Genomic DNA, 57671 nt, shown 5'->3' with positions numbered 1-57671 from the left:
ATCGGAGGCATGATGTTGTAACGTTCAATCCAGCCACAGGCCAGCAGTGGGCGCAGTACATAAAAATACTTTTTAATCTTCACCTGTTCTCCTTGCAAATAATCCCGATAGTTCCCCCGCGCCATATTCAGGTAATGGTACACACAGGACTTCGGAGAGAAGGTTAACGGCGATATTGCACGAATCTGGTCAGCCACTGAATACTGCTCCAGATAGGGAATCGGAGATTGCAGCCATTCCAGCAAAGGCGGATTGGACTTGCGAAACAAATGGAGTGCCTTTTTCAAATCCCAGCCGTTCATATCCAGCAAATTGCTGATGGGTCGCTCAATCACATCCCGCTTATCAAAGATAGATAAATACCATTCTACGGGTCTTACATAGATAAATCGTACATCATAGTCACTGTCCTGTGAAGGAAACCCCCATGCCCGACTGCCTGATTCACAGGCGTACACAATGCGCACCTGCTCCGCCTGCTCCAATGCGCGCAGCTCACGCAAAATCGTCTCGCACATTTCCGGTTGAATGAAACCCTGCCCATGCTTCACATCTGTCATGTTGTTCCCTCCCTTATCATTAAAGTATTTCCCGAATCTGTTCTCTAATCGACTCCTCCGTTTCAGCTACCGATAAGTGGCGAAGGCGCTCTGTCGTTTTCTCTCCCCACATCTCAGAAGACCATACCTTGAGTACATGAAGCGCTGCACAGCGATTGGAGGTCACCGGACTCCAAAGCCCGGCAGCAACTAGCTCTTGTCCCATTCCTTCGTGAGAAGACAATAGTTGCAACAGCATACCCAGACATTGATGCGCTTCATACTCCAGTCCATACCCAGGTAAATTAGCAGGGCCGGAAGCAATCTCTCCCAAGGGCAAGTGCTGTTCTGCAAAAGCCACCAACTTGCGCACCCGCTGTTCATCCACTGTCTTGATGAGTTCAAAGTACAGATTAGGCTTGACTGGGTATCTGCTTAATTGATCAAATAGCACGGGCCATACATCTAGTGTTAGCATTTGAGCTGCGCGAATGGCACAGTGGAGATGCGGTGAATCTGCATGCTGCAGCTCCTGCTCCACCAGCTGCACCCACTGCGGATCGTCCATCATCTGCTGGCACAGCGACGCGTAACGTCTACGCAATTCCGGTGTCCATTCATGCTCATAACGTGTCTCCCATGAATCGTCCTCTTCATCCAGAAAGTCTGCAATATCCATGATGATCGTAAAATGCTGCACCGTCGTGCACATGGCCTTGGCATGACGAAGGTAGTTACCTATAACCATAGCGGCATGCTCATAATCGTCTATACTTTCCGCAGGTCCGCCTGCTGCCAGCAAAGCCGACAGAATCTCGCCTGCTCCGTCAAACAACTCCTGATCAATCTGCGGAACGGCGATGGCTGTATGCAGCTCGCCTTTATGAGCGCACTCATAAGCAAGATATTCATACATGACATTATTGCGGAATCCTTCCCGCAGTAGCCAATCACGTATTTCCTGACGCGTAGGTTCCAGCCGTTCCACTACGTGAATACGTCCCCAGCCATGTACCTGGCGGGCTAACGTATACAACTGTTCGTTGGCTTGCTCCGAAATATTACAGATAGCTACAGCCGCATATAGCGTGAATTCATCATGCTTTGCCAGCGTTAAAATAAGCTCGTGATGCTGCTCTGTCTCCAGTAATCCAAGCAACGCAATGCCGATCTTCACCACATTACGGTGTGCTCCATGTTCAACCAGCCAACGCGCTTCCTCATACAATCGGTCTGGCTGAATTGCTGGATGCTGGCGCACCGCATCCAGCAACGGATCAATCAGACTGAGCGCATTTTCCTCCATCAGGCGTACATACGTCTCACGTCTCGTCTTCATTCCTGGCTTACGACATTGTCTGGACAACAGCTGCACCAGATCCTTGATTTTATCGGCTACATGCTCGCCAGCACCATGATGCCCAAATGCTCCATCTAATCCTCCTGCCACCCAACGCATCGTGTGACCTGCCCAATATTCTTCATCATCCGGTAATTGATCATCAGTAAGCCTGCCCTGAGTATCCATTCCCTGCATAATCGTTTCATAAATCGAAAGCTTGCCTACCCATGGATATAACACTTCATTTTTGCGTCGTCCAAACATGTTGCATCACCCTTCTGTTATGTATTGCTTCTTAGTTTCATCGTGCTATCTTATATTTCTATGATGCTTTATATTGGAAGTCGTGAACATGGTGAAAGTATTACAAAGAAGAATAATTTCCCTTTTTCCAGCATCCCTTCCCTGTTAGAATAAAGGGATACTTGCTTTCGGAGAACGGCAACAGAAACGGGGAATGCATCATGGCGAGAGAGAGTTTTGATAAAGAAATTCAATTCCTGCGCATGCTCACACTGACCAGCGGCGCTTATAATCGGCAGCAATTTGCAGACAGACTGGGCATTTCAGTGCATACCTTTGATAAAACAATCCGGCGTCTCAAGGAAATCGTCCAATCCGTACAACAGCAGTTGCCTGAGGACCAGGGACATGATTTTAATGAGATGCTGCGCTTTAATTATTATGAATCCGCTGATCCATTACTACTATTCTTGTTTCGGGCCAAATCGCTCAAGGAATCAGAAAGCGTCCGCTTATCTCTTCTGCTGACAGCGCTACAGTCACAGCCTCTGACCACTATGGAATTGCTGGATGCTTGCTGCAACGGGCTACCTTCCGACAGTTCGCTGCCGGATGAGAAAACGATTCGTTCCGATCTGAAATATCTGGTCGAAGTCGGCGTGGTTTGCAAGGAACCCGGCGGCAGACCTTATCGCTATGCTGTCCGCAACGATCTGGTGACAGGACTGACGGACGAGGAATTACTGGACTTATATGATTTTGTAGACATTATGGCCAACACACAGCTTCCCTCTGTTCAGGGATATCTGTTGCGAGATCATCTAAAAAAAGCCATGCGCCGTCAGGCCGGAGATCGGGAGTTGGCCGAACCTTTTTTATATAAATACCACTATTATTCACGCATTCTGGACGAAGCCCATATTCATCCGCTTCTACACGCGATTCGGCAACGTCGCTGTGTAACTTTTTTATATTTTTCGACGTCCAAACGAAGCATGTACGGGTCACAGAACACAAACCCGCTGTTTGAAAAAGAGACGGAGGGCCGTGAACATACCATTCTGCCCCTGCAAGTCATCTATGATCATCAATATGGACGTTGGTATGTTCTTGGTCATGTAGGCGGTAAAGGAATCATGAAGTTTCGTATGGAGGGCATGACTCAATTGGTGGAGGGCAAGCCTGTACCAGAGCAGTTTCATGCCGACCTGCTAGCGGTGTTGGAAGAAAAAATGCGGTACAGCTGGCTTGTTGATACCGGTCGTCCTGTGAAGGTACGGGTACGTTTTTTTAATCCTGAGGGCGCGAAGCGCAACTTTATTCGGGAACGTGTACTGTCACAGGGACAATGGGGTACGATCGCGGAGGAAGAAAGTGAATCCTTTATCTATGAAATCACAGTGAATGGAATCACCGAGATTAAACCGTGGATTCGCAGCTTCGGATCAAGCTGTGAAGTATTGGAGCCTCAGCGGCTGCGTAAGGAATTCAGACAGGAATGGAAGGAGCTGCAAGCCTATTATGAGCCTGTTCGAGAAAATATTTAACTATCAGATCGTCTCTCGGCTGGATGAATCGGGCGCTTTTGCCACCACATCGCAGGAAAGAGTCTGGCTCCAATCTATGCTGACAGACTCGGCAGCAATAGAGGCTTTCACCCCGTCTACGCTTGATAAGCTTCGGCAGATGCTCGCAGACGACGAGCCTCTGGAGGCCGATGGAAGTTTGCGGGAAAAAGCAGGTATCCCTGCTGCCTCGGTATATCATCCACTCTTGCGTGAATTGCGTCCCATTCTGCGATCCCGTTCTGGCATCTGTATGACCTACAAACTGCGCAACGGACGCATGCATGAGCGAATGTCCGGTTTTCCATATAAGCTGGAGTTCTCCATGGTCAAAAAAGAATGGAGCCTGCTGTGGTATAACCGCAGACACCGCGCGCTCATGTCTACCAAGCTGTCTAATATCGTGAACGTTACGGAAGATGAGCTTCTACCCGAAGAGGCCGAAAAATTCATCCAACGTATTCTCGGTATACTGGAGTCGCGCAAAGAACAGGGCATCATCGAAATTATTCCTGTATACAACGGAGAAATGTCCCGTATTTTATATGCTTTTTCCTGCTTTGAAAAAGAAGTCGAATATGTTCAGGAAGCAGATACCTATCGTATTACGCTCACTTTCCAGGCAGACGAATGTGAATATGTACTATCCAAAATCCGTTTCCTTGGCAAACGTGTCAAGGTCGTCCAAGGCTCCCGGCTGATTTCACGAATGAAGGAAACAACGGCCAAGGCCCTTGCACGCTACGAAGAGGAATAGCTGCTGAGACAATATGAGATGCAGCCATGTAAATAGCCCTCCCTCCGTCTGTTAATGAGACGAAGGGAGGGCTATTAAACTACGGTTCGTATAAACGAAGTCATACACTTACATCCACATACGCCTGCTGTAACAAACGGGTCCGCAGTACGAGTTTATGGCAAGGCTTGTCCGCGCGCACTGACGTACAATTCGTACCATTCCTCACGGGTCATCAGCTCACTCTGGCGTTCCGCATCCTGACATGCCTTGATTCGTTCAGGATTGGCGCTGCCAATGACAGGCTGAATCCGTGCCGGATGTTTCATAAGCCAGCCAAGGACGATCGCTTCACGTGTCGTTTCCTTTTCAGAAGCCAGCTTCTGCACCAGCTCTGCCGTCTTAACGACATGCTCAGGCTCCCCTTTCAAAGAACCTCCGCTAAAACGTCCCTGCGCCAGCGGTCCCCAGGCTTGGAGCTGAATATCCTCGGTTTGGCAATATTCCAGCAAACCTTCGCCAAAATGTACATTCGTCCCCGCCTGCTGGTTCACATGTACTGTCTGATCTACAAAATGCAGATGCGCCAGGCTCATTTCCAGCTGATTAGCGATCAGCGGCTCCGTTAGGCTCCGCTCCAGAAACCGAATTTGGCTTACATTCATATTGGAAACGCCAAAATGCCGTACTTTGCCAGACGTCTTAAGCTCGCTGAACGCCTTCGCTACTTCTTCCGGCTCTACCAGCGGATCGGGGCGATGCAGCAGCAGGATGTCCAAATATTCCGTACCCAGACGCTTCAGAATGCCATCCACGGACTCCATAATATGTGCATATGAGAAATCAAAACGGCCCGGGAGCGTACCATCCGGCAGAAAAATGCCGCATTTGGACTGAATTACGATTTGTTCACGCAAGCCCGGCTGTCCCTTTAAAACCCGACCGAAAATTTCTTCCGCTTTCCCCATACGATAGATATCCGCATGATCGAACATCGTAATCCCAATGGATTGTGCAGCTTCTACAGCTCTTTCCGCTTCAACGACATGCGCCTGCGTAAACGGTGCATGGCTCCATTCTCCACCAAAAGGCATACAACCGAGCGCCAGCCGACTATCGGAGATTCCACGTTTCTGTAAAGGCATAATCTTCATGTTTCTCCTCCTTCAACCCTCAAAATATTCCCTGCTTCATCCACATATGAATAGTTCGTGGAACCGCTATCACACACCTATTTTACCACTTACTTACGGTCGTGTATTACTTTGGCCCCAATCCACATCTTTTTATCCGAATATCCCCATGCTCAGATAACGCTCTCCGGTATCCGGGGCAATGCAAAGTACCCGTTTGCCTGCTCCCAAACGCCGAGCTTCCTGAATCGCCGTCCATATCGTAGCTCCGCTAGAGGGGCCAACCAGAATCCCTTCCTGGGCAGCAATCGCCCGTGTCATTGCAATCGCATCCTCATCGGAAACCTGCACGATTTCGTCATACACTTCCGTATTCAGCACGGTGGGAACAAAGCCTGGACTGGTGCCAACCAGCTTATGTGGACCGGGTTTTCCTCCAGATAGCACTGGCGAGCCCTTAGGCTCAACTACAACAATCCGCAGATCCGGCAAATGCTGACGCAGCACTTCACCTGTTCCCGTAATGGTACCGCCCGTTCCCGAAGAAGCGACGAACACATCCAGCTTCCCTTCTGTCTGTTCCAAAATCTCAAGTGCCGTCGTCGTACGGTGGATATCCGGATTTGCCTCATTTTCAAATTGATGCGGGATAAAACTCCCTTCAATTTCAGCCCCCAGTTCGAGTGCCTTGCGAATCGCTCCTGGCATCCGTTCTTCCGCTGGTGTCAGTACGACCTCAGCCCCGTAGGCTTTCAAAATATTGATCCGTTCCTTCGTCATATTCGAAGGCATCACCAAAATTGCACGGTAACCTCGGGCTGCCGCATTCATCGCAAGACCAATTCCCGTGTTGCCACTCGTCGGCTCAATAATGGTGCCTCCCGGCTTTAGATGTCCTGCCTTTTCCGCCTCGGCAATCAGATTGCCCGCCGCCCGATCTTTAACACTGCCGCTTGGATTAAAATACTCCAGCTTCACATACACTTCCGCATCCTGCGGCCGTGTGAGCCGTTGGAGTCTTACACAAGGTGTATCTCCTATTAAATCTGTAATACTATGTACCACTTTAGGTGCCATCGTTATATCCTCCTTGGATCGTTCCTTACAGCGTCATTTTACGATCTTAATATCATACTACCAAAATAACATACTTGCCTCCTTCCTACCTGTCGCTTTTGTAAATTACATAAAACTTATCAACTTAGTATGTAAAATTCTTGCAAAATGGGTCGCCAGATATCGCCTGTAATGATATACTCGCATTACTATTTTTTCAGGAGGATACAAGACACTTATGAGTAATCAAGAAAATATGACAGCAAATCGCTTCCCCCCCTCCTTGCTATGGTTAACCCTTGGTGCCTTCGCCATCGGCATGACCGAATTCGTCATTATGGGACTTCTGCCCAATGTAGCCCATGATCTTCATGTTACGATTCCGCAAGCCGGGCAGTTAATCACCAGTTACGCGCTTGGTGTGGCCATTGGCGCACCTGTACTTACTGTATTAACCCATAAGGTTCCGCAGAAAAAGCTGCTATGCCTACTAATGACTATATTCATTTTAGGCAATCTTTTTTCCGTCATTGCTCCCAATTACGAACTTCTGATTGCCGCTCGTATGGCTACTGCATTATCGCACGGAACCTTTTTGGGAGCCGGTTCCCTGATCGCTGCCAGACTGGTTCGTCCTGACAAGCGCGCGGGTGCCATTTCTATGGTGCTGACCGGTTTGACCGTGGCGAACATTATTGGCGTGCCCTTTGGTACCTTTATCGGACAACAGCTCGGCTGGCGTGCTTCCTTTGGAGCCATTGTGGTCATCGGCTTGATTTCTCTCTTTGGTATCATTCGCTACATTCCGGTGATTCATCAGGACAAGCCTTCCAGTCTCAAACAAGAAGTCAAAAGCCTGTTTAATCCAAAAGTGCTACTGATGCTGCTCACAGGTGCAGTCGGTTGTGGTAGCCTGTTCACTGTCTTTACGTACATTACGCCTTTGCTTACGGATATTAGTGGCTTTGCCGAGCATAGCATTACCTGGATTCTCGTCCTGTTTGGCCTAGGGGTAACGATCGGCAACATCGTTGGCGGCAAGCTCGCAGATTGGAAACTACTTCCATCCCTGATCGCAAACTATGCTGTGCTGGCTATTATTTTGGCCATTCTGACATTTACGCTTCAAAGCAAGGTATTGGCCGTCATCACGGTCTTTATCTGGGGCATTGCTGCGTTCGGCATCATGCCGGGTATTCAGGTTCGCATCATGAATCTGGCCTATGAGGCTCCTTTACTTGCCTCTACCTCCAGCCATTCCGCATTAAATCTGGGCAACGCAGGCGGTGCTTTTATCGGGGGAGTTGTTATTAATCAAATGGGGCTAGCCGCTATTCCATGGGTTGCATCGCTAATCACTGTCGGCGGTCTGCTACTCATGATAGTTAGCTACATTGAGGATCGCAAGACGGCTCATACTGAAGCGATAGCTGAGATACAGTCATAGAATCGTTCAGTTTGTTGGACAGTGTCAGCTATTAACCGGAGAGCAATGAATGGCGGCAAATCTCTAAAAACAGCAGGTTGGAAGTAAACGAATGGTTCATTTTTCATAGATTGAGAGATATTGTCCACTCTCTTCTTCTAAATTCCTCATAGTATGACATTGTAATACAAATTTATGAGGAAAGAAGTGTGTATGATGAGCCTTTTTTTTACAAACAACACGAGTAATACCATCTATGCCGCCTATGCTTATCCTAGTTCCGACTGTCATCCCACCAATTATTCTAAAATGGGCTGGTATCGGATAGAACCTGGTGATACGAGAGAAGTATGGAGCGGTTCTGTCGGGGGAACCACATTCTATTATTATGCTGAAGATCACTCCAATTCGTGGCGTGGTACGTACCGCACACGGCTTCCGAGAAGCACTAGCAGTGATTTTCATTGGTGTTGGAACTATAGTAGCGGATCATCCAGACGAGTGGGGATGCGTAGACTTTCCATTGACTCATCTGTAGACAGTTACACTGTCGAGTTCGGCAGAACCAGCCAACTGTCAACAAAGACAACTCATAAAGCATTACCTTCTAAATCGGAGGACTCCGGCATTCGCAGAATTCCGAGAAGACCGGCTCGCTTTAAAAAAGGAACCCCGGTTCCAGTAAAGTCCAAACGATAAGTCAAAGAACCGTAACCCGCATGATGGATATTTGAAAAAAAGTGACCACCTTGCGGGTTATTTTTATTTCACTCTGGACATTCAGACGCTTGTTGCAGCCACAGTATTTTGCCTCGCCGTTCAGCTTAACCAATGATCAAAAAAGTCCCGATAGCCCTGCTTCATCACCTGACTTGAAAACTTTTCCATAGCGTATGCCTGATTTTCTGTAGAAACCCGGCGCGGTGAGGCGGCAGCCATATTGACCAGCTCGAACCAGTTTTTCTCATTCCCTGAAAAAGAATGCGTAGAGCTGATATGTCCATAGCAAGGATGCTCTGGTTTTACGACGATTTTACCCATAGCCAGCGCTTCGGTCAGTGGCATCGCGAACGTATCGAATTTGGAGCAGCTCCAATACACCTTTGCCGTGTTCATCAGTGCAAACACCTCATCTTGCGTCAACGCAAATTGAAGTTTAACATTGTCCGGGATATCGTACTTCTTCATACTTTCCTTGTAGCGTTCACCGCCAAATACCATATAGACATCCTTGTCAGGATTATGCCTCGCATACTCCAGCACCAAATCCGGACGTCGGTTCTCCTCATCTCTACCAATCCACATCACCCGGTTCTCTACCACTTGCGAGGGATCAAAATGCTTTTCCACCAGCCGCTCATTAAATCCGATCGGGATGACTGTCACGTCGGTTACGCCAAACTTCGAAGCCATCTCCTGCTTGAGAAAGGCAGTCTGTACGATAGCCTTGTCCACGATCTGATAAAAAGGCTTCATCATCTCGTAGCCTGTAAGTGCCGGATCAGGAAAACTATGCGGAAAAAGCACGCTGTTTTTAAAAAACATGTTCAAATAGGTAAAGCCAGATACCGTATAAATAACGTGCTCAATCTGCTGCTCATGGAGTTGGTCCAGAACGACGTCATAGTTGACCAAGTCGCCCTTTTCGTGCTCATAGCCAGGAAGCCAGTCATGGCTGCTCACATGGCGCTCTGGTGATACAAATACGATGTCCACCCCCAATTCCAACCCGATCTGCTTCAGACGTTCTGCAAAAATACGAGGACCCTGTGCTTCTGCAAATTGTATTTTTCTCATGACCAAACCGACTTTTTTCATGGATTTATTTCCCACCTTCTTTTACTAACTAAATACAGTCTATGTCTTAAGCTACTATCTACATTGTTGGGCTTGTCCCCAATCCATCATCGCTGCACATTGGTTCAAACAGGCTAACGTTTCATCCAACTGGGACTCTAATTGCTCTTTTGACCATTTATCGCCGTTTCTATGCAGGTTCGTTCCAATCCTTTGCAAATCACTTGTGATTAACAACAGCATCCAGAGCGAAAATACCACCGCAAACATGCCATATTCCAGCATAAATGCCGTTCGATCCACTCTTATCCCCAACAGCTCCAGCTGCTCCACGTATGTGTCCAGTATACGAATACGCAATTCGGACGTCATCCGTCGGGGAAACAACGGATGGGACATGTCGATCAGGTGATATACATCCCACAGCGGTGTGTTCAGATGAGCATGCTCCCAATCCAGTACCATAAGCCGTTCCCCGCTCAGCGCATAGTTCCCCGGATGAAGATCACCATGAGACAGTACTAGCTGCTGTGAAAAAGATAAATGCTCCAGCTGTACATACATACGCTGCATCTGTTGCTTAGATAATCCCAGTGAGCTGCAAAGCTTTAACACATCCGGCTTGCGCGTGTATAGCTCGGAAACCATCTCCTGAATGAGTGGCTTCGGTCCCCGCAGCGGCATCCCAGCAAAACGATCCGTCGGCAAAGCATGCCACCATGCAACAAGTCCAACAGCTCGCAATAGAGTTTCGTCTGCGTGTAGATGATGTAACGGACCAAGGTCCTCAAAAACCATCCATTCTCCTCCGCCATCCGCACCTGTATCAGACCAGGCTAGCAATCGGGGATAGATCGGTGATAACGCAGGAAGCACATGCTCATACACCCATCTCTCCCGCCCCTCCTGATCATCGTTGGTTAGCGGTTTGAATATATAACTTTCAGAGGAAGACACGTAAAAACGTTCCACATGCCGACCATTCGTACCTGTATATAAAATTTCGTTTTTTTGCACCAGCGTATCATTCAAGGTGCCGTCAACATTCACATATTGATGAAAAGGATTCATAGCTACCCAACTTTTTTGTATAAAATGTAATAGCACGATCATATCACAGTCCTCGTTCCGAACGAAGTCCAGATCATCTTGGGGAAACTCGCCGTACCAAAAAAGGGGCTTGTCCAATCAGATCACAAGACCTGTTGGACAGCCCCTTATCATATCTCTACTCCTATCTTACTCCGATTAATATTGAGTATTGCCGGACTCGCTCGTATTACTGGATTTAAAGCCTTTGAACAATTGTTTCACATTGTGATAACGAGTGTTCGTAATTTTAGCTTTGCTGTTAGGACCGTCCGATCTCAGAATTGAATCCTTAACGTTGGAAATATCCGAGTTATCCAAAGTCATATTCACTCTGAATGTAGAGCCCCCAAGTTGGCGAACCAACTTTCCGATATCATCGGCTCTAAAGTTTTTTATGTTAATCGTGCCTTCGGCATTAATTTGGAATACTTTATCGTACGCATGGAACGCTCCACCGCCCGTAATGTTTACCGTGCCTGGCTCTTTAAGCGTCAAGGCATCTTCACCTACATCCTCCCACGTTACGTTGGAAATAGTTCCGTTGCCATACACATGTACACCATCCGCAGCAGGGGCAGCGATGATCACATTTTTCAAAGTTGCATTATTTTCAAGCTTGAAAATAGGCTTTTGAGCCTCTTTCTGGCTTCCGTCTCCCAAGGTATCGGGATCAGCCACTACAGTCTTGCCTTTACCATCGTATACTTCTCCAGCTTTAACAAGTATGGTCTTATGAACGACTTCTGGAGCTGCATGTGCAGAATAATTGCCGACAAATAAAGCGACCAACATTCCTGATAAAGCGATACTGATTCCCTTTTTCAATACTTTAGCTGTGTTTGTTTTCATTTCAATTCATCCCTCTCGTAGATATTTTTTTATTCTTGTCAATTCTTCGTTGACTAGAGCGCGTAGACCGTATCACCACCTTCGTACAATGAACCCATTGACCGATACACGTCTAAAAGTCGTTATTTAACTATTTGCATATGTATACTTGGTTTTTGGTTCAAAGCAATTTTGTCTCCTAATTAATATAAAGCACAAATTGTAAATAGAGCGATTACATTTACAATTTGCATAACTCTATTATAATCATACTTCCAGTAATTTCAATATATTTTCCGCCAAAATATGTCCTTTTTTTCAATTAAGTACACAATATTGCCTCTTTTATACTTGTACAAGTTTATTTTTTGACAATTTACGCATCAAATTACTGAGTATCTAGTCTCTAATGCGTGCTCTATGTCACTACAATGGTAATCAGAACCTTATTTCGTTCTATACCTCATTTTTGATGTAGTCTATACTATTGAATGACACGTTTGATGAACGTATAATGTATTTAGTGCTTTGAAGCGTCACATCTCAACATTACTGGTGAGAAAAGAGTGGTTATCGTGCAAAACAATAGTGAGATTCCATTAAAAGAACAAAATATTGTGCTCATCGGCTTTATGGGTGTAGGCAAAACAACGATCGGTTCCCATCTAGCGCGCAAGCTGTATCGCGATTTCGTGGATATTGACCAGGAGATTGAACGAGAATACAACATGCCAACAACAGAGATTTTCAAAACTTATGGAGAGAAGCGTTTCCGTGAGATTGAAAAAGAGCATATTTTGAAGCTATGCAGCAACACACGCCTCAAAATCATTTCCGTTGGCGGTGGTGCATTTTTACAGGAAGAGGTGAAGCAAGCTTGTTTGGCTTCATCGATTGTTTTCTTCTTGGATTTAAATTGGGATTCCTGGAAAGATCGGCTCAAGATGCTGATTGACACCCGTCCCAATCTACAAAACAAGACTTTAGGGGAAATTGAGGATCTCTTCCGTTCCAGACAGGACATTTACGCGGTGAATCACTCCAAGATCGATACGGATCAGTTGGATGCGGAAGAAGTCGCAGACTATATTATTCAAACGCTGAATCTAGGTTGGGAGTTGTATGAACCTACTCGGGGATTGAATTAAGAGTTACACAAAAAGGAGGGCTCGCATGCTTACCGCATGGGGGCCTTCCTTTTTGGTTCACTGCGGATATATTACTGACTAGCGAGTAATGCCTATCCATCTTTTAAGAATGGCTATGCAGCACCGTCAATATCTCTCTCAGTTCAGTGACAGGAATCTGCCCCGGTGCGGAAGCTTTCTTAGCAGCACCAAAGGTCAGAGCCGAACCAAACAGTTCTCCGGTCAGGCGGCTCACGACACCTTTCCCCGCCATCGACATCGTAATAATCGGCCGATCTGCATGCTCTTCTGCCATGGTACGCGTGGCATCCAGCAAAGTGAGCACATCGGCTGTATTGGTTGGCATCACTGCTATCTTAGGCAGATCGCCTCCCAATTCCTGCGCCTTACGTAACCGGGACACAATCTCCTCCTTCGACGGCGTCTTATGAAAATCATGATTAGATATAATCACATATACGTTATGCTTATGTGCTGCTTCTACCAGCGTCTTCACATCAGCTTCCTCATTAAAAAGCTCTACATCAATAAGTTCGACTTGCCCCGTTTCGGCTACTGTACGGTTCAATTCCACATAACTCGCTGCACTGATTTCCTTTTCTCCGCCTTCCCGAGCGCTACGGAACGTAAATACGAGCGGAACATTTGCTAAAATAGACCGAATTTCATGTAAGGCAGCTTTAACCTTTTCCAGATCCTCCACATGCTCGAAAAAATCGACTCTCCACTCCACGATATCCAGGTCGAGCGTACGTAAATAAGTGGCCTCTTCCTTCAACTGCTCCAACGTTTCTCCCACCATGGGCACACAAATTTTTGGCGCTCCTTCACCGATCAGAACATCTTTCACCTTTACGATTTTAGCCATCTCTATCTCACTCCCAAATTACAGTTTCAAGTCGAACATGTACAATAATTCATAGTATAACGCATTCTGAATAAGCATGCAGATGATTAGGTCCAGTCGTCATTTATTTGGTATCAAGTACGATTTTAGGGGACAATTTGCGACTTGCTGGAAAAACTAAACTGTACCGAAAATTAACAAACACCGCCAGTACGATCCCTAGCACATTCACAATAATAGCTAGCATAAAAACACTCGATATCTGAGAATGTTTCAAAAGAAAGCCTGTAAACACGGGAATGACCGTGTATGACAGCGAGGTTGCTGTATACACAAACCCGGTAATCTGTCCTTTTCGTTGACTAAAAAATTCACTCATTACGGTTAATGTCAGCTGAAGTACACCTGATATTGAAAACCCAATGACACTCGCACAAATAATGGCCGCCGCCCCTGACTTGAATAGGAGAAGCGCTCCAAAAGCCAACAGGGAAATACATGGATAAATAAGAATAATGTGAACAGGTTTAACCCATTTTCTTAACACAATTACCAATACAAACACGGAAATCAGTGAACCGACATTGTAATAAACTAATAATCTGAGAGACTCTGATTGGGTCATACCGATAAACTGTTGTCCAAAAGTAGGCAGCCATAACTGCACAATATAAAGCAAAGTCGGTCCGGTAAATCCGAGCAAGATAAGGCATACCCCTTCCTGCCAAAACCGCGGCTTACTCCGATCATTTGCCTCCAATTTTCCCGCTTGCTCAACGCTCGATACAGAAGTATCACCAACTGGCTCCTTGGGTGACTGAACCCGCATGTCTGGAAACTTCATTCTGAACAAGTAGATTGCATTCAAAGTAAATATGAGGGCTGGTAAAAAGAAAGAGAATCCGTAGAAAATGTCGTGATTCATAAAAAAGATAATCATTAACGGTAAAAATGCCGCCCCGATGGATATAAAACCTCTTACCAACACTGTAGCCGAACCAGAGGATTGGGGAAAAGCTTCGATCAGCGCTGGATAAGTACCTGAATCAAGAAAAGAATTCGCTACGCCTGCCAGCACAGCCAGTACGATCGCCATCTCAAAGCTGGGACTTAGCGGTATACCGACCAAGAATACAGCCATTAGTAGCCCTGCTACCACAATAAACGGCTTACGACCATAACGATCGGAGAGCACCCCGGATATGTACAGCGTAAACAGCCTGCCAAATCCCATCGCAGAAACCAAGAGACTGATGCCCGTCTGATCTGTATGCAAATGCTCTGTTAAAAAGGACATGTGGGACGCCAGCATAATATTAAACATGCCGAACAAAAGATAGTTTACATAAAGGCCTGTCGCCACTGGAAAAGAAGAACGTTTCATCATGAATTCACCTGCTTTTGTAAGTAAGTCTTGTAGTATTAAAAATGTGAATCATTTCACATTACCTGTGTCGATGATGAAGTATAGAACACATTTTAAGATTTATCAAGTTTAAATATTGCGGGACCCCAACCTAGACGCGCTGATGCGTTTTCAGATAAAACTCCTTGCCGTAGCTTAGTGCAAAGTTCCGAAAGTCCACTACTGCCGGGGATAAATATCTATTTTTGATGCTGGCCAGGTAGATAAAACGCTCGTATTCTGGATTTACAATAGGCAATGTTTTGACGTTAAAATAATCTAACGATGAAATTCGAGGCATAACCCCAATTCCGTAATTGACAGACACCAGCCCTGCCATTGCTGTATCCTCTTCAATCTCGCAAATAATCTGTGGCGTGACGCCCGCTTTGGAGAACAGGTTTTCAATAATAGGCCGAATCCCACTCTTTTTGTTAAAGAAGATCACTGGATAATCCGCTGTATCCTTGAGATCAATTTGGTCTAGAGTGGCCAGTGGATGATCAGGCGAAACAATGACAACCAGTTCCTGCTGAGCCAACGGAATAAACTCCACATCCGGTTCATTTTCCATGTGAGAGCAGAACGCCACATCATAATGTTCCTGCTTCAGCCCCTTGATAATATCGTTCGTATTCCCTTGGTGAAACGAAAAGGAGATATCTTTACGGGCATCCAGAGCTGAAAAGGCTTGAATGATCGCTGGAATGAAGTGTGAGCCTAACGTGTAAATGAACGCCAAATCTATATTTCCATGGCTTGGACTCACTAGCTCCCGTAAATTGTGTTCTCCCTTTTCTAATTCATCCATCGCGTGCTCCACATACTTCAGGAAAAATCGTCCGTATTTGTTTAACCGAATATTTCTCCCCTGCTTCTCGAACAGATGAACTCCCAAATCTTTTTCTAATTCTGAAATCGCATGACTTAAACTGGGCTGAGTAATACATAGTCGCATAGCTGCCTGGGTAAAATGCTCCATCTCAGCAAGTACACGAAAATATTGTAAGTGCTTCAGGTTCATAATTATGTAATCTCCTTCTTTAATTCATATTTTAAATTATAGACCCAAACTATGAAAAACGATAGAAATATGCATTGGATTTATAATAACACTCCTTATATAATAATGACATAGAAAGAATGTGAATAATTTCACTTATCTGTAGGCGTAATGCAATACCGCTGGACGATGCCTACCTAGGCCATTGATCTAAAATTTAAGTTGGGAGTTACACTTATGAAAAATCCTTATATCAGAATGGCAGCAGGGCTTTACATCAACTATTTTCTTCTGGGTATGATCAATGTTATTCTCTCGTCGAATATGAGCTTCCTGACCGTCCAATTGAACACGGATAAAGCAGCCATCGGCTATCTGGTGTCCGCGATTGGGATCGGTAAGCTGCTCGCTCTCGGGGTAGCCGGAAAAATGTCAGACAAATACGGAAGAAAACCACTCATTGTTATTGCATCATTTGCTTATTTAATCTTTCTGATTGGCATTCCGCTTGCACCTAACTATTCGCTGGCATTCGTGTTTGCCATTATCGCAGGGCTTTGCAACTCTATGATGGATTCAGGAACGTATCCTGCATTAATTGAAGGCTTTGGAAAAAAAGCTGGATCTGCAACTGTACTGGTCAAAGCATCCATCTCTATCGGTGCTATTGTGATTCCGTTCATGATTGCATTCTTTATTAATCACGATATGTTCTATGGATATTCCTTCTTTATTCCAGCAGGGATTTATCTGCTGAACGGTATCTTCTTATCGATGACAGCTTTCCCCAACCACAAAGCTGAGGAACAAAAGGCTCCAACCGAGGCTGCTCAATCCACAGATACTTTCCGCAGCGAGCCTAAGTTTTGGCAAGAAGGTTTATCTCTGATTATTATCGGTTTTACTTCTACTGTATTGTTCATGATCGTGCAGCTATGGCTTCCTACCTTTGGACAAGAGGCCCTGGGCATGGACAAAGCCAGTGCCATTAAACTGCTGAGCTACTATAGTATAGGTTCATTGGTTTCCGTTATTTTGTTAGCAGTGGTACTTGGTAAATTCATTAAACCGATTACTGTCATGATTGTATATCCGCTTATTGCCCTACTTTCTTTGTTGGCTTTAATTACATGGCACAATCCTGTCGCTACTTTGATCAGTTCATTCTTGATCGGCTTGTCTACCGCAGGCATATTCCAAATTGCCCTCACGGTTATGACGGAATTTTTCCGCAAGAACAAAGGCACTACGACTTCTCTCGTGAACATAGCAGCCAGTCTTTCGTTCATCCTGATGCCTTTGGCTACCGGGGGCATGTCCAAAAGTTTGGGAATTACCTCGGTATTCATTCTGGATATTGCGATTGCTGTAGTCAGTATTTTGCTGGCCGTGTTTGTTGCTTATCGATATAAAAAAGTATTTCATTAAACTACACAGATTACGTGGAGGCTTATATCATGAAAAATGCTGGACGTATTGACGGAAGAACACAACTAATCGGACTGCTTGCTACACCAATCGGACACTCTTTGTCCCCGGCTATGCATAATCTTGCGTTTGAAAAGCTGGGTCTAAATAACGTGTATATGGCCTTTGAAGTAGGAAATGAACAACTTGAAGAAGTGGTACGGGGGATGCGCGCTCTGAACATACGCGGTTATAACGTGTCTATGCCTAATAAAACAGCTATTCTACAGTATCTTGACGAGCTGGACGACAGCGCTAAATTTACAGGTGCCGTCAACACCGTCGTGAACACAGATGGTAAACTGAAAGGCTACAGTACAGATGGATCTGGTTATGTTCGTAACTTGCGTGAACACGCCATTGACCTGAAAGGTAAGAAAATGACACTTGTCGGCTCTGGCGGCGCAGCTACACCGATTGCTATTGAAGCGGCTCAAGCAGGTCTGGCTGAAATTTCAATCTTTGCCCGTAACGATCAGTTCTTTGCTCGTGCAGAAGAGAATGTCCGTATTATTAATGAAGATATGAAACACACCCAAGTTAAGGCGAATATCTATCCATTGGAAAATCAAGAACAGCTACGTGAAGAGATCCGCACAAGTCATATTCTCGCTAACGGTACAGGGGTTGGTATGAAACCGTTAGAAGGCAAAAGTGTGATTGAAGATGTGTCCATGCTTCGTTCCGACCTGATCGTAACCGATGTAGTGTACAGCCCAGCTAAATCCAAGTTGATGGAACAAGCCGAATCCGTAGGTGCAACTGCCATTAACGGTCTGGGCATGATGCTGTGGCAGGGCGCACTTGCCTTCGAACTGTGGACAGGCCAAGAAATGCCAGTCGCTTATATTAAAGAACAGCTTTTTGCTGACAAGCTGTAAACATAGAGCTACTAACAAACGCATCAAGCAATGAATTCCTTCTATTATATACTCATTTATGTACTCAAAAGACTATGCTCGGCGAATGAACACTTCTGCCTGGCATAGTCTTTTTATTAATCCTTATAAGGGTCAAATTCATTAGCCCCAGCCATGCATACCCCAATGGGCTTCAGTTCATGCATAACTTCCACGGTCTCGGAATGAGCGTCCAGTACCTCGCGCAGTTTACGGTAGACGAACGGGCTTTCATCTGTACCGGCTCCGCGCAGCTCGACACTATAGTTCAGAACGGCCTCCTTCATCTGTACGTCCGTGATTTGTCCACCACTCCGTGTGCGGGTTTTCCAATTCATTTTACCAGCTGCCTGGGTACGACTCATAATACGACCTGCCCCATGAACTGTACTATAGTAGGAATCCCGATTTTCTACCGAATCTTTTCCGCGTACAATCACCGAAATATCGCCCATGCTTCCTCCAATAAAGCCCATCTGGCCAGGTGCCGAGGGAGTAGCGCCTTTACGGACCACAATGGTGTCACGCCCATCATGCTGTTCTTTCCATGCGTAATTATGGTGGTTATGCACAGTAAAGTCCGCTTCGGTCCCCATAATACCAAGCACTTGTTCTATCACATAGTCACGTCCCGCATACGCATAGCGTCCGGCAAGGCGCATCGCACGGTAGTACATATCCCCCAACTCACTGTTCATATCCAGCAGCACAGGCGGCTGATCCATATGCTCTCCCGGCGCCTTTCCGAGAAACTCTCGTCCAGCGGCCAAATTTAGAAACCCACTTGCTGTTTTGTGTCCAAAGCCCCGGCTGCCGAAATGATTGGCAATCCAGACCTGTCCTGTCGCTTCCTCGACGAATACATCAACAAAATGATTACCACTCCCTACTGTACCCAGCTGTTCTCTCGCCAAGGACTTCAGTTTGTCATGTTCTTGTTTCCCAATCGCCGCATATACTGCCCAATCCGGGTCATCGAACAGCTCATGGTCTATCTGAATTGCATTCACACGACCTACGCCAAACGAAATATGACATGCAACCTCATCCATCACGGCTGAAATACGCGGCATAATATCTGCTGCAAACAGCTTGGTTCTTACCGCCTTATTTCCGCAACCGATATCATACCCGACACCTGAAGGCGAAATTTGTCCGTCATACACCATCACACCGCCAATCGGCTGACTGTAGCCTTTATGATGATCTGCCATCAGCAGCGCTTGAATTACATTACCGTTTTCGGCACATGTACGAGCTTGAGATAATGCCCCTGGATCAGGTGATCCCCATACTCGTACTCCATTGATTTCTTGATAAGCCATCGTCGTTTCATCCTCCTGTAAGTCACTCCATGTTTAAACTTGTAAAGTCGTTAATTGCATTATGTACGTTTTACCAGCTTCCGAACAGGGCGTAAGTATTACAAGTACAATAGTAGATATCCCCTAAGAAAATGAAAAAGGATACCCATGCAGCCAACCAGACTGTAGGATATCCTTTTATGATCATTTAGAAACTATTAAATCAATTATACTAATCTTTTTTGATGATTCCGAATTGATCCACAATAAAAGGCTTGGCATCATTTTTGTTTTGATCAATTTCATACGTTACGGCTGTAAGTTTATTTCCGTCTACAGTAATGCCAACAAAATTCTGTACCTGTCCACGTGTTGGTCTACGATTGTCACTCGGATCTGGGCCATATACTGCCGCATGATTCTCTTCAGCTAATTCAAAGAGATTATAGTACTTATCTCCAAGTTTTTCACTTGGGTTTTTGTAGTAGACTTTGGGGCCAGCGGTTGCTGGGATGACATAGATACTTCCATCTGGATTCACACTATATTCAATCGTCTTATCATTTAATGTATCTTTTAATTTTGTTGGCGTTGTTGCTTTACCCTCTTGGTTGATTGGTTTCGTACGAGCGTAAATATGATCGTGCCCTTGCACGACAAAGTCGATATCAAGTTCGGCCATTAGTGGAGCGATTTGGTTACGAACTCCATTCTTATCCATGATGTCAGAATCTGTTGCATGATTAGAGGTAGTGTAAGGACCTTTATGAATGTTAACAATGATCCACTTTGCACCTGCCCTTTTGGCTGCTGCTGCATCTTTCTTTAACCATTCGACTTGAGCTTCAGAAAAATTGGCATATTTCTCTGAGTCCTCATTGGAGTTCAGTACGATAAAGTGAGTATTGCTGTAATCATAAGAGTAGTACGCTCCTGTTTTAGTAGCGGAACCAGAAGGTTCGTTAATATTAAAGTGATCATAAAAAGCGTAGTTCTCATCCTCGTGATTACCTGCTGAAGGAACAATGGTTGTATTCAAAAGGCTTTTTTGTGAATGCCCCAGCAGCCAGTTCCACTGCTCTTCTTTGGTACCCGTATCTACGATATCTCCGTTGTGGACTACAAACTGAGCATTACCTACAGTTTGAAGTGCTTTTTCGAGCGTCTGTGAAGACAATATGGCTTCATCTTCGCTTTTTGCTTGTGTATCAGCTAGATCAATGAAGGTAAATTCACCGCTCTTAGGAGCCGTTTGAAACGTACCTGTTTCGCTCCATATCCCGCGCGCTGCATCACCCACACGATAATAATAAGCTGTGTCCGCTTGAAGACCTGTAGCTACAGCTTTATGGACAAGCTCTTCTGCAGAATTGGTCGATGGAGAGGAAGTGCCTTCAAATGTAAGAGCACTCGTAAAATCAGCTTCAGAAGCCGTTTTCTTGATTACTTGAACAGTGCTCTTCGTGAAAAGTTTTGAAGTATACCAAGTAAATCCTTTGGAGACTTTTGTGTCTCCATAAAATGTAGCTGTAACTTTACTAATCCCTTGATCTGTGTTCCCTGGTGACTCAGCATGGACAGGTAAGGCTGACATGCCAGTAATCAAACCTAGTGCAAGAGCAACAGACATAGATGTTGCTGACCACTTTTGAAACTTCTTAAACATGTGTACACTCCTCTTTGCAGTTAATATGTAAAAGTTATAACTATAATCATAACAATCAAATGTTAATACGTTGTTTTTGGAAATATAGTACTTTGTAAAAATGAGGTTATGAGTAACCTAGCGATTGAGGAGCAATGATAGCAGCTTATAAGAAAATGAAAAAGGATATCCATGCAGCCAAACAGACTGTAGGATATCCTCTTCAACTATAACACTCATATTAGACGGCTCTGCTATGCCATGTGTGGACTTGGCTTACTGTGCCGCTGAATGCGTACGCTTAAAATCTTCCTTCACCGCAACCAGTAGTGTTTCATTCACCAGTAGCTCCAAGCCTGACAAGGCTAACGCCTTGGCTCCAATCACTAAGGCTTCCTCACCCTTCTCAGAGCCAGCCGCTTCCCTGAATTCCACCGTATGAGCGATGAGATCATCCGGACCGATCTTAATGTAAGCATGTGCAGTCGGGATAACATGGCTTACATTTCCCGCATCCGTCGAACCCAGTCCGGCACGAGGGCCACGATCCAACTGTTCTCCCAGCGCTTCCAGTTCACGACCTACTACCTCATCCAGGGTATCGTTCAGAATGAAATCACGCACTTCATTTTGAAAACGTTCGATTTTCACAGTGGCTCCTGTTGCCAAAGCAGCAGCATCTGCGATATGGCGAACTTTCGTGGAAACCTCCTCTGTGCGCTGCCAAGTACTTGCCCGAATGAAAAAGCGTGCCGACGCATAGTCCGGAATGATATTGGGCGCGTCTCCTCCATGCGTAATGATGCCATGAATACGCACATCGGTCGGCAGTTGCTGACGCAAAGCATTGATACCGCTGAACAACTGCAGCACCGCATCGAGCGCATTGATTCCCTGCTCTGGTGATCCTGCGGCGTGAGCCGCTTTGCCGTAAAAATGAAAATCTAGCGGATCAACTGCCAGACTTGGTGAGGTCAGCCGGGTCACACCGGATGGATGAACCATCAGTGCAGCATCAATCCCTTCGAACAGCCCGTGCTTCACGAAGCTGCCTTTTGCACTGCCATTAGGACCGCCTTCTTCCGCTGGTGTACCGAACACATACACCTCACCTCCCGTTTCGTCGATCACCTGCGCCAAGGCGATGGCTGCTGCCGTGCTTGCGGTTCCGATAATATTGTGGCCACAAGCATGGCCCAGACCGGGCAATGCATCATATTCAGCCAAGTATCCGATTTTCGGACCTGGTCTAGCAGAAGCCTTACGCGCAACAAATCCGGTTTCGTGTCCCGCTACATTACGAGTTACCTCAAACCCCGCTTGCTCCAAAATGCCCGTCAGTGCCTGGGAAGCCTGAAATTCTTGATTGCCGATTTCGGGATTAGCATGAATAAACCGGCTCGTTTCCGTGTAAAGCTGACGAGACTCCTCAATTTCCTTAATAATCCGCTGTCTATGTGTATCGACCGTATTCGTTGTACTCATCGCAATCTCTCCTCGTTTCGAAAATAGATTAGTATGCTTCCAACCCTACTTCTGTTCAACATTCTTATTTCTTTTGCGCTTTAACATCTGCTACCAGCTTATCCAATGTGGCCTGTAGCTCTTCGGCAGACTGGTCTACCACGACGTTAGCTCCTTTAGAATCCTGTTTTACCGCCTCGGCTACATCAGCATCATGGTACAAATCCACGATCGTTTTGTAAGTCGCATTATCCTTATCCTCCGCCCGGGCAGCAAACACGTTCACATATGGCTTCGCTTCTTCGCTGCTTGCATCATCCTTGTAGATGGCTCCATCCAGCTTGAGCCCGGCATCTGTAGCAACACCGCTGTTCACAGCTGAGGCGGCTACATCAGACAAGACGCGCGGCGTCTGCTGGGCGACAACTGGGACAATCTCCAGCTTTTTAGGATTCCCTTCGATTTCATCCGTGGTCGGATACAGGCCCGCATCCTGCTTCAATTTAATCAGCCCTGCAGACTGGAGAAGTTTTAAAGCCCGTCCCTGATTGGACGGATCATCCGGTATAGCAATTTTGGAGCCGTCAGGAATATCCGATACGTTTTTGAATTTTTCAGAGTACAGTGCCATTGGAGCGATAATCGTTGCACCAATAGGGACGATATTCACATCATTTTCTACATTAAACTGACTGAGAAAGGCCAAATGTTGAAAGGAATTCAAATCTACCTCTTTATTGGCGAGCGCCTTATTGGGTAATGTATAATCCGAGAAACTGATCAGCTCAATTTCAATATTTTTGGCCTCTGCTTTCTTCTTGAGCACATCCCAATACGTGTCCTCAGATCCTGAAACCCCGATTTTAACATGTACTTTTTCATTTGCATTTGAGCCCGAACCGTTAGCTGAGCAAGCAGATAGAACCGCTACACTAAGAATAGCCAATAAACCCAAGCGAAATATTTTTTTCATTTTCATTTCCCCTTTAATCGTTATGTATAATACTCTGTTCCCATTAGCGCCGTAGAAATTTACGAGACAAGTAATTCCCCGCATATTGGGCGACCTGTACAAAAAGGATCAGCAAAACAATCGTGACAATCATGACCGAAGTATCGAATCGTTGATAACCATAGGTCATTGCCAGGTTCCCAAGGCCTCCTCCGCCCACCGTACCAGCCATGGCAGAGAAATCAATCAAGGCCACGGTAATAAACGTCAACCCTAGAATCAAAGGTCCCAGCGCTTCCCGAATCAACACACCCGTGATGATCTGAAATGGAGTCGCTCCCAGTGCCTTGGCAGCTTCTATCATGCCCGGATCTATGGAGACCAGATTATTTTCCACAATTCTCGCTACAGCAAAGGCCGCTACAATAGTCATTGGGAAAATAGCCGCCGAGGTTCCAATCGTGGTTCCCATGATTAAACGCGTAAACGGGCTAATCGCCACTAAAAAAATGATAAACGGAATCGGGCGAATGATATTAATCAGCAAATTCAGAAACATAAACACAAATTTGTTTTCAAACAAGCTCCCTTTACGTGTCACATACAGTACTAAACCAATCATAAGCCCCAGAATACTGGCAAAAATCAGCGTAACAACAACCATCAAAAGCGTTTCCCCTGTAGCCTCCACTACCTTGAGCCAAAATGTATCCCAATTAACTCTCATGATCGACGACCTCCCTGACTTCCACCGTCGTTCGTAGTTCCTCCACGACCTTGTTAACTTCATCGTCTGCACCGATTAACTCGACAATTAAGCTTCCGAACAGCGCTCCCTGTAGCTCATTAATACTTCCATATACAATGTTGTAATCCAGATTATGCTTCCGTGTCGCTCTAGAAAGCACCGGTTCACTGGTCGCCCCACCCCGAAAAACAAGTCTGTACAATCGGCCAGCGTGATGCTCCCGAATCTTGCTCAGCAGTTTGGGTGAAAGCTGATCATTCAGTACAGAGCGAATAAAATTTTTCGTCGTCTTCGTCTGTGGATTGGCAAATACATCGAACACACTGCCCTGCTCAATCACCCTACCATTCTCCATCACCGCCACACGATCACAAATACTGCGAATCACATTCATTTCATGGGTAATGAGCAAGATCGTAATCTGGTACTCTTCATTTACTTTTTTCAGCAGCCTCAATATATCTTCTGTCGTTTCCGGGTCGAGGGCCGAGGTCGCTTCATCACAGATGAGAATATCGGGCGAATTCGCCAGTGCTCTGGCAATGCCGACCCGTTGCTTTTGACCGCCAGATAACTGCTCCGGATAGGAATCCGCTTTATCCTCCAATCCAACAAATTGCAGCAGTTCCTTAACACGAGCATCTATCTGTGCCTTGGGCAGTTTAGCCAGTTTTAGAGGATAAGCCAGATTCCCATATACAGTACGAGAGTTAAACAAATTAAAGGTTTGGAATACCATCCCGATCCGTCTTCTTAAATTTCTTAGTTCCTTAGGACGTATCTGAGTAACATCCTGATCATTAACGACAATTCGTCCCTCTGAGGGGCGTTCCAGTAGATTGACAAGCCGCAGCAGCGTACTTTTACCTGCACCGCTAAAGCCAATCACGCCGAAAATTTCTCCTTTTTTAACCGATAACGAAACCTTTTCGAGTGCATTTACCTTACGATTGGGTAAGGTAAATATTTTGCTAACTTGTTCAAACTTTATCAAACTGCTTCCTCCTTACGTCTACAATGTATGTATTCCTCCATCCTATTTTAGTAATCCGGTGGATTTAATCGGATTTATACCCTAAAAAAATTCCCTAATCTTCGTTTGAACGAAGGTGGGATTATTTAACTGTATATTGCATTGTTAACACCTTAAGACAAGAAGGAGAATCTGTCAATAAAAAATGAATATAGCCTTCTGACTCCTGTCATTACAATTGCTTACACTTTTAGGGCTACAAAGCCAAATAAGGCTAACCGTATATTTGCAAAGTTTGCAAAATCGGCAGCCCTTTGTGAATTGCAATCTTGATCATTCCACTGACTAATGTGTAGAAGTATTTTTCAAATCTGCTTCATAACGAAGGCCGAATTGTTGTCTTGCCTCCTCCATCACTTCAGCGACTGTAAGTGAACACTCCAAGGAGTTAATGGAACTGTTGCGTTCACCACTCTTGATCAAATCAATAAATTCCTGAATTTCATAATACATTGGCTCACGCGTCTGAGCTTTGGTCAGATCTTCAATCGTGCCGTCCCGATAATGAATTTTCACCTCATAGGGCTGACTGATTTTGTCGATCACCATCGTTCCATTCTCACCCTGAATTTCAGCAGGCAGATAGGAATCTGTAATTTTGGAATACATGACCGTAGCATCCATATCAGGATACTTCATCACGATACTGCCCTCGCCATCGACACCAGAGGATAAAAGTACACCAACCGCCCGAACCTCCTCAGGTTTGCCGAACAAAGTCACCATAGGATACAAACAATACACTCCAAGGTCCATCAAGGAACCATTGGAAAAGGCCGGATTAAACGCATTCAATACCTTACCTTGCTTAAAAGCATCAAAGCGTGAGGAGTATTGACAGTAGCTTGCAAAATAACGCCGAACCCGGCCTATTTTATACATATGATCCTTTATTATTTTAAAGTTAGGCATAAGTGTGGATTTAACGGCCTCCATCAGCAGAACATCGTTGTTGCGCGCGGCTTCGATCATGCTCTTCACCTCTGCTGTATTAGACGCAAAAGGTTTCTCACACAACACGTGCTTTCCGTGATTCATACATAAGATCGCCTGCTCCGCATGTAAGGAATTGGGGCTGGCAATATATACGGCATCGACCTGATCACTTGCGGCCATTTGCGCCAGGTCTGTAAAAACCTCCGGCTGGCTGTTATATTTGTCAGCAAAAGCTTTGCCCTTATCCTCTGTGCGTGAGTACACCGCCGTCAGGGAAAATTCGTCCGTCTCCATCGCAGCTTGAATAAACCTCTCTGTTATCCAGTTGGTTCCAACAATACCAAAACGCATCACAGTATCCCATCCTTCCCGTGAGTCATTACAATTCATATGTACCTATTCTCGCATTCCAGCCTAAACTTGTCCACTATACCGTTAGTCATATCTCATGCTTTAACATGTTCATTCGACAAAAAAAGACTGTAGTCTATCAGCATAATTTATACTGATTGTACCACAGTCCCTGTTATTTATTTGGGGTTATATCTCTATTTTTTTGATATTACTTTTCCTACTTCTTCCAAAATGGCATCCATGGAAGCTGGGTCGTGTACATCATATTCATCAATGTTCAGACGCAGTACAGGACAGGCATCAAATTCGTTGATCCAATTGGAATATCTGCGATGCATTTGCTCCCAATAAGAACGCTCGGTCTGGATCTCCATCTCGCGACCGCGCTCCTCAATCCGACTCAGTATGGAGGGCAAGCTGCCTTCCAAATAGATCAACACATCAGGGTGCGGGAAAAACGGTGTCATCACCATCGCCTCAAACAGGCTAGTATACGTTTCATAATCGGTAGGGTTCATCGTTCCCTGATCGGCATGCATTTTCGCAAAAATGCCTGTGTCCTCATAAATAGAACGATCCTGCACAAAACCTCCACCAGACAAGAAAATATTCTTTTGTTCCTTGAAGCGTTCCGCGAGAAAATAAATTTGCAAATGAAAGCTCCATCTTTCGAAATCGTGATAAAATTTCTCCAGATAGGGATTATGATCGACCTGCTCCAAAGAGGTTTTAAAACCAAGGCGTCCGGCCAAAGCACCAGTCAGCGTGGATTTACCTACACCCACTGTACCCGCTACCGTAATCAGGGCATTCGCAGGAATGTTGTAATTATTCACTATATAAGCTCCTTTACATCGGAAACAATTTGTTTAAATTGTGCCTGGTTTTCTACAAAATCAATTTCATTCCCGTTCACGGTCAATATACGAGGGGAAGGGGACTGTTCAGCGAGAAACTGAATGCCTTTATCATAATCTATTATTAATTGCTCCAGATAGGCGGGGTCCATCTCCTGTTCAAAAGAGCGTGCACGCTTGCGAATTCTCCCCAGCAAGGTATCCAAATCTGCTTTAATATAAATGATAATGTCTGGCTTAGGCATATCATCCGTGAGCAGATGATAGATTTGACGATATTTTTCGAGCTTCACACCCTTAAGCGTACGTTCAGCAAAAATCAAATTCTTGTAGATATGATAATCAGAAATAACGGGCTGAGCTTTCTCGATATATTGCAGACCAGTATCCTCCAGCTGCTTATACCGATTGCAGAGAAAGAACATTTCCAGCTGAAAACTCCACTCATCTATATTTTGATAAAATTTATCGAGAAATGGGTTCTCCTCGACAATCTCTTTGATTATCGGCAAATGTAGCTCGGTTGAAAGCATCGAAGCCAACGTCGTTTTACCTGCTCCGATTGGCCCTTCAACGGCTATAAATGGGGCTTGTTTCATGCAGTTCTGCTCCTCCTTGTACTCCAGTCCATCCTGTGGACAACTATCCTATTGTATCACAAGGTAGTACGCTAAAGGCATACCAAATCTATGGATAAAACAAAAAAAACAGAGCGCTACATTTTGCTTCATAGCGTCCCTGTTTCTCACTTAAACCAACCTTTTTCATTAAAACGTGTAATCGCCTCGATCCGGTTACTGACACCCAGCTTATCGAGAATGACTGAAATATAATTGCGCACCGTCCCTGTCGTTAAATACAGTTCACCAGCAATCTCTTTTGTATTCTTTCCGTCAGCAATAAGCGCCAAAACGGTCTTTTCACGCTCTGTTAGCGGGTTGACTTCGGCATAAGCATCATCGACCAGTTCTGGAGCGTAAATACGTCGACCTGCCATAATACTTCGAATGGAGGAAGCCAGCTCTTCACTGGGACTGTCCTTGAGCAGATAACCGTGTGTCCCCGCCTTGATCGCTCGTTCAAAATACCCGGGGCGAGCAAACGTAGTTAAAATCAGTACCTTGCAGTTCAAGGCTTTGAGTTCCTCAGCCGCATCCAATCCGCTCTTAATCGGCATTTCGATGTCCATAATGCATATATCCGGCTGGTGCAGCTTCACCAGTTCTATAGCTTCTTCCCCGTTGCTTGCTTTTCCGACTACTTTCATGTCCTCTTCCAAGTCTAGCAGGGAGGCTAGAGCACCCAGCAGCATACGCTGGTCTTCTGCAATAACAATTCGAATCATGGCCCCACCTCCTCATTCGGCTTTTCAGGGATATTGGGCACTTTAATGACCAAGGTCGTTCCCTGATCTGAGCGCAGCTCCATACATCCGTTCACGAATTCGAGCCTTTCCTTCATACCTTGCAGGCCATTTCCACGAAGGGTTCCATTTTCTCTCGTAGCACCGACTCCATTATCCTGAATCCGAAGAGTTAGTTCCTTACGAGACGGCTCAATAGTGATGGAGCAAGCGGTGGCTCCACTGTGCTTAACCACATTTGTCACTGCTTCCTTCATACACATACTAAGTACATTTTCATTCATTAATGATGTATGCTCCAGCTTCGGGTCGCCCTCCAAGGTCAATTCAATGTGAGCAGCCTTTAAGATCTGCCGAATACGTAACAGCTCATCCTCTAGTCGCATACCTCGCATTTGAGTAACCATTTCCCGCACCTCTTTTAACGCGCTTCTCGCCGTGAGACGAACATCGTTAATTTCAGCATGAGCACGCTCCGGGTACTGATCCATCAGTTTGCCCGCCAAATCGCTCTTCAGCCCGATGAGTGACAGCTTCTGACCTAAGGTATCGTGCAGGTCACGCGCAATTCTTTGCCGTTCCTCCAGCTTAATCAATTCCGATATTTTCTTATTGGCATCCTCTAATTGGACTTGGAGCCGATCGCTTTTGTTGCGATTAAAATTCGTAATCGGAAGGAGAATCACACCGATCAGATTGAGCAGGATAAAAGGAATCTGTTTAATAAAAACGGGATTCTGAGATACAAAACCGTAATTGATCAATCCAATCGTAATAACCATTAAAATGATATACAGCGTCGTAAATGCAGCCTTACTTTTAATATTACCGATCAGATAGGCGATAAATATGGAAAAATACATATAGCTAAACAGCAGTGTCATGGTAATCGATATGGCAATCTGTACACTGGTCCAAAAGTATATGAGCCAGCCTTTTGAGACAAAAGCCAGTACATAACATGCAAAGAATACCAAGATAATAGCAGTACCCAGAATAATATGACTTGTAGATGAAGAGCTAAAGTAGTAAAAGGGCAGGATATAAAAGACGACCCACACATAAGGACTAAGCCCTGTATTTCTTTGGAAAATCTGATACCACTTTTGCATTCTGCCACCCTCTTCTACTTCACATGACTTATATCCCTTATCTTATCATACCACTGTTTCGTCTGCTCGAAAGCACCAAAGGTAAAGCCTTTCCTGTGAACCGCAAATGAACACTTTGATTAGAAGCCGTCCATTTTGCGGGAACTGATCTCAAACTTAAGCCATTCGCTGTACACTCCACCCACTGCACCAGATCGTGCTTTGAAATGGGACTGGTCTATATTTCTGATCAGCTCGTTCATGAATTATACATACCTAACGTTATTAAATTTCTTTTCTATATCTTTAGCAAATTTTCCGCCCTCATCGGCTAAATGTTTTCTCATAAAGAATCCACCAAAACCATTTATCCATGCTGCAAAAGCCAGTAGCCGAGATGGAAAGTCCGCTCCAATCGTACAACTAAATTCGCAAGAGTTGTTATCAATAGGCGTGACCTTCATTTCCCATGGAACTCCAACGATGGCGGGTATCCATCGCCATATATATGCTTCTGTCTTGTCAGAGTAGAAACGCAAATGATCCTTTGTGTGCTCTTTTAATTGATAGTGCTGAACAATCATCTCATTCCCCATATTTTCCACATTAACCATATAGAATTCACCATCTTCAAAATAACTGCCCATTGCCTTGTGAGCTTTTGAAAATGATTCATATTCAGCTGGAGTCATCTCAGTTACCCATTTGTACAAATCCACATTTTTAGCTGCAATCTGCAATTTAAATTTCTTTGTCATTCTCATCTTCATTATCCTTCTTTCCTGTAATTTTTCTTGTGAGTTCATCGTGCCAATTCATAATCATTTGAAAATATTCTTTGCCAAACATCAACGTCGCGTGCTCATATACACCCATCTCATGAACGTGCTTCTCTTCTATTAAGGCAAGCTTGTTATATTCACAGGCGACAGTAGTTTGAAAGCTGGCAATCAAACGAACAACCTCAATGTCGTCAAGATATTTATAGAAGAAAAGCTTACTCAAATACTCATAATTAAAAGGGGAAAAAGTACATGGTGTTTTTAACCATTCTATAAATTCACTCTTCCCTTTTTCCGTAATACCATATGATTTTTTGAATCTGCCTTCCTCTACCACTTCTTCATACTTGATAAGCTCCCCCTTTTCCATTTTTTTCAGCATAGGATATATGCTTCCGAAGCTGGCATCAATAAAGTTGGAAGTGCTTATCGTCATCTTCTGCTTGATTTCATATCCTGTCATATCCTTTTCGCAGAGGAACCCAAGTATTACATAAATCAACATAAAATCTATTCCTTCTTTCCTGGCATAGTGAATTATCCTTCTGAAATCAAAGGGAACTTATCTCTGTTTACATGTAGCTAATTTATATATAATCGATATATATCGTTTCGATATATAGAATGTAAAGGTTGACAATCGATTTGTCAATAGCGCTTGCTAAAACAAAGAATGAAAGTACTGCATTTTCAATATAAACAAAAAAATCTAAAAGGATGTTATCCCTTTAGATTTCTCAAAGTAAACTGCAATTTTTCAACATCTCTTCAGAAAAGTTTTGTACAAAGTTATTTTCTTTCTGTGCTTACAACAGGTGTAGGGATGGGTTTCGTAACTGCAACACGTTTGCTGAGGAGCGGCCTCACTTGTTTAAAGGTCAAAAAGGTTTTCGTATTTTCATCCCAAAGTCGAAACTTCAAAGATTGCAGACTGCTACTTACTGTGATCGTGGTCGCCTTTTGAAGTAACGGTGTCGCTTCATGTGCTTTTTCCAAATTATAATTTGGCACTTTTGGGCTCAAGTGATGAACGTGATGAAATCCGATATTGCCCGTAATCCATTGCAATACTTTAGGAAGCTTGTAGTAAGAACTGCCTTCTACGGCCGCATTAATATAGCTCCACTCTTCATCGTGCTCAAAATACGAATCCTCAAATTGGTGTTGTACATAGAACAGCCAGATTCCCAACATACCAGATACAAAAAAGATAGGTGCCTGTACGAGAAGGAAGGCCTGCCATCCAATAGCCCATGACAACAGTGCATACAAGGCAACGATGGATATATTCGTCACATAGGTGTTCATTTTTTCCTTGCGTTTGGCTGTCTTGATATTAAAGCGATAGGAAATCAAAAAAGTATAGATCGGACCTAGTCCAAACATAACCCAAGGATTTCGATATATGCGATAGGCCAGCCGTGTCCATGTGGAAGCCTCTGTGTACTCTTCTACCGTAAGCACCCACATGTCACCTGTGCCTCTTTTATCCAGATTACTGCTGGTTGCATGGTGGATTGCGTGACTATTTTTCCATTGGTGATAAGGACAGAGCGTAATAACACCTGTAATCGTTCCCACAATGTCGTTCAGCTTGCGGCTTTTGAAGAAGGATTGATGACCACAATCATGAAAAATAATAAACGTCCGTACCACAAACCCCGATGCAACAATGGCAATTGGAAGTGTCAGCCAGTACGAAACCGACAGACTAAGATAAGCAGCATACCACAATAGGATCAGTGGACCCAAGGTATTGATGAGTTGCAGAACGCTGGATTTTGTGTTTATTTTCTCGTAGGGAGCCATATTTTTTTTCAATTGGGCTAATGGGAGTTGTGTCATACTCATTATGATCCTCCTTTAAAATGACGCCTATACCTTGATCCTGTTAGGCGTACATGTTGATCTAATCTCAGTATAAGGTAAAGCCTCTAGGCGCTGTAGTCATAAACGTCAGCTCGGGTATATGACATTTGTCATATAGACAAGTAACACAACCCGTTTTCCAAATGTTCGCGGGTTTCTTTTCTGAGGATTATTTGTTAAAATATAAGGTATAATAACGCTGTATGTGACTGGCGAAGTCAGTGGAATGAACCACGAGGGAGCATACAAAAAAAGCGTACCGTTCGCCTGGGAGAAGTATTTGCAGAGGATTCGTCTGTCTTGACGACCTTGTGCAAATACTTTTTTTTCGTTTTAAGACCATGACACCCTGTTGATAAATCATGCGATAAATTCAGAGGAGGCTCGGACTATGGCTATAATCATGAAATCCAAAGAAGCAGCAGAGCAAGTATATGCAACGATCCGTTCACAGGTAGAAAAAATGAAGCAGCAAGGACACCGTCCCCATCTGGCGACCCTATTGGTAGAAGGCGATCCGGCATCTGCATACTATGCCCGGACCAAGCAAAAAATAGCGGAGAAGCTGGGCATCTCATTTCATCTCCATACTTTTGATCGTCATGTTAGCGAAGCCGAGCTACTGCACCTGATCGGCAGTCTGAACGATGCATCCCATGTACATGGCATTATGCTGGAACTGCCGCTTCCCCAACATCTTTCTGCCTCCGTTATTAAACAATCCATCGCCCCCTACAAGGATATTGATGGAATAACACCTGATAACAAGCTGGCTACCGTAACAGGTGACGCCGGACTATATCCCGCAACACCTCAAGCCTGTATCGAGCTGCTCAAGCATTACGGTCACACCTTGGCAGGCAAAAATGTCACGCTCGTGGGCATCGGGCAGACAGTGGGACTTCCCCTTTTCCACATGTTGCAAAGAGAAAATGCCACCGTTACCGCCTGTCATGCAGGTACGCGTGATATTGCAGAGCATCTGAGCCATGCAGACATTGCCTTCGTCGCAGTCGGATGCCCTGATGTGATTACGCAGGATATGGTCCATCCCGGTCTGATTCTCGTGGATGCAGGAATTAACGAGACACTGGAAGGAAAAATCGTGGGTGACGCTGCTTCAAACGTGGGTGAAAAGGTACATGCCATTTCTCCGGTTCCCGGCGGTGTTGGCACCTTAACGACTGCGATTTTGTACAAAAATCTGCTCAAAGCGATACATCTGCAACACTACTCCAGAGAGGTGGTCTATTCATGAGTGAACTGTCTTGGAACAATTCCATCGGACATTTTCTGAAAGAGACTGCAAGTGCAGCGCCTACCCCCGGCGGAGGAAGTGTATCCGCACTAGCTGCGGCACTAGGCGCGGCTATGACCTCCATGACCGCCAACCTTTCACAAGGAGAAAAATATGCGCACATCCATGAAAAAATCACGGACGTCATTAGCAGCATGGGAAGATTGTCTACACATTGTGAGGAACTAATGGTCGCAGACATCCAATCCTTTGAACAGTACATGACCGCGCTGCGTTTGCCCAAGGAAACAGACGAAGAAAAGCGCTATCGTACCCATTCCCTACAGACAGCGGTGATCGCTGCCATTGAGGTACCCATGCGCCTGCTGGAAGTATGCCGGGACGGATTGTCGCAAGCCTACAACATTGTGGAAATGTCCAATAAAAATGTGATTTCAGATCTTGGCATCGGCGCGATCCTGTTCGAAGCAGCAGCTCAATCTGCCCTGCTTACCATCGACATTAACCTTGCTTCGCTGAAAGACTTGGATGTCAAATACTCCTATGAGACCAAGACAGCCGCACTCATCCGTGAAATCGGACAAATCAAAGAACAAACCTTGTTGATGGTACGCAGTCGAATAGCGAATTAGTCTGCTCATAACCGTGTTTAACCTGTTCTAAAACATTTCTTCAAAAAAATAACTGATTGGATACAAAAAGAAGATACTATCGAAATTACGACGAAATAGTAAATAAAAAACCAGTCCAAACATGATTCATGTTGGACTGGTTTTTATTGCTAGATACTGCGTGTATTATGCGATCTCTTAGTCGTTTTGGACAATTCATTACAACGCAGAATCTCACACCTATTGTTTAGCTTTATTCTCTTTTTCTCTTTCGACCAGCATATCTACGATCATATCAATTTGTCCAGTAATAGCGATTGGATCATAGCGATAATACGTATCAAAATCGTTAAAGAACACTCTATTGTTCTTCACCGCAGGAAGATTCCCCCACACAGCGGACGATTTCAGTTGCTTGAGCGCGTCACCCTTTTTCTCCGGGTCATACGTAGTCAGGAACATATAATCTGCGTCATACTGTGGCAATACCTCCATCGAAAGCTGCACCGTTTGTTCCTTGGAGTTAGCTGTTTTCTTTGGCATATTCAGTTTAAGCGCATTGTACACGGCTTGTCCGCCCCGCCCCGCATTGTCGCCAAAGATCCAAAGTGCGTGCTTGTCCGTCAGCTCATACAGACCGAAAGTTGCCTTTTCGTCAATCACGCCTTTAAGACGTGCGCGACCTTCAGCGGCCTTTTTATCAAATGCAGCAATAAATTGCTCAGCCTTCTCCTTTTCCCCGGTGATATCTCCGAACAGCTTGACCGTATCATAGATATTAGTCGTCGTACCGTACGGAATGTATAGGGTAGGTGCGATTTTAGACAAAGCCTCATAATTCGTATCCTTCATAACCACGATCAGATCGGGTTTGAGTTCCAGCGTCTTTTCCAAATTGGTCGGATCACCCACCTCTTTGGTTCCTTTTTCCTTCAGCAAATCGGTCAGAAAAGGATTTTGAAACGCAGTCGGCTCCACACCCACCACGTTAGCACCCACGGACAGCAATTCTCCACCGTAAAAATCCGTTACAATGCGCTGTGGCTTCGCAGGAATTTGAATATCCCCTTTAACCGTTTTAAAGCTTCTAGTCTCTCCAGTAGAAGCCGACTCTTGCTTATCTCCTGAAGATGAAGCCGGATTACTTCCATTATTATTTCCGCCGCAAGCGCTGATGAATACAGACAATACAAGTAACATAGCTGTTATCATAAAATACGATTTTCTATTCAACTGATTAGCCCCCTATATATTGTGAAGATGATCTTCCCGATACACATGATAATGATTATCAATATCGTAAGAAATATATCAAGCGTCGTCCTTACTGTCAACTGAAAAACGAACTTTGCATCATTTCACTTTAAAAATGAAAAGACCTGCCAAAATGATGGCCAGGTCTTCTTTGTGGAGCCGTCTCAAAACCTACACATTGGGGCTAGGTTGCTGGAGGCTGCTTTCTGGTGATCGCTGTTTTGTTTTATATTCTTCTCCCCAATCCTTCATCAGGTTAATAATCGGGATCAGCGTTTTTCCAAATTCAGTTAGAGAGTATTCGACCTTAGGAGGAACCTGTTGGTAGACTTCACGGTGAACGACTCCGTCCTCTTCCAGCTCGCGCAATTGGAGTGTCAGCATACGCTGAGTAATTCCCGGACAGATCCGCCGAAAATCACTAAATCGCTTAGTCCCATACATAAGATGATATAAAATAATCCCTTTCCATTTGCCCCCAATCACGTCCAGCGTGAACTCAACTGGACACGCCTGATCATTTCCAGCGGTACATTCCCCAAAGCCGCCTTTCCGATTGCGCATAGGCTTTTCTCCTCCTTGGTATCATTTTATATACTACAGCACATTAATGTGCGTACTTCAAAAACGATCATGTATATTCTAATATTAAGCATGTTACTTGGTAAGCGTCAATTTTAATCACATCCATAAGGAGTGGAATAACGATGGAAACCTTAACTACTACTAAAGATCAAATCTTATCTGCATACGAGTTCAGACATGCAACGAAGGAATTTGATAGCCATAAGAAAATTAGCGATTCTGACTTCGACTTTATTCTTGAAACAGGCCGTTTATCCCCGAGTTCGTTTGGCTTTGAACCCTGGAAATTTGTTGTCGTTCAGAGTAACGCTATGCGTGAGAAGCTGCTGCCTTACTCTTGGGGGGCCCAAAAACAACTGCCAACAGCCAGCCATTTTGTACTCATCCTCTCTAGACTTCCTGAAGATATGGTAGCCTCATCAAATTATATCAAGAGTATGATGGAGAACGTGCAGCAATTATCCGCTGAAGTGATTCAAGGCAGAGAGAAAGTGTATGATGCCTTTCTAAAATCAGATTTTGGGCTGGAGGAAAATAAAAGAGCCTTGTTCGAGTGGGGCTGCCGACAAACCTACATCGCACTGGGCAACATGATGACTGCCGCAGCTCAAATCGGCATTGATTCCTGCCCTATCGAAGGTTTTAATAAACAGGAAATCGAACGCATCCTCTCCGAGGAAGGCATTATGGATGCCGAGCATTTCGGTATTTCTTGTATGGTGGCATTTGGATACCGTCTCAACGAACCGCGTGGCAAAACTCGGCGATCTGTAGATCAGGTTATTGAATGGGTGTAAAACCTTTTCTCTAAAACAAAGGGGCGTCCCACAACCATTTCCATGGCTGTTGGGACACCCCCTTTTCATAAAACCTCAAGTCTTAAAAATTCTGTCATTCCAAACCCTTACTGATAATTTACTTCTTCCGCGAAATAGATTTCCTTTAAACGATCCTTTACGCGCTGAATTTCATCTGCTGTTAACGGAGCCGTAGGATGCAGCTTAAAGTTCCTTCCAGTGACATAGCTTACATCTGTGTTCTTACCCAGATTGTAGGCCATCTTCGGAACCGGATTTCGGGTATAGTCAGTAAAGTCAATAATGGACCATGTCACATCTCCATCCTCCTTGGATAAAATAATCCGCTGTGAGGCGTTTTCAGTCCACAAGTAACGCAGATTGGCTGGTGAATTATTGGAGTCCATAACTGCCTTAAAACCTGAGCCTCTAAACATGAGTGAAAACTCCGTATGATCATTACTCAATCCAGCTATCGATTCATAAATCTGTTTCAGCCCGTCCACGCCCACAATCTCAACCTCACGGTCAACAGGGAAGTGCTTCACAAAGTTTTCCCATATTTGAGACATGTTATGGTTTTTGGCAAGCCAGTTGACATCCAAAATAATGGACATGTAGTTTACTGTATTCAAACGTTGATACGGGTTATCTAAATATTGCTGTGCTATATACAGTTGTGGTGCCGCATCCGTTTCCGTCACATATGGATCACCTGGATGGAGAGTCCAGCGTGAAGAATCTTTGGTATAGCGCGACCCGATGGGATCAATCGAAATCGAATTCATAAATACGATACCGCTATTATTTGTAAGCCCCTGTGCCGGAACAATCGGATTATCCTTATGGGACCAGTAAGGCATCAAAGGTGAACCCTCACCATACATGTTGTTCACATTATACTGTGTAGCCGACCACCCCATCGCTGAGGTAATCTTAAAATGATCCTTAAGCCATTGGGCCTGCTCAGGATTCACCGTAAAGCCGGTCAATGATTTAGGCAGATACTTCCGATATTGGTCTGTATCCATACTTTCAAACACCGAAGGTGATCCCAACGAACCAGATTGGTGCAGCTCATTGAGGGCATTATAACGATACATATACAACCACTCGTTCATCTGTGCTTCCCATTCAGGAAGATCAAACAGATTATTCGGATACCCATCCAAAATCCCGACTTCATCGCCATACTGATCCACGTATTCCAAAACCTTTTTAAGCTGCGGACGATTTGATTCCACAAAAATAAATCTATTTTCCATGGCCCACGTCACTTTTAAGTTGGTACCAAAGTGATCCATCAGCAATTGACGCGACTGCTCAATTTGCTCTACCGTGGTCGTACTGCCCGCATCTTTTCCCTGTAGCATCATGGAGATAGCAAAATATTGCTTTTTGCGTGCTCCTGGTACTACAGTTAACTCGGCATCGGATATGAAGTGAATTCCCTGAGAGGGTGATTCAACCTCAATCTTGAATGGAATGACAGAGTTCAAAGCAGGAATCAGATGCAGGTTGGCAATATGTCCATCCTCGTCAAATATCCCTCTGGAATCCTCTATACGAAGCTTCAAGTCTGACGGCAATAGACCGGACGGTATGACCTCTCCCTTTGCATTTTGAAAAACATAGGGCATGCTCCAGGCTGTAGGGTCTAGAGTAGTGGCCTGTGAAATGGTGTACGTCGCCAAGTATACGGACCTGATTACAGTCGGGTCCTCTACCGGAGGAGTCTTCCCTCTCACGATCAGCTTGGTCTGTGCTTTAAGTACCCGATAAGGTTTAGCAATGGTGACTTCCATCTCTACAGGAATATAACCATCAGCAGCAGGTATATTTTCGGAATGCGCAATTTTCCCATGTTCATCAAATACACCTAATGTATCACTAAATGTGTAGGTGACACTTGTGACGCTAACAGCGGGAATGCTTACCAAGTGCCCTTTATTGTAGAGATCAAAGGACAGCTGATACGAAGGATACGTTTCCGGTTGATTGACCAACTCGGGCGCCTTGATTACTACCTCATCCACCACGAAATCCGACGAATGATCCGGTGGTTCTGACGGAGTCACTGGCGGTATGATTGGTGGTATCACTGGCGGTGTCACTGGTGGTATCACCGGTGGTTTGGGACTAGGTTCTGGTCGTATAATTGGCGGTTCCGGCTTCGGCTCTGTTGGTGTTACCGGAGATACCGGTGGATCGGGTCTTGGACTATGGCTTTTAGGCTCTTCGATCTCCGGATTCGCACGCTGGTGACTGATTTCCGGCGCCAGGTCGACCACGATCTTCTTCGATTCCGTTGGACTGGCTGGCTGATTCGTCATTGCAGTTCCATTTCCTAATGATTCCAGCAGACGCTTAGCACGTTCTCTCAGACCGTCACCGCCTAGCCATATCCGATATGCTACCAGTGTAGCATCCTGCCGTCTCACAGACTCTTTGGGATGGAAATAATGATTCGTATCCCCCTCGATCAGCTCCAACCGTTCCATCAGCCATACGCTCGTTTGTGCATAGTCTGATATATCAGCCTGATCCACAAAACTAGATCTATCGGAAGCGCGGGTATCTTCAGAAACGCCGAAATACCTGGCATACCACACCGCCATATCCTGACGGGTCATATTATGCTTTGCACCGAATAACTGATCACTAATTCCCTTGGTAATGTTCTCTGCTTGCAAGGTCTGCACATAGGGTAGAGCCCACGGTGACACATCACTAAAAGAAGCAACGCTTTTGTTAACCGAAGTTCGTTTTAAGGTTTTAACGAAAATGCTCGCCCATTCCTGCCTCGAAATAAAATGCACAGGTCGAAAACTACCATCCTGATAACCCGTAACATACCCTTGAGCAGCCATGGCTTCAATTGCATCAGCTGCGTAGGAATGTTCGATATCGTTAAAGACCCTATCTGCAAAAACAGGCACAGTATGTATACAGAACAACCAAACAGCCAGTAAAGCAGCGATGTACTGCCTAATTTGTTTTAACTTTTTTTCACATTTCATATTATTTGGATCCTTGCACCTCCTTTACGATATAGCATCAGGTCACTTCCACCTGCACTTCTGTTTCAACTCTGAAAATTATCTCTTTTGTTTTCAAACGGATTTCATTTCAATTAACACCAAACTGTATATACTTGAATTATCGGAATAATATCCCTAGGATTGAATAAAGACAGCAAAAAAAGTAGTTATAGATTACGGTTCCATCCGTAAAATTGTCATTATTTTAAAGGCATATATCCCGATCTTTTAAAATGGTTTTCATTGGGAATTAAATTTCCAGCATTTTTTCATTACTAAATTTTCTAATGCGAGCATCACAATAAAAAAGATAACATCATGTATAAAGCACCATACACAATGTTATCTCTTCTTTTGTTTTTATTGGCTATCTCCATCAGCTGTTGATTCTTTGTTGCCAGCACCCTTAAAAACATAATAATAACCTTCTGAAATCCCATCTTGCGGATAAGCTGCAGGATCTTCGCTGGTTACTTGACCTACAAGCTCCCGATTCTTAAACGTGTGAGGACCTTCCTCTATTAGCGCCTCAGCAGACATCCCACTGATAAGTCTTACGGTACTGGACCAGAATGTAACTAAATATATATCGTTAGCATTAAATTGAAAGCGTCCTTCACTGGGTGTCCCCTCATAAAACAGCTCAGACAAAGAAGACGCTTCTGACCCTCTCATAAAAATTTGAATATCACTAGTTCCATTCCATCTATGAGGAATTCCGCCTCTGGGATTGATATACTCTACAACCTCAGGCTCTTGATCGCGAAGAAAATCAGTAACTGTAAATTTGTACACATCATCCGTTATACTCTCGGTTACAACTCCAGTTGTTTTCCCTGTTTTATAGCCACTGAAATCTCCATACACATTTGGGGTTTGACTTAAAGCTGCAAAAAACCTTTCCTGATCCATATATTCGACTCTTCCAGGTACCGCAGTCAATCTATATGTCTTGACCTCAGTGCCCTTGTACTTATCCCAAGTATATTCTGTAGCTGCATAAGATACTCCACTGTTCCAGCTCACAGATGCCACCATGAGAATACCTATCATCAATAATAATGGCCATTTTTTCAACACCATACCCTCAACCTCTTTCTCAAAGTACACTCAAATCATTAATAGCATTATAGCTTTTCAATAGTTCTATTAACAGTTAAATATTAGAAAAAAGTGTGGATGATTTTTGTCACCTATGAGCTACAAAATTTCCTTGAACAACTGGCAGCCCCTGTCCACTTTACTTTATGATGGATGGGTAGCAGAACATAATAAAGGCATTATGGAGAGAGAATACTGGGGTCTATAACGGCTTTATTCCAAGCTAGGATTTTCGGAAATTTATACGTATTGGTATCAAGTTAAAACATGCATTGAATAAGCTATTTCCCCTGTATTCTGCTGATCGGTTGCTGCTTTGAGACGTTTTTCCATTTCCGTAGACACCATAATGTTTAACAGACCCATGAGATTATTTGTCTCATCTCTTGCTTTTCGATAGGCAGCAGTGAAGACTTTTTCATTTGCAGCAGGATTTTTAAGATCGCTCAGTTTCTTCCACTCGGGCTTAACGCGTTGATCGTACATATCGTACAAGCTGATGTCTGTAGGTGTCTGGGCAACAGGCATCATAGACTCAAATTTCGAGGCAATCTTAAAAAATCCCAGCGTATTTTGGACCGATGGACTAGAATAATCATGCGTCCTCATCGCTTCTTCTAAAATATGAAGTCCCTCGCGTGACAAATAAAGCATTTTGACGAGTCCTCTTTCTGTATTAGAGGTTTCCTCCCACTTCTTGTAGGACTCACCTGGAGCAACTCCCTCTGTAAAAAAATTATAAGCTTCATGAATAAATTCATCTGTATTCAGGTGGATGGGTTCTTCTGTATATAAATTCACGACAGAATCACTGTAATTTGCAATGTTTACATGTTTCCCGGTTGGATCGGAAACCCGCCGAATCGGATGATCCTGTACTCGTACCAGCCCATAACGATCTGCAAAGGTAAGAAGCTGCTCCTGCGTCGTATTTAACCCTATTTGTCCTGCTGGCCGATCGGGCTTCGTTGCTTCTTTAGCCACGTCGGAATACGTCTTCCCATTACCTTTTGTAGCTTGGTCTGTAGTATTGCTCACAACACCATCCACACCAGCCTGTTCCGCATTGTCCACCTTGGCATTCTGTGTAGTCGTAGTCGTTGCCGTTGCTGCTCCAGTCGTAGATTCACCTTCAATTTGCTTCTTGGAGTCACCGCATGCAGTCAGCAAAGCAGCTAAACTTATTACAGCAGTCAACAAAATAATATACGCTTTTGCCTTCATTAGTACCTTCCTCATTTCCTTATGTATCATTCTTTATACCTTTGCGGTCTGATTGTAGCCTTCAATAATATGGAATTAATCTTATCAAAAATAAAAATGAGGGAATACTGGACCATACTCCTGATTATCTTCGATGATTCTATAGTAATTCGTTGTTTTCTGAACTAAAGTCGTGGCTCTCAACCTATATAATGGGCAAATTGCCCGTTGACTTTCGGAATACTTGATCCTCGGTACTACTCCTGCCTGTTCAAGTTACATTATAGTTGGTTCCTAGTTTTCAAAAGCCGATCGTGCTGTTTTAAATCAGTAGGTTGTGTAAATCGAATATTACAAACGAAAGCACCTGTAATTCATATAGAAATAGATGAATTACAGGTGCTTTTCTATTAGTTAGTAATGAGACTCCCTATTTTATTATTTTTATGAATATTTTCCGTTCCGGCTTCCAATGCAGTTTTGTAATATGAGCATTTATGTTCAATAACTTCCATTGTTTTTTTAAGTTCTTCCATTTGTGCTTCTACAGTAGCTTTTCGTTCCATAAACATGTCATATCTTTGTTGTAGTGTGGAATCCCCACCAGAACACCAATCAATGAAATTTTTAATTTCTTTGATCGGCATCCCGGTGGATTTTAGACATTCAATTATTTTTAAAGCGTCGATATCGGATTCTTTAAATAATCTTGTTCCGCTAGATGTCCGTTCTACAAAAGGCATAAGTCCCTCCTTGTCGTAGTACCGCAAAGCGTATGCTGTAAGATTCAATTCTTTTGCAACTTCGCTGATAGAATATGTCTTCATCATGTATCTCCTATTCTTAATGACATAGACTTCGAGTTAACTCTATGATATAAGGGGGATTCTATCAAGTTATTTGTAGAATGTCAAAGTCCCCTTATAGGAAAAGTAGAATCAGATGCTATCTAACGAAATATAATTAGCAAGAAAACAACATTACTGAATAGAGGCTTATAAACCTGCGCTTGACTTAGAGTTAACTATAAGGATTAACATTGATTTGCAAGAGAAAAAGTATAAATGGAAATGAATGAAGGGCAACTTCAACCGACTTCAGCTAGTTTTCAATTTATACCGATATAACTGCATTCTCTTGAAAAATACAAATAATAGGAGGCTATTTATGATAACTGCTAAAGCACGAGCTGTCGATGGCCCAGACAAACCGTTTCGATCGGCTGAAATTAAACGACGGGATCTTGATTCATACGATGTTCTGATTGAAATTAAATATGCCGGAATATGCCATTCTGACATCCACACTGCTCACGGTGAATGGGGACCAGTGAACTACCCTCTCGTACCTGGACATGAAATTGCAGGGATTGTCACGGAGGTAGGATCTAAGGTTACAAAGTACAGAGTTGGTGACCGGGTAGGGGTTGGCTGTATGGTTGATTCCTGTGGCGAATGTGAGAACTGTCGTAAAGGAGAGGAACAATACTGCCTTAAAGGAAATGTCCCTACCTATGCTGGTGTTGACAAATACGGCGAGCCTACACAAGGTGGATATTCTACCCACATTGTCGTAACTGAGGATTTTGTAGTAAAAATTCCAGATAACATTGAGCTTGACGTAGCTGCTCCATTACTTTGTGCAGGTATTACGACTTATTCGCCGTTGAACCGCTGGGGTGCTGGTCCAGATAAGAAAGTGGCCGTTGTGGGAATGGGAGGCCTTGGCCATATGGCTATCAAGATTGCACATGCTATGGGTGCTGAGGTAACCGTTCTATCACAAACATTAAAGAAAAAGGATGATGGCTTGCAATTTGGTGCGGATCACTATTATGCTACAAGCGAACCAGAAACATTTGAAAAGCTTGCTGGGCACTTTGATTTGATTATTAACACGGTAAGTGCTGCCATCGATATGGATGCTTATTTTGCACTACTCAATCTAGATGGAACCTTGGTGAATGTCGGTGCCCCTGGGGAGCCGTTGTCACTAAATGTGATGTCCCTTATCGGACATCGCCGTTCATTTGCTGGTTCAATGATAGGAGGCATCCGTGAGACACAGGAAATGTTGGATTTCTGTGCAAAACACAATATTGTTCCTAAAATTGAAGTGATATCGGCCGACCAGATTGACGAAGCCTACAAACGAGTGTTGGCTTCTGACGTGAAGTATAGATTCGTGATTGACATTAGCACAATGTAAGCTATGTAAATCATAAGTTGTACAAGTAATTTTAATTTTGAAGGTGTCCCCAAAGTATTACTTGGGACACCTTCACTTTATTCTGTCTACCATCTTATTGTCCATTTCCTCTTTTTGTATTTATTTGTAATCCAAAGATTCCCCCCTTAGAATACAATAGGTATATATAGGAAGGGGGAACTTATCTATGTTTAAGAAAATGGATATTTACCGAATCCTCACTTTAATATTTGCTGTAGTTGTTATGATCTCGTCCTTACTATCCCTCGTATATCCAGATACCTACAAGGACTTATACAAAGTCTCACAATTTTTTCTAGGGTTTATGTTTTTATTTTCTGGAATTACAGAGTTTAAGGCTAACCGTAAGAGTATTGCAATTATCAACTTCTCAGTTTCCCTTCTCACTTTTTTTGTCTCTATATTTACACTTGTAGTGCGAACAGGCTAACCACACGGTTCTATACCTCAGTAACAACCCTTCCGTAGCTCCTCCCTCGTCATGTAAAAGAAAAGCCGAGCGAACTCAGGATCATCTGAATTGCGCTCGGCAAATGTTACGTATTTAGCAATCTTTTAGTTTTCCTCTAATTCTTCAATTCTCTGCCGCTTTCCTATGCCAAAGACAAAATATCCAACAATGACGATCGCCATGAATGATGCCCCGACAATCAACGACAAGCGTGTGTCTGGATTAAACCACATTCCAACGATCACAAGCAACAAAAAGATAATGGTAATGTAATTACTGATCGGAAAAAAACGAGATTTAAAGGTGTGATCCTTCATTTCGTCTTTCCACTTTTTCCTGAATTTAAATTGACTGATGGCTAATGCAAACCACGGTACCATGCCTGGAAGAACACTGGCGCTGTAAATATACAGAAACAGTTTGGAATCAGGCATTAAATAGTTAAATAACACCCCTACCAGCAGCAAGGAAATGGTCGTTATTATACTATTTCTAGGGACGCCGCTTGGAGAAACTTTCCCGAAAAACTTGGGAGCTTGTCCGTTCTTAGCCAACGTGTATAACATTCTTCCCGCACTGTAAATACCACTGTTACAACCAGACATCGCAGCTGTAAGTACAACAAAGTTAATGATACCCGCAGCAGCCACAATTCCTACCTTGGCAAAAGTCAGAACAAATGGACTACCGATCTCGCCTATTTGGTTCCAAGGATAAATCGTAACAATGACAAAGATTGCACCCACGTAGAAAATCAGAATACGCCAGATGATGTTTTTAATGGCTTTTCGCAGTGTCGTTTTTGGATTTTCAGCTTCACCTGCCGTAATACCCACCATTTCTATCCCTTGGTAAGCCGCTGTTACAATACAGAGTGCAAACAGAAACCCTTTCAAACCACCTGCAAAGAAGCCGCCATGGCTGTACAGATTGGATAGACCTATCGGTTGTCCACCGTTACCGAGTCCAAAGAAGATCATCCCCGTACCAACTACTAACATGAAGATAATGGCGACAATTTTAATCATCGCAAACCAAAACTCAAATTCCCCATAAAATTTCACAGCCGCCAAATTGGCCAATGCAATAATAATTACACCTGCCAAAGCCGGCAACCATTGCGGGATATCTGGGAACCAGTAGCCCACATATACCCCAATCGCAGTAACTTCCGCCATCCCTACGGTAACCCATAAAAACCAATAGCTCCAGGCGGTCAAGAAACCGGCTAAAGGGCTGATATATTTATGAGCAAATGTAGCGAATGAGCCTGTCACCGGTTCAAGAATCAGCATTTCCCCCATGATCCGCATGACAAAAAACATAATAATCCCAGCTAAGAGATAAGCCAGCAGCACTGAGGGACCTGCCCATTTTATCGTACTTGCCGATCCCATAAACAAACCGACGCCAATCGTACCTCCAAGCGCAATCAACTCAACGTGCCGTGGCTTTAGCCCTCTCGTTAATTGTTTCGATTCCAAAAGAACGCTCCCCTTCGTATATGTTCATCATCAAACGCTAATGATCCGGAAAACTGTCCCCAAACATTATTAACTTTTCAGACTGACGTGGTCGTGAGTGAACGACAACAAAGTAGTTCCACGATTCGTAAATATACCAGAAAACCACGTCCTATTTACCGTCCAAACCTTACTGTTTCTAAGACCGAGTCCGTAGCATTAGATGCATTGTATGACAAAAAACGCCTAAATACAACTGCTAATTAGCAGACATTTTTATGCATGAAATGGAAAGGAAGGCTATTCATATTTTCTGAACAATGGTCAATTTAATGTAATGCATTAGAGTGCTAAACAAACATATTTCTTCAATGATAAATATCACGATATTAAGTCTATTTGAAATCCGAGATGAAGATATAACTGGTCAATGGATTGATGCAAGTGGCGGATCTCATCTATAAAATTGAAGGGTTCAAAGCCTAGCTAAAGATCAGGCTTTTGAACCCACTTATTCAATGATGAATGAATATGTATTTATTTGAGATTTTTCACAAAATTTTTCTGATCCTTGGTAAACATATAGCCACGTCGTTCATAGAACCTGTGAGCCTGTATCCGACTTGGGTGAGATAATAGTTTGATCCCAGAAAATCCATGGGACTTTCCCCACTGTTCAAGACGCTCAATCAACATGCTACCTACACCTTGATTTCTATACTTTTCTTTAACAACAAATCCTAGTACATTTACCAAAGATTCAGAAAAAAGTAATTCATATGGGCTTCCATGAATATATCCTAACACCTCGTTATTTTCTTCATAAACAAAGATCATATCTTTTGATTCCTTTGTAATCAATTCAATCTTCTCTTTTACTTTTTCTTCAGGAAATAGATATAGATTGGGGTTAAAATCTTGGTTCAACAAATAAATGTCATGATAATCAGATACCCTAATTTCCCTAACATTTTTTTCTTTCACTTTTGAATACCCCCTATTTTCATCATACGATGCTTTATGTCTAAACTCATTAATCCTCGCAATCTTGACCGTTAAAACAATTCAGCATCCCAATAAATGCTTCAAGTTTGGAATCCTCCCATGTTGAAATACGTTGATAAAACTCATTTTCTTTTTCTTTTAAAGCTTCCAAGGCTTTTCCACGACCATTAGCTGTCAGGGATATCAACACCCCCCGGCGATCCTCAGGATGAGTTTCACTTTTTACATATTCCAATTGCTTAAGCTGAGTAACAAGACGGCTGACAGAGCTTCGATCCATAGCGGTGGATTCTGCCAAAAATGTAGCGCTTGCCGGACCGTACGAAAGAAGACAGCGTACGATCAGAAAAGCCGCAGGTTGTAATGATGGATCGAAAAGTGCCGCAGTTTTTACATTGAGTGCATGTGACGCGCTTATAAGTGCATTAAGTTGTTCACCAAGATTCAGTTCTAATTTCTCTCTTGTAGAATTTGGATGTTGAGTTTTATTATCCATATGTCTCCACCTTATTTAAATTAGTATGAATATATTTGACATATATCAATCAAAATACATATACTTGATATATATCAATCATATTTTCAACTTTGGTAAGTGTCAAGCAGAAGATCTACAGTATAAAGCATCCACAACCGTAAAGCGTGGACATGAATAAGAATGTAATTAGATCGAGAATTTGGAGGATGATGTATATGTCGACATACCCGATTATTGTAATCACTGGTGCTACTAACGGTCTTGGACAATGGGTAGCAATTGAATTAGCCCAACGCGGAGCACATCTAGTCTTAACAGCCAGAAATGAAATGCGTGCTGAAACGACTAGAAATATTCTGAGAGACTTGGCGCCAAGTACAAAGGTAGACTTTTTTTTCGGGGACCTGTCTCTTATGAAAGATGTCAAACGTATTGGGGATGAAATTAAAGCTAATTATCCAAAGATTGATGTATTAGTGAACAATGCTGGATTACATGGATTTGAACAGCGAATAACCTCAGAGGGTTTGGCAGAAATGATAGCAGTAAACTATCTTGCCCCGTGGCTGTTAACGCATACACTACTCAATTCACTAATGGAATCCACAAATGCTAGGATCGTCAATGTAGCTTCTGAAGCGTCACGCAACCATGGTGAATTAAAATTACCGGAGGATTTAATAGATACATCTGCATTTACCGCAAGAGGTTCATCTAAGATATACGGAAAGACTAAACTTCTTAATATCATGTTTACAGAAGAACTTGGACGTCAATTGGATGGAACCGGAATCGTAGTTAACGCACTTAATCCAGGCTTTAACGTTACCGGCCTTGGCCGTGAGTTAGGATTTTCTTCGGTACTTGCAAAAATATTGAACGCTTTGCATATCGGAGACCCACGGAGAGGAGCAGAAATTATTATTCGTTTAGCAACAGAATCCCAATATCAAGAAGTGACAGGCGGGTATTTTAATGTTGGTACTGGTAAGCTGATTGTGCCGGCATATCCTGGTGGGGATAGCAAGATGCAACGCCTACTTTGGAGTACTACTACCGAATTGTTGCGACAAAAAGGGGTTATGGAATGAAATAGGATCTAATATCGAACAATGCTCCTCCAACAAATGGTTCATTTTGTAAACTAAATCTCTCTTTTAACCGATAAATACATATGCTGGTTCTGTACTTAAATATCTCCTCCCATCTTTACATATTCAAGTACAAACGCGCATTTTTCCTAAAAGGGGACTTTCTATGAACTATCTAGACGAGCATATACTTAGCCTCAAAGCTAAAATGATGGATCAAAAGACAACTAATAACGGTAATGTGAAATCCATCTCAGCTCAAACCCAGAAATCGGAACTGGACGGTTCCATGTTTGAAGAAACAAAGCTACTTCATATTGAAAATGATTATCTCACGTTGGAGCCCATTACAATACTACACGGAGAGATTGGTTTCTACATCCCCAAGTCCTTTACTCCTATGCCAATGGAGCAAGCTATAATCAAATATCCTTCAGAGCATCGACCAAAGGTCATTTATACCTCATCTGAGGAGACCATCAATATCACTTTTAATCCTACAGATACCGCTCTGGAAGCGGAAGAACTGCCTGATTTTGTAGAGCAAATGGCGGATATTTTACGGTCTGTACAACCGATTCGCAACTGGTTAGGTACCGAAATGGTCACCAACTGTTCCGGACTTTCAGTTGGGCAGATTCGTTTTGTGGCGGCGGGGATCGACGGTAATCTATACAACAAAATGCTGCTCTTCATCCATAATGGACGAGTTGTCATAGGTTCCTTTAGCTGTCTGGAGGCAGATCTCGAAGTCTGGTTACCTGTAGCAGAATACTGGGTTCAATCCCTTTCTGTCCTTCCACCCTCCATCTATTCTACAAATGAGAAAGGAATGACTACACCATGAGTCTGGGATACGATCAAATTCAAATTCACCCTTATGAACAAATTGATCTGGAGGAGCTTACCTTAACGAAAAAAATTAACGAGCATACTCGGCTTTATTTTACAGGTATTATCCCCGAAGACTTGCAAGACAGCTATGTGGAAACGACAGAAAAAAATACCATCATTGAAGTCAGTCAACAAGATGAATCTGGCGCAAGCAAACCGCTATTTAGTGGGATTGCCCTCTCAGTCGAGGTAAAAGTCGTGCGAGGTGTGTACTATCTGGAGGTGGAAGCTATTTCCCATACTTACCGGATGGACATGAAGCAGCGTACTCGTTCTTTTCAGTATACGAAAATGACGATTCCTCAAATGCTGGAGCACATAGGTAAGGACTATGAAGGACTGGATGTGATCGACGGGGCTACCGGCGGAGAAGCCATCGGACGGCTTGCCATTCAGTATCAGGAGACAGACTGGGCGTTTTTAAGACGCATAGCCTCCCGTTATCATACGAGTCTGATGCCTGTAGCCCGTTTTGACAGTCCCAAATTTTATTTTGGTATTGAGGACAGCCCTGCACAGGCGATACTGGATCATACCCGTTATACCGTACGTAAGCAATTGCTTCCTTTTCGTTATTTTCAGGAGAATGAGCAAACCCAACTGAGTGAACACGATTTTATTTTTTATGAGGTAGAAACGGATGAGGTACTCGACTTGGGCGCTCAGTTGAATTTTCAGGGGCATAACCTGTATGTGATGGAAGCCTACACCGCCATGAGTCAAGGACTGCTGCGGCATCAGTATGTGTTGGGTTCTTACCAAGGATTTCGGCAAAAAGGCTACTACCAGGATAAGCTGGCAGGAGCCTCATTAAGCGGTATTGTGCTGGACGTACGTCAGGATCAGGTGCGCATTCATCTGGATTGTGATGAACAACAGGACACAAACCAAGCACACTGGTTCAACTATTCTACTGTGTACAGTGGCGGTGGCCATACCGGCTGGTACGTCATGCCAGAAAAAGGCGATTCAGTTTCCCTCTATTTCCCCGGTAGTCGGGAAGAAGACGGCGTTGCAGGTAGTGCCGTGAGAAGGGCAGATCGCAAGAGTACGCATAACCATTTTTCCAATCCGCAAATGAAAATATGGCGTACCCCGCATGGCAAGGAAATTCGACTGGGACCGGATGAACTGGTCGTTACAGGTAAGGACGGCGCTATTTATATCAAACTGGACGATAAAGAAGGCATTCATATTGCGAGCAGCAAACAGGTGAATATTACGGCGGGAGGCAATCTCAGCCTGTCTGCGGGAAAGACGATGAGTCTGTCCGCAGGTAGTCAGCTCCGTATGGATTGTAATGGTAGTCATATTGAATTAAGCGGATCGGCGGATATGAAAGGCAGCGAAGTGAAGTCGAATTAAGGATGATTAGACATGGAAAAGCAAACAGATGTGTTAGATCAACAACAAACGGCTCTTCATCAGGCTTGGTCTTTCATTCGCAAAGAATGGGCGTTGACATGTAAATCAACACAAACACAAAGATTACAGCATATAGTAGAACATTTTCGCGCCTTTTGTGAGCTGGTTCGGCAAAAACAACTCACAGGTCGTAAAGGTCATATCGGTTACATCACCTACTCTATGCTGCGCACCACATGGCTTGAACAGAAGCCCGTTTATCTTGTTGAAGCTACGGATGCCTTATGGATGCTTGATGCTGAGCCCGTTCAGTTGGAGTACGATGCAAGTTGGATTTTTCTCTATTGGACTCAATTACGTGAACAACTTGGGGCTGAAACTTTGAAGCAACAAGTCTCCCTTTCCGAACTTGAATTGGAACAGATCATGTTGGAAGCAGCGGGATATCTTCATACGATGATCGTTAGTCTAGTTCGTCAGGCTATGAAGCAAGCAGTCCACCTACCAGAGTTTGAGGCGTTGGATCGTGAAGAAGCTTTTGAGATTCGCGTCGGAGAGTATATGGATCATAGTGTCTCCGTGTATCGGGAAGATCGAAGACCCGTGGATGCAAACATAATAAAGTCTTGGCTGGAGGAAAAAGAAGAATCGGCCTACAGCTACCAAGCACTGTCTCAAGTTCAACTGTCGGATGGAAATTACAGTTCCTTGGATTTTCGCTATACAGTCTTTCGCCAGATCGGAATGCAACAAAGTCAATTGCATCACTGTATCCTCGTAGGCACGGTATGGCAAGAAGCTCAGCTAGATGGAACCGACCTTTCGCACAGCCTGCTTCATGGAGCCGATTTCAGTGGCTGTTCCCTGCAAGAGGCTGTACTGGACGAAGTAATAAGCAATAGCGAATATGGATCGGATGCTTGGCTGGATTGGGAACCGTTAGGATTGGATGGAGTGAATTTTACAAGAGCTAATTTACAGGGAGCTAGTTTTCAACATGCACAGCTTCAAGGAGCTACTTTCCAAGATGCCGCGCTGCAAAGAGCTTTATTTAACGGCGCGGATCTAACAGGTGCCTGCTTTGTAGGAGCCGATGTTACTGACGCTTCTTTTATAGGTGCATGTTTAGTAAACGCTAATTTTACAGGAGCAAAACTACACCGGGCAATCTTTACAGATGACCAACTAAGCGAGGCCATTGGCCTTGCTGCTGTGGAAACGCCCCTGGCTACACAGATAACAGATGCAATGAGTAAAGGGGAGTGGATGTCATGAGGTATTACCGACTCATGGTGGACGAGCGCGTAAAGCATCGGGTGGAGACTGCGCCCCTGTCTCCCTTGCAGGTGGAAGATATCCTTTCGGGTCATACCCTTCAGGAGGAGGATACTCCCCTGTTTTTAGCTGTACATACAGATCCACGAACCGTATATCCGGATTTTCTGGAGTTCCCTTTGCCACTGGTTTCAGACTCCATGAAAGCCCTGTTGGAAAAATATATGCCGGAGATGGAATGGAAGGCCGCTATACTTACCGATTTTCAGCAAGCCAGGCAGGATGTGTACTGGGTACTGCGTCCACCTGTGGTGGACTGTCTTTCCTCACAAACCGAGTGGTATCCCGACCATACCTTGAAGCAGCTGGTACTTAAATACGGGAAAATCGAATCCTCTATATTTCGGATTGCCGGCTTGTTGGAAGCACGTATCTATATCAATCTCGCGGTAGCGGAAAGTCTGCTGCGTCGTCCATTTACAGGTGTTCGTGTGCAAAAAGTAGAGATGGCCACAAAGGAGGAATAATCCGTATGGAAGAAGCAAGTGTGCAGCCTGGAACAGGTGCGAAAAAAAGCTATGTCGTGGCAGGTGCGATTTTAAGCTGTAGTTACGGTACACAGCCCACGCGTTTGAAGCGCCCTTTTAGCCATGGGGTGTATGTCAAAAATAAAGCTCAGATGAATATTGGAGATTATGTGCCCGGAGTGAACATAAAATCTTTTGGGAATTGCTCCAGTCCGCTGAATCCGGCTGTGCAAGCCAGTGAGATGGTCGATATTTATGGGGTGAAAAAGGCACCGTGTATTCCTGTCCTTACGATGCCTTGGCTGAACGGAAAAAGCGACATGCGCATCGAAGGCCAGCCTGCTCTTACGCAGAACTGTACGCATCAATGTCTTTATTGCGGACACATACAGATCGAAAATGACGGTCAGGAACTGGATTAATCAGTCGCAACCTACCACTATAAAAACAAAATGCGTTGGTGAGAGATTGGCTATCTTCTCCACCAACGCATAATATAGGTTATCTTCAAATAGTTCGCTCCACATCAGGTACCGCAAAAGGTTCGGTAAGGACAGGTGGATTCCTCAGGCAATGTAGAGTAAATTTCCTGTTCGGTAGAGTAGGCATAAGGGTTCGAAAGAACTTCAAGAAGCTTCTCCATCACACGGTAGTCTTCTCGTTCCACCGCAGCTTCCAGTGCTTCTTCTACCCGGTGGTTGCGTGGAATGATTGCAGGATTGCTGCTGCGCATCAGCTGATACGAGGAGGCTTGTGATTCCTGCTGTCTGCCCAGCCTCGCCTGCCACTGCTCGTGCCACTGGGTGAATTCCGCAGTGCTGAACAGAACCGTATCCTCCAGCTTGTTCAAAGTTAGGGCACGGAAGGTATTGGTGTAGTCGGCACGATGCTTCTGCATGATACTCAGAAGCTCCTCAATAAGAGATTCATCCTCCTGCTCTTCGTTAAAGATCCCTAGCTTCGCCCGCATTCCTGCAAGCCAATGATGGTGAAACATTTTTACAAAATCTGAAATTGCATCCTCAGCCAGTGTGACAGCCTGCTCCCTGTTGTCATGCAGCAGTGGCAAGAGCGTCTCAGCAAATCTCGCGAGATTCCACGCAGCAATATGCGGCTGATTGGCATAAGCATAGCGGCCCTGCCTATCGATGGAACTGAACACCGTCTCAAGATTATAGGTATCCATGAAGGCGCAAGGACCATAATCAATGGTTTCTCCGCTAAGGGTCATATTGTCGGTGTTCATCACCCCATGAATAAAACCAACCAGCTGCCATTTGGCAATCAGCTCGGTCTGACGCTTAATCACTTCCTGAAGCAGTGAAAGGTAACGGTTTTCGTCATTGGCAACTTCCGGGTAGTGTCTTTCCAATGTATAATCAGCCAGAGCACGGAGATCTTGAGACGTGCCCCATGCTGAGACGTATTGAAAGGTTCCGACGCGAAGATGACTGGCAGCCACACGGGTCAGAATGGCTCCGGGCTGCTCGGTTTCCCGGATGATCGACTCACCCGTGGATACGACCGCCAAGCTGCGGGTGGTAGCAATACCTAGCGCATGCATCGCCTCACTGATGATGTATTCGCGAAGCATCGGACCAAGTGCCGCACGACCGTCACCACCACGGGAGTATGGCGTTCTGCCTGAGCCCTTGAGCTGAATATCAACCCGTTCACCCAAGGGATTGATCTGTTCGCCAAGCAGCAGAGCACGTCCGTCTCCTAACATGTTAAAATGCCCGAATTGATGCCCTGCGTAAGCTTGAGCAAGAGGCATAGCCCCTTCAGGAACCTGGTTGCCGGCCAGCTCCGCTACGCCATCATTCCCTTGCAGCGCCGTGCCGTTCAACCCCAGTGATGCTGCCAACGGATGATTAAGAATGATCAGCTTTGGTGAGCGGACAGGAGTTAGGTTGAGCTTTGTAAACAATGATTCCGGCAAACGAGAGTAACTGTTGTCGAAGTTCCACCCTATTTGATCTGCTATTTCTTTTTTCTCCGTCATAGTGGCTCCTTTTCTGCTGCGGTATCTTAGGTTTTCCCATTTTAGTTTTTACTTCTGCCCATTTATTATCCAATTATGAAACATGGAACATACAATATGCTTTTTTATTATAATCGATTATCAAACATTAATTGTATTTGAATACCGAACGGGTCTTCAATAATACCGTAGGCTTGGCTAAACACATTATTAGATAAAGGCACAATAATTTTCACTCGATCATCTGTAATTAAGCTATCATAAAAACGTTTAATTTCTTCTAGGTCAGCACTTTGAATACATAATGAAGTATTATTCCCTACTGTATATTCTTCACTGGGATTCATTGTATCTTCTGCTATCATTACTTTTGTTTTTCCGATTGCTAAGACAGAATGAGAAATATAATTTTTATTTTCATCAGTAAGCTGTATGGAGCTGTCACGTTGGGCCATGTCTTGATAGGTAACAAGAAACAATTCCTTTGCGTTGAAGTGTTTTTTGTAAAAATGTATAGCTTCTTTTGCCTTTCCGTTCATGGATAAGAAAATAGCTACTTCCAGTGTTGTACTCATGGTATCAATCTCCTTTTATATGTGTAGATATCTTATGAATTTGATATATTCCCTTGAACTTATTATCATATAAAAAGGTATCAAAACATGACACCTTTATAAGGAGATTTAGATGAAGAAATCGGAAAGATTAAATGACATGATCAGATACTTAAACAGTCGAGAGTTTTTTAATTTAAATGACCTAATGGATAAATACCATATCTCAAAAAGTACAGCTCTACGTGATATTAGTTCATTGGAACAATTAGGTATGCCTATTTTTTCGGAACATGGCAGACATGGACGATATGGTATCCTAAAAAATAGATTGTTATCCCCCATTATTTTTACGATGGATGAAGTGTATGCTCTGTACTTTGCAATGTTGACGTTAGAAGCTTATCAATCCACCCCCTTTCATTTAAGTGTTAATCAACTGAATGAAAAGTTTGAACACTGTCTTTCTAAAATACAAATAAACCAGATTCATAAAATGAAAAAGGTTTTACAATTTGAAACATATCAGCATAATCATGTTAGTCGTTATTTAGATAAAATTCTAACAAGCATTCTTAATGAGAGTACCTGTAAAGTTAAATATGTAAAAAATAATCAGAAAAAAAGTTACTATATTCAATTTTTCAAAATTTCCGCTAAGTTTGGTCAATGGTATGCTACTGGAATAGAGTTACATACGAATAAATATAGAGTTTTCAGATGTGATCGAATAACCTTTATAGAAGATGAGGAGAGCAATTCTCGCTTTTCTATAGATGAACTCCTTAGTCGTTCATTAGAAATGTATCAATCTGAGAAGAGCATTGACTTTGAAGTAGAGATTGTAGAACAAGCCAAGGATATTTTTTATAAAGAACATTATCCTTCTATGAAAATAGAAAATGGTGATAAGACAGTCATTAAGGGATTTTATAATCCTGGAGAAGAGGAGTTTATCGCTCATTATTTTATGAGATATGGTCATTATGTACGATCAGTGAAGCCTGAATCTTTAAAACAGATTATTAAAGATAGAGTTGAGCACCTCTTAAACCACTATCAAAAATTATAAGGTAAAAAGGCTTTTAAGGCAGAATCCAGAAAACTTCACACCCTTTAGGAGATCTTTGGTCTATTTCATTTACATTCTAGTAAAGAAAAGGAACCTGCAAGCTCCTTTTCTTTACTAGCTATGACATTTGAATCATGGCTTCCGTTTGGCGATAACAGCATAGGATACCGTTCTTGTGAATCCAGTTGGATTCCATGCAGTAAATACCCATCTGTCTTCGGCCGCGGAATAATTATTGAGAAGAAACCCTTGTTCATTTCCAGAGAAAGTCCATGCACCGCTAATCAGATTGTAGGCGTTACCGTTAATCGTAGTGCTTCTAAAGCTATTAGGAGAAATAGTGATCGGTGCGAAAGTGAATCGTGCGAACCCATCTCCAAGTTGAGTTACACGAATGGCTTTTTTAAGATTCATAATCACGTGACTATTTTTTTTCAGTTTTTTTCCCAACTTTGCTTCTGTTTTTTTAATTTTCATTAAGGTTGCCTTTCTCAAAGAAATCATCTCCT

Annotated in this window: 56 protein-coding genes and 1 riboswitch (1 of these 57 running past the window's edge); of the genes, 19 read left to right on the top strand and 37 right to left on the bottom strand. The window is 43.8% G+C overall.

Features of this window, described 5'->3' with window-relative positions; translation table 11 throughout:
* Both NSS66_RS24245 and NSS66_RS24240 read right to left on the bottom strand, forming a co-directional pair.
* Window positions 1-560, bottom strand: the 5' portion of a protein-coding gene (locus NSS66_RS24245; protein WP_340959965.1) for a nucleotidyltransferase domain-containing protein. The gene continues 259 nt to the left of window position 1, outside the view; 560 of the gene's 819 nt are visible here — the first part of the coding sequence; the start codon lies at window positions 558-560; the stop codon falls past the left edge of the window.
* A gap of 19 nt (window positions 561-579) precedes the next feature.
* Window positions 580-2145, bottom strand: coding sequence for a limonene hydroxylase (locus tag NSS66_RS24240; RefSeq protein ID WP_340959964.1), 1566 nt, complete (start codon window positions 2143-2145; stop codon window positions 580-582).
* Between the two features lie 200 nt (window positions 2146-2345).
* Between NSS66_RS24240 and NSS66_RS24235 the strand changes: the two genes are divergently transcribed.
* Together NSS66_RS24235 and NSS66_RS24230 are read left to right on the top strand one after the other, a co-directional pair.
* The gene (locus tag NSS66_RS24235; protein WP_340959963.1) at window positions 2346-3671 is read left to right on the top strand and encodes a helix-turn-helix transcriptional regulator; all 1326 of its coding nucleotides are present in this window, start codon (window positions 2346-2348) and stop codon (window positions 3669-3671) included.
* Window positions 3646-4446, top strand: a complete 801-nt coding sequence (locus NSS66_RS24230) for a WYL domain-containing protein (RefSeq protein WP_340959962.1) — start codon at window positions 3646-3648, stop codon at window positions 4444-4446. The genes NSS66_RS24235 and NSS66_RS24230 overlap by 26 nt, the downstream gene beginning before the upstream one ends.
* A gap of 155 nt (window positions 4447-4601) precedes the next feature.
* On the opposite strand, the gene NSS66_RS24225 is transcribed toward NSS66_RS24230, so the two are convergent.
* Both NSS66_RS24225 and cysK read right to left on the bottom strand, forming a co-directional pair.
* Window positions 4602-5579 (bottom strand): aldo/keto reductase, encoded by a 978-nt coding sequence (locus tag NSS66_RS24225; RefSeq protein WP_023987149.1) that lies wholly within the window; start codon window positions 5577-5579, stop codon window positions 4602-4604.
* Between the two features lie 132 nt (window positions 5580-5711).
* On the bottom strand, window positions 5712-6635 hold the full coding sequence (cysK, locus tag NSS66_RS24220; protein WP_023987148.1) for a cysteine synthase A: 924 nt from the start codon (window positions 6633-6635) through the stop codon (window positions 5712-5714).
* A 217-nt stretch (window positions 6636-6852) separates the two neighbouring features.
* Here cysK and NSS66_RS24215 point away from each other — a divergent pair, with 217 nt between their 5' ends.
* Entirely contained in the window at window positions 6853-8061 is a 1209-nt protein-coding gene (locus NSS66_RS24215; protein WP_023987147.1) for an MFS transporter, read from the top strand.
* Between the two features lie 192 nt (window positions 8062-8253).
* Window positions 8254-8739, top strand: coding sequence for a DUF1036 domain-containing protein (locus NSS66_RS24210; RefSeq protein WP_158451748.1), 486 nt, complete (start codon window positions 8254-8256; stop codon window positions 8737-8739).
* A gap of 120 nt (window positions 8740-8859) precedes the next feature.
* On the opposite strand, the gene NSS66_RS24205 is transcribed toward NSS66_RS24210, so the two are convergent.
* From NSS66_RS24205 to NSS66_RS24195, 3 genes are all read right to left on the bottom strand, one after another.
* Window positions 8860-9858, bottom strand: a complete 999-nt coding sequence (locus NSS66_RS24205; protein WP_023987146.1) for a glycosyltransferase — start codon at window positions 9856-9858, stop codon at window positions 8860-8862.
* Window positions 9859-9912: 54 nt separating this feature from the next.
* The gene (locus tag NSS66_RS24200) at window positions 9913-10950 is read right to left on the bottom strand and encodes an aminoglycoside phosphotransferase family protein (RefSeq protein WP_340959961.1); all 1038 of its coding nucleotides are present in this window, start codon (window positions 10948-10950) and stop codon (window positions 9913-9915) included.
* 135 nt (window positions 10951-11085) lie between these two features.
* Window positions 11086-11778, bottom strand: coding sequence for a pectate lyase (locus NSS66_RS24195; RefSeq protein WP_023987144.1), 693 nt, complete (start codon window positions 11776-11778; stop codon window positions 11086-11088).
* A 554-nt stretch (window positions 11779-12332) separates the two neighbouring features.
* Between NSS66_RS24195 and NSS66_RS24190 the strand changes: the two genes are divergently transcribed.
* On the top strand, window positions 12333-12905 hold the full coding sequence (locus tag NSS66_RS24190; RefSeq protein ID WP_023987143.1) for a shikimate kinase: 573 nt from the start codon (window positions 12333-12335) through the stop codon (window positions 12903-12905).
* A gap of 103 nt (window positions 12906-13008) precedes the next feature.
* Here the strand turns inward: NSS66_RS24190 and aroD are convergent, their stop codons facing one another.
* The 3 genes from aroD to NSS66_RS24175 form a co-directional block, all read right to left on the bottom strand.
* Window positions 13009-13773: a type I 3-dehydroquinate dehydratase gene (gene aroD, locus NSS66_RS24185; RefSeq protein ID WP_028542038.1), complete on the bottom strand. Its 765-nt coding sequence runs from the start codon at window positions 13771-13773 to the stop codon at window positions 13009-13011.
* Between the two features lie 103 nt (window positions 13774-13876).
* Window positions 13877-15139, bottom strand: coding sequence for an MFS transporter (locus tag NSS66_RS24180; protein ID WP_340959960.1), 1263 nt, complete (start codon window positions 15137-15139; stop codon window positions 13877-13879).
* Between the two features lie 130 nt (window positions 15140-15269).
* Window positions 15270-16181 carry a LysR family transcriptional regulator gene (locus tag NSS66_RS24175; RefSeq protein WP_340959959.1) on the bottom strand — a complete coding sequence of 304 codons (912 nt, stop codon included), beginning with the start codon at window positions 16179-16181 and terminating at the stop codon, window positions 15270-15272.
* Between the two features lie 216 nt (window positions 16182-16397).
* On the opposite strand from NSS66_RS24175, the gene NSS66_RS24170 reads away from it, so the two are divergent.
* Both NSS66_RS24170 and NSS66_RS24165 read left to right on the top strand, forming a co-directional pair.
* Window positions 16398-17588, top strand: a complete 1191-nt coding sequence (locus NSS66_RS24170) for an MFS transporter (protein ID WP_076160067.1) — start codon at window positions 16398-16400, stop codon at window positions 17586-17588.
* A gap of 29 nt (window positions 17589-17617) precedes the next feature.
* Window positions 17618-18508, top strand: coding sequence for a shikimate dehydrogenase (locus NSS66_RS24165; RefSeq protein ID WP_340959957.1), 891 nt, complete (start codon window positions 17618-17620; stop codon window positions 18506-18508).
* A gap of 116 nt (window positions 18509-18624) precedes the next feature.
* Here NSS66_RS24165 and NSS66_RS24160 read toward each other — a convergent pair whose 3' ends face one another.
* The 15 genes from NSS66_RS24160 to NSS66_RS24090 all read right to left on the bottom strand — a co-directional run bounded on the left by NSS66_RS24160 (window position 18625) and on the right by NSS66_RS24090 (window position 32906).
* The gene (locus tag NSS66_RS24160) at window positions 18625-19851 is read right to left on the bottom strand and encodes an RtcB family protein (RefSeq protein ID WP_023987137.1); all 1227 of its coding nucleotides are present in this window, start codon (window positions 19849-19851) and stop codon (window positions 18625-18627) included.
* A gap of 211 nt (window positions 19852-20062) precedes the next feature.
* The gene (locus NSS66_RS24155) at window positions 20063-21496 is read right to left on the bottom strand and encodes a metallophosphoesterase family protein (RefSeq protein WP_340959956.1); all 1434 of its coding nucleotides are present in this window, start codon (window positions 21494-21496) and stop codon (window positions 20063-20065) included.
* A gap of 255 nt (window positions 21497-21751) precedes the next feature.
* A complete protein-coding gene (locus NSS66_RS24150) occupies window positions 21752-22960 on the bottom strand; it encodes a M20 family metallopeptidase (RefSeq protein ID WP_023987135.1) in 1209 nt (402 codons plus the stop codon).
* A 64-nt stretch (window positions 22961-23024) separates the two neighbouring features.
* The gene (locus NSS66_RS24145) at window positions 23025-23912 is read right to left on the bottom strand and encodes a MetQ/NlpA family ABC transporter substrate-binding protein (RefSeq protein WP_023987134.1); all 888 of its coding nucleotides are present in this window, start codon (window positions 23910-23912) and stop codon (window positions 23025-23027) included.
* A gap of 43 nt (window positions 23913-23955) precedes the next feature.
* Complete coding sequence (locus tag NSS66_RS24140) at window positions 23956-24618, bottom strand: methionine ABC transporter permease (protein WP_023987133.1); 663 nt, start codon at window positions 24616-24618, stop codon at window positions 23956-23958.
* On the bottom strand, window positions 24608-25633 hold the full coding sequence (locus NSS66_RS24135; protein ID WP_310169076.1) for a methionine ABC transporter ATP-binding protein: 1026 nt from the start codon (window positions 25631-25633) through the stop codon (window positions 24608-24610). The genes NSS66_RS24140 and NSS66_RS24135 overlap by 11 nt, the downstream gene beginning before the upstream one ends.
* Window positions 25634-25957: 324 nt before the next feature.
* Window positions 25958-26959, bottom strand: a complete 1002-nt coding sequence (locus tag NSS66_RS24130) for a Gfo/Idh/MocA family protein (protein ID WP_028542036.1) — start codon at window positions 26957-26959, stop codon at window positions 25958-25960.
* A gap of 197 nt (window positions 26960-27156) precedes the next feature.
* Entirely contained in the window at window positions 27157-27798 is a 642-nt protein-coding gene (locus NSS66_RS24125) for a deoxynucleoside kinase (RefSeq protein WP_013308920.1), read from the bottom strand.
* A complete protein-coding gene (locus NSS66_RS24120; protein ID WP_023987130.1) occupies window positions 27798-28418 on the bottom strand; it encodes a deoxynucleoside kinase in 621 nt (206 codons plus the stop codon). The genes NSS66_RS24125 and NSS66_RS24120 overlap by 1 nt, the downstream gene beginning before the upstream one ends.
* Before the next feature lie 146 nt (window positions 28419-28564).
* Window positions 28565-29164, bottom strand: coding sequence for a response regulator transcription factor (locus NSS66_RS24115; protein WP_013308918.1), 600 nt, complete (start codon window positions 29162-29164; stop codon window positions 28565-28567).
* Window positions 29161-30294 (bottom strand): sensor histidine kinase, encoded by a 1134-nt coding sequence (locus NSS66_RS24110; RefSeq protein WP_023987129.1) that lies wholly within the window; start codon window positions 30292-30294, stop codon window positions 29161-29163. The genes NSS66_RS24115 and NSS66_RS24110 overlap by 4 nt, the downstream gene beginning before the upstream one ends.
* A gap of 119 nt (window positions 30295-30413) precedes the next feature.
* On the bottom strand, window positions 30414-30536 hold the full coding sequence (locus tag NSS66_RS24105) for a hypothetical protein (RefSeq protein ID WP_256026584.1): 123 nt from the start codon (window positions 30534-30536) through the stop codon (window positions 30414-30416).
* 3 nt (window positions 30537-30539) lie between these two features.
* Window positions 30540-31037, bottom strand: coding sequence for a hypothetical protein (locus NSS66_RS24100; RefSeq protein WP_076295784.1), 498 nt, complete (start codon window positions 31035-31037; stop codon window positions 30540-30542).
* The gene (locus NSS66_RS24095; protein ID WP_068938576.1) at window positions 31015-31560 is read right to left on the bottom strand and encodes a PadR family transcriptional regulator; all 546 of its coding nucleotides are present in this window, start codon (window positions 31558-31560) and stop codon (window positions 31015-31017) included. The genes NSS66_RS24100 and NSS66_RS24095 overlap by 23 nt, the downstream gene beginning before the upstream one ends.
* Before the next feature lie 284 nt (window positions 31561-31844).
* Window positions 31845-32906, bottom strand: coding sequence for a fatty acid desaturase (locus NSS66_RS24090; RefSeq protein ID WP_053324689.1), 1062 nt, complete (start codon window positions 32904-32906; stop codon window positions 31845-31847).
* A gap of 213 nt (window positions 32907-33119) precedes the next feature.
* Window positions 33120-33204: riboswitch (ZMP/ZTP riboswitch) on the top strand.
* Window positions 33205-33315: 111 nt separating this feature from the next.
* Here NSS66_RS24090 and NSS66_RS24085 point away from each other — a divergent pair.
* Together NSS66_RS24085 and NSS66_RS24080 are read left to right on the top strand one after the other, a co-directional pair.
* Entirely contained in the window at window positions 33316-34182 is an 867-nt protein-coding gene (locus NSS66_RS24085) for a bifunctional 5,10-methylenetetrahydrofolate dehydrogenase/5,10-methenyltetrahydrofolate cyclohydrolase (RefSeq protein ID WP_023987125.1), read from the top strand.
* Window positions 34179-34814, top strand: coding sequence for a cyclodeaminase/cyclohydrolase family protein (locus tag NSS66_RS24080; protein ID WP_340959954.1), 636 nt, complete (start codon window positions 34179-34181; stop codon window positions 34812-34814). The genes NSS66_RS24085 and NSS66_RS24080 overlap by 4 nt, the downstream gene beginning before the upstream one ends.
* A 219-nt stretch (window positions 34815-35033) precedes the next feature.
* Here NSS66_RS24080 and NSS66_RS24075 read toward each other — a convergent pair whose 3' ends face one another.
* Complete coding sequence (locus NSS66_RS24075; RefSeq protein ID WP_340959952.1) at window positions 35034-36026, bottom strand: ABC transporter substrate-binding protein; 993 nt, start codon at window positions 36024-36026, stop codon at window positions 35034-35036.
* A 192-nt stretch (window positions 36027-36218) separates the two neighbouring features.
* Window positions 36219-36611 carry a winged helix-turn-helix transcriptional regulator gene (locus tag NSS66_RS24070; protein WP_068938572.1) on the bottom strand — a complete coding sequence of 131 codons (393 nt, stop codon included), beginning with the start codon at window positions 36609-36611 and terminating at the stop codon, window positions 36219-36221.
* A gap of 143 nt (window positions 36612-36754) precedes the next feature.
* Between NSS66_RS24070 and NSS66_RS24065 the strand changes: the two genes are divergently transcribed.
* Complete coding sequence (locus NSS66_RS24065; protein WP_264454152.1) at window positions 36755-37429, top strand: NAD(P)H-dependent oxidoreductase; 675 nt, start codon at window positions 36755-36757, stop codon at window positions 37427-37429.
* A gap of 107 nt (window positions 37430-37536) precedes the next feature.
* Here NSS66_RS24065 and NSS66_RS24060 read toward each other — a convergent pair whose 3' ends face one another.
* The 4 genes from NSS66_RS24060 to NSS66_RS24045 all read right to left on the bottom strand — a co-directional run bounded on the left by NSS66_RS24060 (window position 37537) and on the right by NSS66_RS24045 (window position 43601).
* A complete protein-coding gene (locus NSS66_RS24060; RefSeq protein WP_340959951.1) occupies window positions 37537-40449 on the bottom strand; it encodes an S-layer homology domain-containing protein in 2913 nt (970 codons plus the stop codon).
* Window positions 40450-40830: 381 nt separating this feature from the next.
* Window positions 40831-41553, bottom strand: coding sequence for a hypothetical protein (locus tag NSS66_RS24055; protein ID WP_075153778.1), 723 nt, complete (start codon window positions 41551-41553; stop codon window positions 40831-40833).
* Between the two features lie 273 nt (window positions 41554-41826).
* Complete coding sequence (locus NSS66_RS24050) at window positions 41827-42795, bottom strand: hypothetical protein (RefSeq protein WP_340959950.1); 969 nt, start codon at window positions 42793-42795, stop codon at window positions 41827-41829.
* Between the two features lie 389 nt (window positions 42796-43184).
* Window positions 43185-43601: a MerR family transcriptional regulator gene (locus NSS66_RS24045; protein WP_023987117.1), complete on the bottom strand. Its 417-nt coding sequence runs from the start codon at window positions 43599-43601 to the stop codon at window positions 43185-43187.
* A 340-nt stretch (window positions 43602-43941) separates the two neighbouring features.
* Between NSS66_RS24045 and NSS66_RS24040 the strand changes: the two genes are divergently transcribed.
* Together NSS66_RS24040 and NSS66_RS24035 are read left to right on the top strand one after the other, a co-directional pair.
* Window positions 43942-44982, top strand: coding sequence for an NAD(P)-dependent alcohol dehydrogenase (locus tag NSS66_RS24040; RefSeq protein ID WP_023987116.1), 1041 nt, complete (start codon window positions 43942-43944; stop codon window positions 44980-44982).
* A 187-nt stretch (window positions 44983-45169) separates the two neighbouring features.
* Window positions 45170-45433 carry a DUF3953 domain-containing protein gene (locus NSS66_RS24035; RefSeq protein WP_023987115.1) on the top strand — a complete coding sequence of 88 codons (264 nt, stop codon included), beginning with the start codon at window positions 45170-45172 and terminating at the stop codon, window positions 45431-45433.
* A 125-nt stretch (window positions 45434-45558) separates the two neighbouring features.
* Here the strand turns inward: NSS66_RS24035 and NSS66_RS24030 are convergent, their stop codons facing one another.
* The 3 genes from NSS66_RS24030 to NSS66_RS24020 form a co-directional block, all read right to left on the bottom strand.
* On the bottom strand, window positions 45559-46938 hold the full coding sequence (locus tag NSS66_RS24030; protein WP_053324682.1) for an amino acid permease: 1380 nt from the start codon (window positions 46936-46938) through the stop codon (window positions 45559-45561).
* Between the two features lie 516 nt (window positions 46939-47454).
* A complete protein-coding gene (locus tag NSS66_RS24025; RefSeq protein WP_023987113.1) occupies window positions 47455-47901 on the bottom strand; it encodes a GNAT family N-acetyltransferase in 447 nt (148 codons plus the stop codon).
* Between the two features lie 49 nt (window positions 47902-47950).
* Complete coding sequence (locus tag NSS66_RS24020) at window positions 47951-48418, bottom strand: MarR family winged helix-turn-helix transcriptional regulator (protein ID WP_023987112.1); 468 nt, start codon at window positions 48416-48418, stop codon at window positions 47951-47953.
* A gap of 197 nt (window positions 48419-48615) precedes the next feature.
* On the opposite strand from NSS66_RS24020, the gene NSS66_RS24015 reads away from it, so the two are divergent.
* The 6 genes from NSS66_RS24015 to NSS66_RS23990 all read left to right on the top strand — a co-directional run bounded on the left by NSS66_RS24015 (window position 48616) and on the right by NSS66_RS23990 (window position 53974).
* Entirely contained in the window at window positions 48616-49491 is an 876-nt protein-coding gene (locus tag NSS66_RS24015; protein ID WP_340959949.1) for an SDR family NAD(P)-dependent oxidoreductase, read from the top strand.
* A 166-nt stretch (window positions 49492-49657) separates the two neighbouring features.
* Window positions 49658-50338: a hypothetical protein gene (locus tag NSS66_RS24010; RefSeq protein WP_264454155.1), complete on the top strand. Its 681-nt coding sequence runs from the start codon at window positions 49658-49660 to the stop codon at window positions 50336-50338.
* The gene (locus NSS66_RS24005; protein ID WP_028542021.1) at window positions 50335-51750 is read left to right on the top strand and encodes a phage baseplate assembly protein V; all 1416 of its coding nucleotides are present in this window, start codon (window positions 50335-50337) and stop codon (window positions 51748-51750) included. The genes NSS66_RS24010 and NSS66_RS24005 overlap by 4 nt, the downstream gene beginning before the upstream one ends.
* A 12-nt stretch (window positions 51751-51762) precedes the next feature.
* Window positions 51763-53025, top strand: a complete 1263-nt coding sequence (locus NSS66_RS24000; protein ID WP_340959948.1) for a pentapeptide repeat-containing protein — start codon at window positions 51763-51765, stop codon at window positions 53023-53025.
* Entirely contained in the window at window positions 53022-53552 is a 531-nt protein-coding gene (locus tag NSS66_RS23995; protein WP_340959947.1) for a hypothetical protein, read from the top strand. The genes NSS66_RS24000 and NSS66_RS23995 overlap by 4 nt, the downstream gene beginning before the upstream one ends.
* A 5-nt stretch (window positions 53553-53557) precedes the next feature.
* A complete protein-coding gene (locus NSS66_RS23990; protein ID WP_013308879.1) occupies window positions 53558-53974 on the top strand; it encodes a DUF4280 domain-containing protein in 417 nt (138 codons plus the stop codon).
* A gap of 104 nt (window positions 53975-54078) precedes the next feature.
* Here NSS66_RS23990 and NSS66_RS23985 read toward each other — a convergent pair whose 3' ends face one another.
* Both NSS66_RS23985 and NSS66_RS23980 read right to left on the bottom strand, forming a co-directional pair.
* A complete protein-coding gene (locus tag NSS66_RS23985) occupies window positions 54079-55557 on the bottom strand; it encodes a protein adenylyltransferase SelO (protein WP_028542018.1) in 1479 nt (492 codons plus the stop codon).
* 107 nt (window positions 55558-55664) lie between these two features.
* A complete protein-coding gene (locus tag NSS66_RS23980; protein WP_071559269.1) occupies window positions 55665-56111 on the bottom strand; it encodes a VOC family protein in 447 nt (148 codons plus the stop codon).
* A gap of 112 nt (window positions 56112-56223) precedes the next feature.
* Between NSS66_RS23980 and NSS66_RS23975 the strand changes: the two genes are divergently transcribed.
* A complete protein-coding gene (locus NSS66_RS23975) occupies window positions 56224-57162 on the top strand; it encodes a helix-turn-helix transcriptional regulator (RefSeq protein WP_340959945.1) in 939 nt (312 codons plus the stop codon).
* A gap of 132 nt (window positions 57163-57294) precedes the next feature.
* Here the strand turns inward: NSS66_RS23975 and NSS66_RS23970 are convergent.
* A partial coding sequence (locus NSS66_RS23970; RefSeq protein WP_340959944.1) for a hypothetical protein occupies window positions 57295-57671 on the bottom strand: 377 nt, incomplete at its 5' end.

It is taken from the genome of Paenibacillus sp. FSL R10-2748, from assembly GCF_038005565.1.
Classification (GTDB): Bacteria; Bacillota; Bacilli; order Paenibacillales; family Paenibacillaceae; genus Paenibacillus; species Paenibacillus polymyxa_B.
This window is presented reverse-complemented; position numbering and strand designations above follow the sequence as displayed.

Coding starts and splice junctions, on each gene's coding strand:
- NSS66_RS24145 (WP_023987134.1), bottom strand. CDS start 23,912: ATGAAAAAAATATTTCGCTTGGGTTTATTGGCTATTCTTAGTGTAGCG.
- NSS66_RS24095 (WP_068938576.1), bottom strand. CDS start 31,560: ATGTTGATTTATGTAATACTTGGGTTCCTCTGCGAAAAGGATATGACA.
- NSS66_RS24000 (WP_340959948.1), top strand. CDS start 51,763: ATGGAAAAGCAAACAGATGTGTTAGATCAACAACAAACGGCTCTTCAT.
- NSS66_RS24170 (WP_076160067.1), top strand. CDS start 16,398: ATGAAAAATCCTTATATCAGAATGGCAGCAGGGCTTTACATCAACTAT.
- NSS66_RS24100 (WP_076295784.1), bottom strand. CDS start 31,037: ATGAGAATGACAAAGAAATTTAAATTGCAGATTGCAGCTAAAAATGTG.
- NSS66_RS24040 (WP_023987116.1), top strand. CDS start 43,942: ATGATAACTGCTAAAGCACGAGCTGTCGATGGCCCAGACAAACCGTTT.
- NSS66_RS24045 (WP_023987117.1), bottom strand. CDS start 43,601: ATGAAGACATATTCTATCAGCGAAGTTGCAAAAGAATTGAATCTTACA.
- NSS66_RS23975 (WP_340959945.1), top strand. CDS start 56,224: ATGAAGAAATCGGAAAGATTAAATGACATGATCAGATACTTAAACAGT.
- NSS66_RS24120 (WP_023987130.1), bottom strand. CDS start 28,418: ATGAAACAAGCCCCATTTATAGCCGTTGAAGGGCCAATCGGAGCAGGT.
- NSS66_RS24165 (WP_340959957.1), top strand. CDS start 17,618: ATGAAAAATGCTGGACGTATTGACGGAAGAACACAACTAATCGGACTG.
- NSS66_RS24070 (WP_068938572.1), bottom strand. CDS start 36,611: ATGCGCAATCGGAAAGGCGGCTTTGGGGAATGTACCGCTGGAAATGAT.
- NSS66_RS24050 (WP_340959950.1), bottom strand. CDS start 42,795: ATGAAGGCAAAAGCGTATATTATTTTGTTGACTGCTGTAATAAGTTTA.
- NSS66_RS24110 (WP_023987129.1), bottom strand. CDS start 30,294: ATGCAAAAGTGGTATCAGATTTTCCAAAGAAATACAGGGCTTAGTCCT.
- NSS66_RS23980 (WP_071559269.1), bottom strand. CDS start 56,111: ATGAGTACAACACTGGAAGTAGCTATTTTCTTATCCATGAACGGAAAG.
- NSS66_RS24055 (WP_075153778.1), bottom strand. CDS start 41,553: ATGGTGTTGAAAAAATGGCCATTATTATTGATGATAGGTATTCTCATG.
- NSS66_RS24210 (WP_158451748.1), top strand. CDS start 8,254: ATGATGAGCCTTTTTTTTACAAACAACACGAGTAATACCATCTATGCC.
- NSS66_RS24195 (WP_023987144.1), bottom strand. CDS start 11,778: ATGAAAACAAACACAGCTAAAGTATTGAAAAAGGGAATCAGTATCGCT.
- NSS66_RS24005 (WP_028542021.1), top strand. CDS start 50,335: ATGAGTCTGGGATACGATCAAATTCAAATTCACCCTTATGAACAAATT.
- cysK (WP_023987148.1), bottom strand. CDS start 6,635: ATGGCACCTAAAGTGGTACATAGTATTACAGATTTAATAGGAGATACA.
- NSS66_RS23995 (WP_340959947.1), top strand. CDS start 53,022: ATGAGGTATTACCGACTCATGGTGGACGAGCGCGTAAAGCATCGGGTG.
- NSS66_RS24060 (WP_340959951.1), bottom strand. CDS start 40,449: ATGAAATGTGAAAAAAAGTTAAAACAAATTAGGCAGTACATCGCTGCT.
- NSS66_RS24200 (WP_340959961.1), bottom strand. CDS start 10,950: ATGATCGTGCTATTACATTTTATACAAAAAAGTTGGGTAGCTATGAAT.
- NSS66_RS24215 (WP_023987147.1), top strand. CDS start 6,853: ATGAGTAATCAAGAAAATATGACAGCAAATCGCTTCCCCCCCTCCTTG.
- NSS66_RS24160 (WP_023987137.1), bottom strand. CDS start 19,851: ATGGCTTATCAAGAAATCAATGGAGTACGAGTATGGGGATCACCTGAT.
- NSS66_RS24230 (WP_340959962.1), top strand. CDS start 3,646: ATGAGCCTGTTCGAGAAAATATTTAACTATCAGATCGTCTCTCGGCTG.
- NSS66_RS24035 (WP_023987115.1), top strand. CDS start 45,170: ATGTTTAAGAAAATGGATATTTACCGAATCCTCACTTTAATATTTGCT.
- NSS66_RS24225 (WP_023987149.1), bottom strand. CDS start 5,579: ATGAAGATTATGCCTTTACAGAAACGTGGAATCTCCGATAGTCGGCTG.
- NSS66_RS24205 (WP_023987146.1), bottom strand. CDS start 9,858: ATGAAAAAAGTCGGTTTGGTCATGAGAAAAATACAATTTGCAGAAGCA.
- NSS66_RS24235 (WP_340959963.1), top strand. CDS start 2,346: ATGGCGAGAGAGAGTTTTGATAAAGAAATTCAATTCCTGCGCATGCTC.
- NSS66_RS24015 (WP_340959949.1), top strand. CDS start 48,616: ATGTCGACATACCCGATTATTGTAATCACTGGTGCTACTAACGGTCTT.
- NSS66_RS23990 (WP_013308879.1), top strand. CDS start 53,558: ATGGAAGAAGCAAGTGTGCAGCCTGGAACAGGTGCGAAAAAAAGCTAT.
- NSS66_RS24240 (WP_340959964.1), bottom strand. CDS start 2,145: ATGTTTGGACGACGCAAAAATGAAGTGTTATATCCATGGGTAGGCAAG.
- NSS66_RS24105 (WP_256026584.1), bottom strand. CDS start 30,536: ATGAACGAGCTGATCAGAAATATAGACCAGTCCCATTTCAAAGCACGA.
- NSS66_RS24065 (WP_264454152.1), top strand. CDS start 36,755: ATGGAAACCTTAACTACTACTAAAGATCAAATCTTATCTGCATACGAG.
- NSS66_RS24155 (WP_340959956.1), bottom strand. CDS start 21,496: ATGTTTAAGAAGTTTCAAAAGTGGTCAGCAACATCTATGTCTGTTGCT.
- NSS66_RS24130 (WP_028542036.1), bottom strand. CDS start 26,959: ATGCGTTTTGGTATTGTTGGAACCAACTGGATAACAGAGAGGTTTATT.
- NSS66_RS24090 (WP_053324689.1), bottom strand. CDS start 32,906: ATGAGTATGACACAACTCCCATTAGCCCAATTGAAAAAAAATATGGCT.
- NSS66_RS24140 (WP_023987133.1), bottom strand. CDS start 24,618: ATGAGAGTTAATTGGGATACATTTTGGCTCAAGGTAGTGGAGGCTACA.
- NSS66_RS24180 (WP_340959960.1), bottom strand. CDS start 15,139: ATGATGAAACGTTCTTCTTTTCCAGTGGCGACAGGCCTTTATGTAAAC.
- NSS66_RS24175 (WP_340959959.1), bottom strand. CDS start 16,181: ATGAACCTGAAGCACTTACAATATTTTCGTGTACTTGCTGAGATGGAG.
- NSS66_RS24020 (WP_023987112.1), bottom strand. CDS start 48,418: ATGGATAATAAAACTCAACATCCAAATTCTACAAGAGAGAAATTAGAA.
- aroD (WP_028542038.1), bottom strand. CDS start 13,773: ATGGCTAAAATCGTAAAGGTGAAAGATGTTCTGATCGGTGAAGGAGCG.
- NSS66_RS24010 (WP_264454155.1), top strand. CDS start 49,658: ATGAACTATCTAGACGAGCATATACTTAGCCTCAAAGCTAAAATGATG.
- NSS66_RS24080 (WP_340959954.1), top strand. CDS start 34,179: ATGAGTGAACTGTCTTGGAACAATTCCATCGGACATTTTCTGAAAGAG.
- NSS66_RS23985 (WP_028542018.1), bottom strand. CDS start 55,557: ATGACGGAGAAAAAAGAAATAGCAGATCAAATAGGGTGGAACTTCGAC.
- NSS66_RS24115 (WP_013308918.1), bottom strand. CDS start 29,164: ATGATTCGAATTGTTATTGCAGAAGACCAGCGTATGCTGCTGGGTGCT.
- NSS66_RS24150 (WP_023987135.1), bottom strand. CDS start 22,960: ATGAGTACAACGAATACGGTCGATACACATAGACAGCGGATTATTAAG.
- NSS66_RS24085 (WP_023987125.1), top strand. CDS start 33,316: ATGGCTATAATCATGAAATCCAAAGAAGCAGCAGAGCAAGTATATGCA.